This window comes from Sphingobium xanthum, from assembly GCF_019737615.1.
Classification (GTDB): Bacteria; Pseudomonadota; Alphaproteobacteria; order Sphingomonadales; family Sphingomonadaceae; genus Sphingobium; species Sphingobium xanthum.
This window is the reverse complement of record NZ_JAHKKS010000002.1, coordinates 452,323-509,993: the sequence shown is the minus strand read 5'-3', so window position 1 is coordinate 509,993 and position 57,671 is coordinate 452,323. Positions and strand designations below refer to the sequence as shown.

General features: G+C 60.1%; 52 protein-coding genes and 1 pseudogene (2 of these 53 only partly in view). 16 read left to right on the top strand and 37 right to left on the bottom strand.

All coding sequences use genetic code 11. The annotated features are described in order from the left end of the window. The 4 genes from KM135_RS05555 to KM135_RS05540 all read left to right on the top strand — a co-directional run. On the top strand, positions 1-456 hold the 3' portion of the coding sequence (locus KM135_RS05555) for a phosphoglycerate dehydrogenase (RefSeq protein ID WP_221712964.1). It extends 498 nt beyond the left edge of the window; 456 of the gene's 954 nt are visible here — the last part of the coding sequence; the start codon falls outside the window, past its left edge; the stop codon is at positions 454-456. Positions 457-527: 71 nt separating this feature from the next. Next, positions 528-1,196, top strand: a complete 669-nt coding sequence (locus KM135_RS05550) for an acylneuraminate cytidylyltransferase family protein (protein ID WP_221712963.1) — start codon at positions 528-530, stop codon at positions 1,194-1,196. A gap of 69 nt (positions 1,197-1,265) precedes the next feature. Next, positions 1,266-2,174 carry a methyltransferase domain-containing protein gene (locus tag KM135_RS05545; RefSeq protein ID WP_221712962.1) on the top strand — a complete coding sequence of 303 codons (909 nt, stop codon included), beginning with the start codon at positions 1,266-1,268 and terminating at the stop codon, positions 2,172-2,174. 84 nt (positions 2,175-2,258) lie between these two features. Beyond that, a complete protein-coding gene (locus tag KM135_RS05540; protein WP_221712961.1) occupies positions 2,259-2,942 on the top strand; it encodes a class I SAM-dependent methyltransferase in 684 nt (227 codons plus the stop codon). A gap of 53 nt (positions 2,943-2,995) precedes the next feature. Here the strand turns inward: KM135_RS05540 and KM135_RS05535 are convergent, their stop codons facing one another. The 15 genes from KM135_RS05535 to KM135_RS05465 all read right to left on the bottom strand — a co-directional run bounded on the left by KM135_RS05535 (position 2,996) and on the right by KM135_RS05465 (position 23,581). Continuing rightward, entirely contained in the window at positions 2,996-5,362 is a 2,367-nt protein-coding gene (locus KM135_RS05535) for a motility associated factor glycosyltransferase family protein (protein ID WP_221712960.1), read from the bottom strand. A gap of 5 nt (positions 5,363-5,367) precedes the next feature. After that, positions 5,368-8,760 (bottom strand): glycosyltransferase, encoded by a 3,393-nt coding sequence (locus KM135_RS05530; RefSeq protein WP_246605757.1) that lies wholly within the window; start codon positions 8,758-8,760, stop codon positions 5,368-5,370. A 48-nt stretch (positions 8,761-8,808) separates the two neighbouring features. Next, positions 8,809-9,441, bottom strand: a complete 633-nt coding sequence (locus tag KM135_RS05525; protein WP_221712959.1) for a D-sedoheptulose-7-phosphate isomerase — start codon at positions 9,439-9,441, stop codon at positions 8,809-8,811. After that, positions 9,401-10,429 (bottom strand): Gfo/Idh/MocA family protein, encoded by a 1,029-nt coding sequence (locus tag KM135_RS05520; RefSeq protein ID WP_281422138.1) that lies wholly within the window; start codon positions 10,427-10,429, stop codon positions 9,401-9,403. The genes KM135_RS05525 and KM135_RS05520 overlap by 41 nt, the downstream gene beginning before the upstream one ends. Before the next feature lie 274 nt (positions 10,430-10,703). Then, complete coding sequence (locus KM135_RS05515) at positions 10,704-10,994, bottom strand: putative quinol monooxygenase (RefSeq protein WP_221712957.1); 291 nt, start codon at positions 10,992-10,994, stop codon at positions 10,704-10,706. Between the two features lie 25 nt (positions 10,995-11,019). Then, positions 11,020-11,880: an N-carbamoylputrescine amidase gene (gene aguB / locus KM135_RS05510; protein ID WP_221712956.1), complete on the bottom strand. Its 861-nt coding sequence runs from the start codon at positions 11,878-11,880 to the stop codon at positions 11,020-11,022. 19 nt (positions 11,881-11,899) lie between these two features. Continuing rightward, positions 11,900-12,898 (bottom strand): agmatine deiminase family protein, encoded by a 999-nt coding sequence (locus KM135_RS05505; RefSeq protein ID WP_246605756.1) that lies wholly within the window; start codon positions 12,896-12,898, stop codon positions 11,900-11,902. A gap of 67 nt (positions 12,899-12,965) precedes the next feature. Continuing rightward, a complete protein-coding gene (locus KM135_RS05500) occupies positions 12,966-14,300 on the bottom strand; it encodes a class I SAM-dependent methyltransferase (protein ID WP_221712955.1) in 1,335 nt (444 codons plus the stop codon). A 238-nt stretch (positions 14,301-14,538) separates the two neighbouring features. Then, a complete protein-coding gene (locus KM135_RS05495) occupies positions 14,539-18,282 on the bottom strand; it encodes a glycosyltransferase (RefSeq protein WP_221712954.1) in 3,744 nt (1,247 codons plus the stop codon). A 7-nt stretch (positions 18,283-18,289) separates the two neighbouring features. Further along, on the bottom strand, positions 18,290-18,793 hold the full coding sequence (locus KM135_RS05490) for a DUF4214 domain-containing protein (protein WP_221712953.1): 504 nt from the start codon (positions 18,791-18,793) through the stop codon (positions 18,290-18,292). Positions 18,794-18,937: 144 nt separating this feature from the next. Next, positions 18,938-19,663, bottom strand: coding sequence for a class I SAM-dependent methyltransferase (locus tag KM135_RS05485; protein WP_246605755.1), 726 nt, complete (start codon positions 19,661-19,663; stop codon positions 18,938-18,940). A 56-nt stretch (positions 19,664-19,719) separates the two neighbouring features. Beyond that, complete coding sequence (locus tag KM135_RS05480; protein ID WP_221712952.1) at positions 19,720-20,991, bottom strand: glycosyltransferase family 4 protein; 1,272 nt, start codon at positions 20,989-20,991, stop codon at positions 19,720-19,722. Next, positions 20,954-21,607: an ABC transporter ATP-binding protein gene (locus tag KM135_RS05475; protein ID WP_221712951.1), complete on the bottom strand. Its 654-nt coding sequence runs from the start codon at positions 21,605-21,607 to the stop codon at positions 20,954-20,956. The genes KM135_RS05480 and KM135_RS05475 overlap by 38 nt, the downstream gene beginning before the upstream one ends. Continuing rightward, positions 21,604-22,398 (bottom strand): ABC transporter permease, encoded by a 795-nt coding sequence (locus KM135_RS05470; RefSeq protein WP_221712950.1) that lies wholly within the window; start codon positions 22,396-22,398, stop codon positions 21,604-21,606. Before KM135_RS05470 ends, KM135_RS05475 begins: the two co-directional genes overlap by 4 nt. A gap of 4 nt (positions 22,399-22,402) precedes the next feature. Beyond that, positions 22,403-23,581: a KpsE/RkpR family capsule polysaccharide export protein gene (locus KM135_RS05465; RefSeq protein WP_246605754.1), complete on the bottom strand. Its 1,179-nt coding sequence runs from the start codon at positions 23,579-23,581 to the stop codon at positions 22,403-22,405. 455 nt (positions 23,582-24,036) lie between these two features. On the opposite strand from KM135_RS05465, the gene gmd reads away from it, so the two are divergent. The 5 genes from gmd (at position 24,037) to KM135_RS05440 (ending at position 29,615) form a co-directional block, all read left to right on the top strand. Continuing rightward, positions 24,037-25,071 carry a GDP-mannose 4,6-dehydratase gene (gene gmd, locus KM135_RS05460; RefSeq protein WP_221712949.1) on the top strand — a complete coding sequence of 345 codons (1,035 nt, stop codon included), beginning with the start codon at positions 24,037-24,039 and terminating at the stop codon, positions 25,069-25,071. 67 nt (positions 25,072-25,138) lie between these two features. Next, complete coding sequence (locus tag KM135_RS05455; protein ID WP_221712948.1) at positions 25,139-26,041, top strand: GDP-mannose 4,6-dehydratase; 903 nt, start codon at positions 25,139-25,141, stop codon at positions 26,039-26,041. Continuing rightward, positions 26,038-27,129: a glycosyltransferase family 4 protein gene (locus KM135_RS05450; RefSeq protein WP_221712947.1), complete on the top strand. Its 1,092-nt coding sequence runs from the start codon at positions 26,038-26,040 to the stop codon at positions 27,127-27,129. Before KM135_RS05455 ends, KM135_RS05450 begins: the two co-directional genes overlap by 4 nt. Before the next feature lie 197 nt (positions 27,130-27,326). Further along, a complete protein-coding gene (locus KM135_RS05445) occupies positions 27,327-28,358 on the top strand; it encodes a polysaccharide biosynthesis/export family protein (RefSeq protein WP_343228151.1) in 1,032 nt (343 codons plus the stop codon). Between the two features lie 27 nt (positions 28,359-28,385). Further along, the gene (locus KM135_RS05440) at positions 28,386-29,615 is read left to right on the top strand and encodes a glycosyltransferase family 4 protein (protein ID WP_343228150.1); all 1,230 of its coding nucleotides are present in this window, start codon (positions 28,386-28,388) and stop codon (positions 29,613-29,615) included. Here the strand turns inward: KM135_RS05440 and KM135_RS05435 are convergent. The 7 genes from KM135_RS05435 to KM135_RS05405 form a co-directional block, all read right to left on the bottom strand. Beyond that, positions 29,575-30,825, bottom strand: coding sequence for a capsule biosynthesis protein (locus KM135_RS05435; protein WP_221712944.1), 1,251 nt, complete (start codon positions 30,823-30,825; stop codon positions 29,575-29,577). The genes KM135_RS05440 and KM135_RS05435 overlap by 41 nt on opposite strands. Next, positions 30,822-32,333 carry a capsular polysaccharide export protein, LipB/KpsS family gene (locus KM135_RS05430; RefSeq protein ID WP_221712943.1) on the bottom strand — a complete coding sequence of 504 codons (1,512 nt, stop codon included), beginning with the start codon at positions 32,331-32,333 and terminating at the stop codon, positions 30,822-30,824. The genes KM135_RS05435 and KM135_RS05430 overlap by 4 nt, the downstream gene beginning before the upstream one ends. Beyond that, positions 32,330-33,211: an alpha/beta hydrolase gene (locus KM135_RS05425; RefSeq protein WP_221712942.1), complete on the bottom strand. Its 882-nt coding sequence runs from the start codon at positions 33,209-33,211 to the stop codon at positions 32,330-32,332. Before KM135_RS05425 ends, KM135_RS05430 begins: the two co-directional genes overlap by 4 nt. Positions 33,212-33,220: 9 nt before the next feature. After that, the gene (locus KM135_RS05420) at positions 33,221-34,045 is read right to left on the bottom strand and encodes a 3-deoxy-manno-octulosonate cytidylyltransferase (protein ID WP_221712941.1); all 825 of its coding nucleotides are present in this window, start codon (positions 34,043-34,045) and stop codon (positions 33,221-33,223) included. Between the two features lie 43 nt (positions 34,046-34,088). Beyond that, positions 34,089-34,973, bottom strand: a complete 885-nt coding sequence (locus tag KM135_RS05415) for a KpsF/GutQ family sugar-phosphate isomerase (protein ID WP_246605753.1) — start codon at positions 34,971-34,973, stop codon at positions 34,089-34,091. A 284-nt stretch (positions 34,974-35,257) separates the two neighbouring features. Next, positions 35,258-36,925, bottom strand: a complete 1,668-nt coding sequence (locus KM135_RS05410; RefSeq protein ID WP_221712939.1) for a M28 family metallopeptidase — start codon at positions 36,923-36,925, stop codon at positions 35,258-35,260. A 10-nt stretch (positions 36,926-36,935) separates the two neighbouring features. Then, on the bottom strand, positions 36,936-37,244 hold the full coding sequence (locus KM135_RS05405; protein ID WP_221712938.1) for a hypothetical protein: 309 nt from the start codon (positions 37,242-37,244) through the stop codon (positions 36,936-36,938). 85 nt (positions 37,245-37,329) lie between these two features. Here KM135_RS05405 and KM135_RS05400 point away from each other — a divergent pair, with 85 nt between their 5' ends. Next, positions 37,330-37,776: a hypothetical protein gene (locus tag KM135_RS05400; protein WP_221712937.1), complete on the top strand. Its 447-nt coding sequence runs from the start codon at positions 37,330-37,332 to the stop codon at positions 37,774-37,776. A 657-nt stretch (positions 37,777-38,433) separates the two neighbouring features. Here KM135_RS05400 and KM135_RS05395 read toward each other — a convergent pair. The 4 genes from KM135_RS05395 to KM135_RS05380 form a co-directional block, all read right to left on the bottom strand. Next, positions 38,434-38,577, bottom strand: coding sequence for a hypothetical protein (locus tag KM135_RS05395; protein WP_221712936.1), 144 nt, complete (start codon positions 38,575-38,577; stop codon positions 38,434-38,436). Next, complete coding sequence (locus KM135_RS05390; protein WP_221712935.1) at positions 38,574-39,095, bottom strand: type II toxin-antitoxin system VapC family toxin; 522 nt, start codon at positions 39,093-39,095, stop codon at positions 38,574-38,576. The genes KM135_RS05395 and KM135_RS05390 overlap by 4 nt, the downstream gene beginning before the upstream one ends. Further along, positions 39,082-39,879, bottom strand: coding sequence for a hypothetical protein (locus KM135_RS05385; protein WP_221712934.1), 798 nt, complete (start codon positions 39,877-39,879; stop codon positions 39,082-39,084). Before KM135_RS05385 ends, KM135_RS05390 begins: the two co-directional genes overlap by 14 nt. 103 nt (positions 39,880-39,982) lie before the next feature. Next, positions 39,983-40,924: an IS1595 family transposase gene (locus tag KM135_RS05380; RefSeq protein ID WP_221712933.1), complete on the bottom strand. Its 942-nt coding sequence runs from the start codon at positions 40,922-40,924 to the stop codon at positions 39,983-39,985. A 41-nt stretch (positions 40,925-40,965) separates the two neighbouring features. On the opposite strand from KM135_RS05380, the gene KM135_RS20135 reads away from it, so the two are divergent. Then, entirely contained in the window at positions 40,966-42,360 is a 1,395-nt protein-coding gene (locus KM135_RS20135) for an alpha/beta hydrolase family protein (protein WP_221712932.1), read from the top strand. Between the two features lie 457 nt (positions 42,361-42,817). Here KM135_RS20135 and KM135_RS05370 read toward each other — a convergent pair whose 3' ends face one another. Beyond that, positions 42,818-43,849, bottom strand: coding sequence for a TauD/TfdA family dioxygenase (locus KM135_RS05370; protein WP_221712931.1), 1,032 nt, complete (start codon positions 43,847-43,849; stop codon positions 42,818-42,820). On the opposite strand from KM135_RS05370, the gene KM135_RS05365 reads away from it, so the two are divergent. The 4 genes from KM135_RS05365 to KM135_RS05350 are packed head-to-tail and all read left to right on the top strand — an operon-like array spanning position 43,848 to position 48,097. After that, a complete protein-coding gene (locus KM135_RS05365) occupies positions 43,848-44,795 on the top strand; it encodes a hypothetical protein (RefSeq protein ID WP_221712930.1) in 948 nt (315 codons plus the stop codon). The two genes, KM135_RS05370 and KM135_RS05365, sit on opposite strands and share 2 nt — an antisense overlap. Before the next feature lie 60 nt (positions 44,796-44,855). Further along, positions 44,856-46,175 carry an MFS transporter gene (locus tag KM135_RS05360; RefSeq protein ID WP_221712929.1) on the top strand — a complete coding sequence of 440 codons (1,320 nt, stop codon included), beginning with the start codon at positions 44,856-44,858 and terminating at the stop codon, positions 46,173-46,175. A gap of 48 nt (positions 46,176-46,223) precedes the next feature. Continuing rightward, positions 46,224-47,084, top strand: coding sequence for a CmcJ/NvfI family oxidoreductase (locus KM135_RS05355; RefSeq protein WP_221712928.1), 861 nt, complete (start codon positions 46,224-46,226; stop codon positions 47,082-47,084). 11 nt (positions 47,085-47,095) lie between these two features. Continuing rightward, the gene (locus KM135_RS05350) at positions 47,096-48,097 is read left to right on the top strand and encodes an SDR family NAD(P)-dependent oxidoreductase (protein WP_221712927.1); all 1,002 of its coding nucleotides are present in this window, start codon (positions 47,096-47,098) and stop codon (positions 48,095-48,097) included. 70 nt (positions 48,098-48,167) lie between these two features. Here the strand turns inward: KM135_RS05350 and rpsD are convergent, their stop codons facing one another. The 8 genes and pseudogenes from rpsD to rpiB all read right to left on the bottom strand — a co-directional run bounded on the left by rpsD (position 48,168) and on the right by rpiB (position 54,960). Continuing rightward, a complete protein-coding gene (gene rpsD, locus KM135_RS05345) occupies positions 48,168-48,782 on the bottom strand; it encodes a 30S ribosomal protein S4 (protein ID WP_221712926.1) in 615 nt (204 codons plus the stop codon). Positions 48,783-49,133: 351 nt separating this feature from the next. Next, positions 49,134-50,222 carry a 3-deoxy-7-phosphoheptulonate synthase gene (locus KM135_RS05340; protein WP_281422135.1) on the bottom strand — a complete coding sequence of 363 codons (1,089 nt, stop codon included), beginning with the start codon at positions 50,220-50,222 and terminating at the stop codon, positions 49,134-49,136. A gap of 246 nt (positions 50,223-50,468) precedes the next feature. Further along, complete coding sequence (locus KM135_RS05335; protein WP_221712925.1) at positions 50,469-51,662, bottom strand: acyltransferase family protein; 1,194 nt, start codon at positions 51,660-51,662, stop codon at positions 50,469-50,471. A gap of 99 nt (positions 51,663-51,761) precedes the next feature. After that, a pseudogene (locus KM135_RS05330) lies at positions 51,762-52,472 on the bottom strand (RNA methyltransferase); the annotation flags it as partial. Positions 52,473-52,483: 11 nt separating this feature from the next. After that, entirely contained in the window at positions 52,484-52,945 is a 462-nt protein-coding gene (gene nrdR, locus KM135_RS05325; RefSeq protein ID WP_221712924.1) for a transcriptional regulator NrdR, read from the bottom strand. Continuing rightward, the gene (locus KM135_RS05320; RefSeq protein ID WP_221712923.1) at positions 52,946-53,152 is read right to left on the bottom strand and encodes a hypothetical protein; all 207 of its coding nucleotides are present in this window, start codon (positions 53,150-53,152) and stop codon (positions 52,946-52,948) included. 14 nt (positions 53,153-53,166) lie between these two features. After that, positions 53,167-54,486 (bottom strand): serine hydroxymethyltransferase, encoded by a 1,320-nt coding sequence (glyA, locus tag KM135_RS05315; protein ID WP_246605752.1) that lies wholly within the window; start codon positions 54,484-54,486, stop codon positions 53,167-53,169. Positions 54,487-54,507: 21 nt separating this feature from the next. Continuing rightward, positions 54,508-54,960, bottom strand: a complete 453-nt coding sequence (rpiB, locus tag KM135_RS05310) for a ribose 5-phosphate isomerase B (protein ID WP_221712922.1) — start codon at positions 54,958-54,960, stop codon at positions 54,508-54,510. A 122-nt stretch (positions 54,961-55,082) separates the two neighbouring features. On the opposite strand from rpiB, the gene KM135_RS05305 reads away from it, so the two are divergent. Continuing rightward, on the top strand, positions 55,083-55,250 hold the full coding sequence (locus KM135_RS05305; protein WP_221712921.1) for a hypothetical protein: 168 nt from the start codon (positions 55,083-55,085) through the stop codon (positions 55,248-55,250). A gap of 378 nt (positions 55,251-55,628) precedes the next feature. Here KM135_RS05305 and KM135_RS05300 read toward each other — a convergent pair whose 3' ends face one another. Further along, complete coding sequence (locus KM135_RS05300) at positions 55,629-56,798, bottom strand: glycosyltransferase (protein ID WP_221712920.1); 1,170 nt, start codon at positions 56,796-56,798, stop codon at positions 55,629-55,631. A gap of 260 nt (positions 56,799-57,058) precedes the next feature. Continuing rightward, positions 57,059-57,671: the 3' portion of an alpha/beta fold hydrolase gene (locus KM135_RS05295; RefSeq protein WP_221712919.1), read on the bottom strand. It continues 236 nt past the right edge of the window; the window shows 613 of its 849 coding nt (coding positions 237-849); the start codon falls outside the window, past its right edge; the stop codon is at positions 57,059-57,061.

Genomic DNA, 57,671 nt, shown 5'->3' with positions numbered 1-57,671 from the left:
GCGCCGTTTGGCTGCAGCATCCTCATCAACGACATCGTGGATTTCTCCAGCTCTGTCCGCGGGAGTGCTGAGCAGGTAAGCTTGGATGAGTTGCTTCGCAGATCGGATGTCATTTCCCTGCATGTGCCGTCAACGCTGCAAACCACGGGGATGATCGATGCGGAAGCAATCGCGTGCATGCGCCCGCACGCGGTTGTCGTAAATACGGCGCGGGGGGACATTGTGAACCTCGGAGCGCTCAGACAGGCATTGAGGGAAAAGCGGATCGCGGCAGCAGCAATCGATGTTTTCGCGCCGGAACCGCCCGACGATGCCGAGTTACTCGCGCTACCCAATCTGATCGCTACCGCCCATCTTGGCGGTAGTTCCGATCAGGCGATCCTCGCCATGGGGCGGGCGGCGATCAAAGGGTTGTTCGAATTTCGTCCCGCGAGAGAGTTCATGCAATACGCATGAAAATGTGAAGGGAACACTGGATCTTGCTCCCTGAAATGTCGGTTGCCGTCTTGCGAGAGGATGAAGCGCATATGAAAATTGTGGCCATGGTTCCGGCCCGAATGGGCAGTCAAAGGCTCAAGCGCAAGAATCTCGCGGAGATTGACGGCCTGCCGCTGGTCGCGCACGCCCTGCGTAAATGCCTCAAAAGCGGTCGCTTTGAATCGGTCTGGCTAAACTCGGAAGACCAGGCTTTCGAGGAGATCGCGCTCAGTGAAGGCGCCAGCTTCCACCACCGGCCAGCCCATCTGGGCGACAATCAGGCGACCAGCGAGCAGTTTGTAGCGGAATTTCTGAGTAATCACGAATGTGACTATGTCGTGCAGGTCCACTCCATCGCACCGCTGCTGCCGCAAGCCCGGATCAGCGCCTTCGTAGATATGCTGGTGAACACAAAGCCAGACACGCTATTGAGCGTGGTGGACGAAAATCTGGAATGTATGCATAACGGTCAGCCGGTCAACTTCCGTTTCGACCAAAAGACCAACAGCCAGGACCTCGACCCCGTCCGACGCATCGTCTGGGCGATCACGGCCTGGAAACGCTCCACCTATCTGACGGCTTTTGAAGCGGGCCAATGTGCTACCTATGCCGGAAGGGTAGAGTTGTTTCCGATCGATCGTTTCGAGGGACATGTCATCAAGGTGCAGCAGGATCTCGATGTGGCGCGGGCACTCCATCCCGTTTTGGCCAATGGTTGACGCCTTTGGCTTTATTTCACCAGCCAAGCGCCGCCAAGGTTGGTCGGGTCAAGCACGAGGTCTTGCTCAATGGACGATGCCAAGATTTCTCGAGTAATTAAGGCGGAATTTTCACGCCACAACGATGCTCTGATCGAACGCGAAGTGCGCCGACTGCGTCGGTTTGGTCCATTGAGTTTCAATGCAGCTCCATATCAGGTCGATCCGCAGGACTTTTGCGATAGAATGCAGGGGTATTGTTCGATCGAGGCCAGGCAGGTCGATGGTGATGCGTTCGAGAAATGGTATGTGGAGAACGACTACAGATTACTTTTTGAGGACTATACAAAAACCTATCCCGATGAAAATCTTCTCAAGAAAAAAGCTTTCGAGCATTGGCTTTCCCTGAGGGAGACCGAGGGCGCATCGGGCGGCGTTGTGCTGGATGTGGGATGTGCCACTTCACCCTTCTTCCGGCTCTGGAAGCGCGAGGAAAGTCCCGCGACCCCCTTTCTGCGCGTAGATTTGCCCCTTCCGGAATATGGTTTCTTGCCCGGGCGGAATGGAGACGTGATCGGCTGCTCTGCCGACGCCATACCGCTCGATGACCAGTCCGTCGCACGCATATACTCGCACAATGCGATCGAGCATTTCGAAGGCGGAGCTTATGCCGGATTCTTCAAGGAATGCGCCAGGGTTCTTCAGCCTGGAGGCGTTCTTTACGTCTGTCCATTGTTTGTGGCCTGCTCGACGTTTGCCTATGTGTCGCTAACGGGCATCTATCGCAGGCTGAGCTTCCCGAAGATCATCGGCGGCACCAACCTCGTCTACTCCGATGCCGTGGGACAGCCGTATGAACTCTATATTGATACCGATTTTCTGACAAACAGGATCATCGGTCCGCTGGAAAAGATGCTCGACTTCCACCTCATCATGTATACCGGCCATGCCGCAGTGGAACATGATGTCAGGCTTGGACTGCTCGCCATACAAAAATGACGGCGGCACCGGGCTTGAGTGGCCCCCATGGTTGAAACTGCCAGCGCCTCGCGCTTGGACGATGTGTAATGAAAGGCTGAATATATGTTGGCGACGGAAAGCGATGACGGGATTTCATCGGGCGGTGGGAGCGGTTTATACAATTTGCCATTCACGCCGACGGATTCCCGGTCGGACGTTTATGGAGAGATCATTTCCGAGTTTGCTCAGGGCGGTAGGATTGAAATTCTTGAAATCGGCGTTTTCAAGGGAAGCCTGATCAAAGGCATCATGCGTCATTCCAAGGAAATGGTGAAGTCCTATACCGGGGTCGATCCCTATATCGGCGATGAGACTGATCCATATCACCGCAGCTATTGGAAAAGTGATCAAGCCGTCGCGTTTTCGCAATATGAAGAAACCAAGTCCATTTATGATGGCTTCGGAGCGGAACTGGTTAGGCAGAGGTCAGAAGATTTCTTCGCCGCAAATGAGCGGACATTCGATGTGGTCATAATCGACGGCGATCATCGCTACGAGCCGGCGAGGAAGGATTTGCACGCAGGGTTGCAAGCGCTCCGCCCCGGTGGTCTGCTAATATGTGATGACTACGGCAATTCCGATACTCCGGAAGTGACACGTGCAGTCTGCAAATTCGTTGAGGAAGCAGGCGATTTTTATGACGCCGCCGGCTATCGGCCGATCTGGTTTATGAACGTCAACAAGCCCGCGCCGATCCAACTCACGGCGATCTACTGGCGGAAGCGGACATTGGAGAGGTCGGAATAGAGAGCGGCGCGATCTCACGGAAGGTTGTCCCTTCCGTGAGGTAGGTCAGGTTATCAGTGCGCGAGAATTTCATCAATATCGACCCGCTCAAAAGTCTCCAGCTTACCGCCTCGGGTGGCGTTACGAACGCGACCGCCGTCCGCCTCGAATGCAATTCGAGATTTCAGGAAGCCAAACGAAATATCGCGCCAGTTTGGGGGGCACCAGGGCTTGTGCGAGCGGTATCCGGCGATGAAATGATTATTGTCATCATAGCTCACCGGCATGGGGTATTTGGGATCGAAAACCGGCGTATGGCTAAACGAGTAATCCATACCGTAGAGCAGAACGTCCCGTATTCCGTAGAAATAAGCTATCTGTAGTGCGACAAAAACCGATGATCCTCCGACGTTGATGCACTTGTCTATGTCGGGGCAGAAGATAGGCATCGCCACATCCATCTTCCTCAAGCGCGCAAAATCACCTTTGAAGGCAGGGCCTTCATGATCATTCAAGCAGAAATGCGCGATACCTGTCGACAAATCGATCATCTCCTGCCCGAAGTCCTCGATCATCAACGTGTCTGCTGAAACAACATAATTTTCCCGCAGGCGTGTCTTTTCGTACGCAAGATAAAATCTGTTGAAGCAGAATATAATGTCGCCCTGATCAGCGATCTTGTCGAGATCTTCCAGTCGAACGCTTGGCCCGTTGCCGATCATCCAGGCCCGAGCACCTCGATGTTGATCTCGTTTCGGGGTCAGGGGATGGGGTGGTGCAGCGCGGGCTATCTCGAAGGCACGGCCGATTATTGCGGTTCTGGCGAAATCGCCGTCTTCCGCGACCACGTGTGTCGAGATCGCCGAACCCGGCACTAATTGCTGCGGCGTCAGAACACTAAAGGAACAGGAATTGACAAGGGGGTGTGAAGGCGAATTCGACGTGGCCGGAGGCAGCATTATCCGCCTGTCGGCCGGCAAGCGAAGTTCGACCGCGGCCCCTTGCACGTCCGACCACACGGTTCCGTCAATACGCGGCATGACTTCGCCTGACAGTGACAATGACGCCAACTCGCAATGGACAAGGTCAATCGCGGAGCACTCAATCATCATGGAGTGAACGAACCGTCCGGAGGCATAGATTCTTAGATTTAGGTCGGGGGGGCTCTCGATCCCATGCAGGATGATGCCGCCGTCGATCTGTTGCACTGGTTGTCTGGTCGCGATCTGCGAAGGCACAATTCGCCCAAGTTCTCGGCCATCCATGTCAAAAATTCGGATTTCGTTCGCACCGCTGTTCCGACGAAGCATTGCCTGGACATTCAACAGACCCGTCGCCGGCACGAAATATAGGGCGGGATCAGTGACCAGTGGTGAAACACGAAGCGGTGTCGCGTCATTGAACAGGAAGGCTTCAGAGTTTTTCGCAAGCGCGCCCACATGCTCTCCTGCGGTGAGCTTTTCGACATAGGGGCGGAGCAATGATGAAAAATCGGCAATGTCCGATTGCGCATATGAATGCGCAGTGCATTGCTTCGCGCCATAGCTTACGCTGATGAGCGCCTCCAGTTCCTCCACTGAATGAAATCGATCAACATCCCGATTTTGCAGTAAGTTACTCACGGCGGCGGCAGAAGATAGCGCGATCGGGGCGCCGTGCGCGCGTGCCAGAATGGCTATCTGATCGCACTCGTCGATGTTTTGAAGGCGATTGATGACGAGCCACGCCGAAGAGACGAAGCCGGTCAAATCAGACCATTCCCGCCTATCGAGATGCTTCCAACTGCCGCTGGGATGAGTTGTGAGGCCGAAGACATCTGCGCGAATTTCGCAACGATACATTTTTCCCAAAGAAATCATAACCTTGTTCAGCACTTCGCAGAACCACTGATCCAGTATCGTCTGGCCTGAGAGGACAACGCATAGCGACGTCTTTTCACCCACCCGCGCGGAACCAGAGAACTGGCTCATCAATGGCGCATAGATTGTCCGTATGAAATCCGGATCGCTCACGCGATCGCCGATCACTATGGGCGTCGCTATATCGAGGTCGAAAGCTTCTATTTTGTCGAAAACCTCCCGAGCCGTACAGAATATGCCGTCATAAGAATGTTCACCGCGAAGCTGACGGATCGCTCGATTGATGCGTTTCGCGCAGAGCTCCGGGTCGTGTGAGGAGTATGAGAAGTCTCGCGTCACCTTAGGGCGGAGCGGCACGATCCTGGAATTCCTCGGGGCCTTTGCTCGTTGTCGGACTTCTTGACCCGTATCGTCCAGAATGAGGAGGTCTACCGGAGACAGTTGTCTCAGAGCACAATAGTCCAGATGTGCACGCCTCGCTCGGGGATGCCCGTCATGCAACGGGATGACATCGGCTATGAGTAGTTTTCGCGCATCAGCCAACTTGGCATTTGAACGTTCAAAAAGTCGAAACTTTGCCATGTGACTCAAGCTCCCACGCCGCCGAACTCGCGCTGAGCGTCATCGCCATCACTCCAATCTGTCTTTGGAACGGCGGTTCCGGCTTTACGAATCGCAATCGCCATGATGCGGAATCCGAGTTCGCGGATATCTTCGTTCAATCCCAGGGACGCCGGCGATCGAGGTCGCTCGATGATCAGTTCAAGTTGCTCAAAGCCGGCCCGCGCAACAACCTCGGGAATGATCACCATCTGCGTTCCGGGTTCTTGTCCGAACGTCATGATGCCGATCTGCCGGGCACCGATCTGCACGATCATGTCGGCCGAAAGTTCGCCGGGCGCGAGGAAGGCACTCGCCGTGACGGCGAGTTCTAACTCAACGGGCCAACCGTCCTGATAAGGTAAGAGCAACTCGGCCAGATGGCCGACCGTCCACCGGTAGCCAGGCTCCCGATCGCCCCATCCGTTACCGCATGCGATGACTGCTTCGGGCGCGCCAAGCCCTAATTCGAATGCCGGTCGGTCGCTATTCGAGCTTTGCTGCCGTGAGGGGAACTGCAATAGGGGCAGGTTTTTCGTTTCCTGCTTTTTCGTTGAGAGAGCGAGAGCATGGTGCTTTTCTAAGAGGAAGCTCGCTGCGCGTATGCGCAACGTGGTCCTGGAGCCTTGGTCCGAGACGAATATTTCCAGCCGATGTCGCCGGTAGGCATTTTGCTTGCCGCTCAAATCGAACACGCAAGTGACACGTTCGAAAATGTTTGCGCGCAGGTTTCGCTTTGTGCGCTCTCCGCCGTTGCAGGAGATTTCGATGCCCGCGGATTTTGCGTCAGATGTCTTGACCATCAGCACAGCATCAATGGTCAGAGAATCGCAGGGATCAATGATATCAAACTCAAGGACAATGGAGTCCGTGGTCCGAATTTCAAGGAAATCAGGATGTATCCTGTGCCGTGTTCCACGAATAAGGTTTGATAATCGATGCGGGCTGCCTGAACTTTTGTAAATTACACCGCCGAGAATAGTGCATTTTTCCTCAGACAGATTTTGCTCGTTCTCAAAAGTGCAATTGTATGCTTTCTTCAATCGAGTGGCATGCCGCAGCTCTGGCAGAGAAGGGGCATGTGCGGCTTGGAGGGGCGGGACAACCTCTCGTAACACGCCTTGCGCGGCTGTCGCCGCTTCCTGCTTCTGAATTTTGCGACAGATGTCAGTGGCCGCTTCTTCAATTGACGCGAACTCAAGCACCGCGACGTCGGCAAAGAATGGCCCCATAGTATCTAACGCTCGCTCCGCGTCGTCGCGAGCACAATCAGTCAGCAGCGCGCCTTCTATGTGATCCAGGGCTACGAAATCGACTTCCGTCGTAACCTGATAGCCGGATATGTTCATTTTCTGGTCTGGCGTCACAAAGCAGATCTCGCTGCGATACGCTTGGCCGAGGCGGGCGACGACGAGGCTGGCCAGTTCCAGCGCGTCCGGGCGAATGCCCTGGTGATCATATCCGTTCAGCAGATAGAGGCTGGCTGTGCCAATTTTTCCCGGTAACGCGCGGTTCACGAAGGCGAGCAGGGGATTCTTCCGGCCGATCAGACGGGCGCGCCGATTCACATGGCAGTGATAAATAGCACCCCTATTCCTTGGCTCCTTCTCGACCCGGACAAATTGCGCCGGCTCTTCATCGACGGCCAGCACCCGAAAACGGAGCGTTTCGGACGACGGCGCGAAATCCGGGGTTGCGCTGGCAAGCGTAGCGATCGTGCCTGAAAGTTCAGTCGTCGCAGCCAAGCGCTGAATGACTTCATCCGCCGCTTCCAAAACCGGAGCATAGCCGAGAATGGAAGCCTCGCTGAGTAGCGCTCGCAAGCCAAGCCGTTCGGCATAACTCCGGCCGAAATCAGCATCTTCGATCGAGAAAATGGCAGCGCACGCTGCCGACAAGGCTGCGCTCGGGCGCGCTCTGCCTGCGAGTTTCTGCTCAGGTGATGCGCGCACCGCCAGATCAGCTCGTTCCAGCAATTGCCTGTCTTTCCAAGCCGCAATCCGAACGACGCCACGCGAGGCGCAGACGCTTTCCTCGAAGCGACAGTGGAAGTGATATGCGCCCGGGAAAGGTGAAACTATCTCGCCAAATTTCACAACGTCGATGCCCTCGACGCGAATTGTTATGGGCAGGTCCTGATCTCGCGCGCCCGCAAAACCGTTGATGGACACTGTACCATCTTCTCCCAGCACTGCTGCTGCATCGATCCAACAGCTCGACCTTTCGGACCAGGCGGAGGCCGTGGTGTTTGCGAATTTCGCCGACGGGACGCCGGGCGGTTGTAGGTTGGTTTCAGCCCGTGCGAGAGAGGCCATCAGGGCATTTCCAGCCTGAATCAATTCGCACCTCGCTGGAATTGGCAGTGAACCGGATGGCTCAGGTTCCGCGTTTGCTAGCCGATGGGCCTCCTGTGCCAGGGCGGCTACATCGCCGACAGCGACCAGCCCAGCCTGCGCGCCAAGTGTCTCTCGCAGCACCGGCAGGTCATAGGCTGCGGTGGGCGTCCCCACATAGGCGGCCTCGACTGGCGGGTAGCCAAAGCCTTCGAAGCGGGAAGGGAAAAGCAAGACAGCACTGCTAGCTAACAGCGCCATCTTCTCATCGTCCGTTACCTGCTCGTAAAGGTAGATTCGGCATCCGGTCACGGACGCCGTGTGTGTCCGCAATGCTGCGACGAAGTTCCAGTCTATTCCTCTGCCGAAAATCAGGCACAGCGTTTTGCCGCGAAAGAAAGCAGGTGGCATTGAAAGCAGATCAGAGGCGCCCTTGTGCTGGTCCTGCGTGCGGACAAAGCATGCGAGGCGATTGGGGTAGGTGGGTATGTCTCGCCAGCCGATGCGGTTGGCGGACAGATCGTTGATCGCGGGGTGCCAGAAATCGTAGAGAAGAGTCGCTCCTGGGCACAAGCTTTCATAAAACTGCCGCGCATAGGGAATGCCTTGTTCCGCGATCGTCAGAACGAGGCCGCCATCGGAGAGAACGCTTGCCCAGCCTTCCCATGGCAGGGCGCTACGCATCGGCTGAGCCATGTCATTGAACCAGTTAGCGGTCTCAAAGCTCAGCAAGGCGATGCGCGCTTGGGATAATTTCGCGAAGGTCCGCGCCCTGCTGTAGAATGCGTCGGCAAGGCTGCCAGTGGGGATGACGATGACCCAATCGATCGTCGGATCGCCCATTTGAGGCCAATGTTCCTCCGTCAATATTTCGACGGGGCTTTCCTGATGAATGGCCTCGAAATCGCCGTTGAAGGCGGGAATCAGGTTCGTATAATAGGTGACTTTTGCGCCCGTACGCGCGAGCGCATAAGCCATGATAAGAGACAGATAGCGCCCGCCGGAGTAAATGCCTGCCACGTTCGTCGAAAAAATCGCGATGTTCAATCTATCGTCCTCCGCACTGGTCCCTCGCAGCCCCGGGCGCCAAGCGCTTTAGTTCGTGACCGAATATTCCGCTTGTCCGACGAGCATATCGACAACTGTGGTCAGCCAGAGCATATGCACGGCCTCGACGACATTGTAGGCATTGGATGGCATGTGGAATCGGATGTCGCCGAGCTGATGGAGGGGGTTGCTCTCTGCTTTGCCGGTAAAGGTGACGACCTGTAAGCCCATGTGCTTCGCAGTTTCTGCGGCCCTGACGACATTCGGGGATGCGCCGCTCACGCTAATCAGTACCAAGGCATCGCCAAGATCGGCATAGATCTGCGTTGCTCGCGCAATCCAGTTCTCAAATCCATAATCGTTGGAAAAGGCCGTAATAAGATTTGGCTCATTGAAGTCGATTGCGCGAACCTTCGCTTGTTTCGAGAAATCGACGGCTCCATGGGATGAGATGGAGGCACTCGCGCCGTTTCCGGCGAAAATGAGTTTTCGACCATTCTGCCGAAGCTGGCATGCCAGGTCGTGGAAGGCTTCGAGCGAAGGCCGCACCTTCTCGTCGAAAGCAGGCGAAAACCTGCCGAAATAATCATCCAGCCAATTGTTCCAGTTCATCGCAACCCCCGTTATCGACAGTCGTTCGCTAGCCTGCCTGCAAAGCACCAAATAATTCGCCAGCTTCATGGCGCTTTTCAACGTAAATACGATCAATGACATTCATAACAGCTTTTGCCTGTAGTGAGCAACCGGCTGATGGGGGTTCTCCATTTCTGATCGCTTCAACAAAAATCGAAAGTTCTTTGTCCCATGATCTGTCTTCTGAAAAGATAATTCTCTCTTCGTCGTCCCAATTCGCCGCAGGAGCCTTGGATCTGTTTTTGGCGATCGTAAGAACTTCCTCGCCATATGTGCCAGATGAAGTCTTAAGTCCATTGAGGACGCAGTATCCGCGTTCCATGAAAACTTCGAGTGAGAATAGGTGGCGCCATTGTGTCATCGTAGAATGCAGGGATGCAGAGAAACCAGTTTCCGATACCCGGAGCAGGGCGAATACATTGTCTTCAATTCCATCCGTCTGCCAATACATGTTTGAAACCATGGCGCTGATTTCATCGAATGGCTGGCCGGCGATCATGAGGAGAAGGTCCACCATGTGGATTCCCTGATCAATAAGTATTCCTCCGCCAGCCAGTTCTTTCTGTGCCCGCCAGCCCTTCAGATAGTCAGCATCGACACTCTTGCCATAACGGCCTCTGGCCCAGAGCGGTCGACCGTAGCGACGGGAACGCACGATATCGGCCATCGCAAGAACGCCGTCATGCTGCCGATGGTTGAAGCCGTACATCAGCGTCTTGCCTGACGCCTGCTCTACGTGGCGGATTTCGTCCACGTCCTTTTCAGTGAATGCGGGAGGCTTCTCGCAGAAGACATGCTTTCCAGCCCGCAACGCGGCCATGGTCGTTTGCTTGTTCAGATAGTTCGGCAGGCAGAGGAATACAGCGTCCACATCCGAGCGTTCGATGACAGCATCGATCGATGAGGCGAACGGAATGTTAGCATCATGGAACGGCTCGGGATCGAACGCGATCTGCAAGGCGCAATCATTGCGACGAGCGATTGCGTCGGCACGAATCTGCCCCATCTTACCGAAACCGCAAATTCCGAACTTCAACGTCAAGTTTCTTCCCCGCCAACACCTTTGCTTGGCGCTGTTGGACCATCGGTTTGCGGGGAGTCAATCTTGAAGGTCTTTTTGACGGAAAATCCTCGTCGTGACTTCCACGTGGCTGACATCGCCTACCATCGGAGCCTTGATAGAATCAGAATGTGCTTGGGCCGACGCGCATGCGGTCCCGCCAAGCTCCGCTCGAAGCGGCTGGCCCGTCGGGCTGGCGGCTTGCCAAGAGGAACCTTCGCGATCCGGCCTCAATGGCAAGCCGAGCAAGTCATGCTGCGAGGTAGCTGTAATAAGCGCCATCCGGCGGGCCGCCGGCTGCCGCCTGGACGCCGTCAAGCGCATCGGCGGGCAGAGCCGCCAAGCCCTTTGCATGATGCTCCTCGCTGACCCATTTCTCGATGAAGATGAAGCGATGCTCGTTGCCGAGATCGCGTAACAACTCCACGCCTTCGCTGCCATCGACCTTTGCAACGAGTTTGGAAAGCCCGATGAGGGCGGATTCCATTTCCGCGCTTTTGCCGTCTGCGGCTGGGATGATGTAAATACGGGCAACGGTCATTTTTCTCTCCTTTTGATATCTCTACTCAAATATCCTGGGCTAGCCGCCCGTAAAGATCAGGTCGTCGGTCGCGAAAGAAACCCATGCCGGCCCGGTGCTTCCTGGCCTGGGCGAGATCTAAGGTCCCAACCAGTGCTCCGGTTTGCCAGTCTTCAGCCTCGGCTAACAGATCACCCCATTCGTTTGCGATGAAGCTATGGCCGTAGAATTTCTGGGTGCCGCTAGGCGATGTTTCTTCGCCAATGCGATTAGCGGCGATCACTGGCATGCAATTTGACACTGCGTGACCCTGCATGGCCCTGCGCCACATGCGGCTTGTATCAAGATCCACATCGTAGGGCTCGGAGCCGATTGCCGTCGGATAGAAAAGCAGCTCGGCGCCCATCAAAGCCATGATGCGCGCGCTTTCAGGATACCATTGGTCCCAACAGATGCCCACGCCTATTGTGCCATATCTGGTTCGCCAGACCTTGAAGCCTGTGTTGCCGGGGCGGAAATAGTATTTTTCCTCGTAGCCTGGACCATCGGGGATATGGCTCTTGCGATATATACCCATGATTTCACCAGCATCGTCGATCATCGCGAGACTGTTGAAATAATGTTGCCCGTCCCGCTCGAAGAAGCTGGTAGGGATATAGACCTGCTGCTCCTTCGCGAGCTTCTGCATCGCGAGTACGGCCGAATGTTCGTGAACAGGACGCGCGCGAGCGAAGATCGCTTCATCTTCGACCGCGCAGAAATAGGGTCCTTCGAAAAGTTCCGGAGGCAGGATGATCTTGGCGCCGCGAGCGGCCGCTTTCGCCACCATATCGGCGGTGAGACTGATATTGTCTTCTTCATTGTCGGTGAAGGCGAGTTGTAGCGCGGCGACGGTGACCTGAGTCATCTCGAAATCCTGGAAGGAATCAAACGGTGGCAGGGATGTGCTGGCTCATGCAGTGAAAGCTGCCCCCTCCTCGCAATATGGCATCCGAGGGCAAGCCGACAAGAGCACGGTCGGGAAAGAAGGGGGCCAGCGCATCAAGCGCCGCCTGATCGTTCTGCGTGCCATATTGTGGCACGATCACGGCGCGATTGGTGATGCAGAAATTCATGTAGCTCGCCGGCACGATCGCACCGTTAATCTCGTAGCGACCGACCGAGGGCATGGGCGCGACCTCAAGGCCAAAAGCGCGGGCTCGTGCGGAGGCGTCGTCGAAGACGAGTGTATTGGGATCATCGGAACATGTGGCTTGCGGAATCGCAAGGATGCCGGGCGCGACAAATCGAGCGAGGTTGTCGATATGACCATCAGTATGATCGTTGAGAAGACCCTCACCAAGCCACAACATGGATGAAAGACCCAGCGCGCCGGCGAGCAATGTCTCGATCTGTCTGCGGTCGAGCGAAGGGTTCCGATTGGGATTGAGCAGACATTGCTCGGTAGTGACGAACAGTCCAGTGCCGTCCGTATCAATGGCGCCGCCCTCGAAGACCATGGGAACGTGGCGGCACGGCAGTCCGGTGCTCGCGGCGAGACGGGCGCCAATATCTTCGTCGCCCGGCATTTGGAACTTGCCTCCCCACCCATTGAAATCGAAATCGGCAAGCGCTGGGGCGCCATTTTTCCTTATGCCGATCGGACCGGTGTCGCGCAGCCAGATATCGCCGAATGCTTCGAGACGTATATCTACCCTGGGCGCGGCAAGCGCACGCGCGATATCGAAATCGACTTCGCTGCGCACGCATAAGATGACGGCTTGACCGGCGTTGCTCACGGTGTTGGCGAAAGCCGCCGCCTGCTTCTGTGCTGCGTCGCGCGCAAATGGCCACTCGCTCACAGCGCCTGGAAAGCCGATCCACAGATGCTCCTGCGGCGCCCATTCGGGTGGCATGCCTATGATGCTCGCGACGGATGTCGACATGTGCGTTCCTCGTTGCCTTGATGGTTGGCAGCCGCCGAAGCGTTTTCCCAACTGTAAGACAAGTTCTTCACTCAGGTGCCGGCGACGCTCGGCGGAGGGTCGGTACCGTGACTGTCCACTGATGATCAGGACGGACGAATGCACGAAACTCAATATCACTCACCGCATGCGGCAACATAAACGTCCGCGATATCGTTTGGCGCGAACCGGTGGCGGGAACAGGAATTTCTTCCTGAAACCATTTCACCGTGCCTGCTTGGCTTCTCACATCGAGCAGCAACGTTCCTTCACTTCCTGCCGACGCCTCGGCGACCAGCGACAATTCATAAGTCCCAGCCGAAAACGGTGTGTATGGTCCGAAGAATAGTGCGCCGCCTGCGCCCGGCCTTTGCCGGAAGGCGAGGTGATTATCGAGCGTCGTCCGCTCTCCCGCCTCACTATGGTAGCGGCCTTGCGGAAGGTCGGCACGATCGGCGGAGCGAACCTCCTTCAAGCCTAAAATTTCAGCCTTATGGACAATTGCGGCACGCTTTTCATCATCCTTCGTCGCGAACCCATATTCGGTGCCGCCAAGCCCGCCATTGAAGAAGGTGAGCGTCATTTCGTTACGCTCAAAACAATCACGGATGAAGGCATGCGACCAGCCAGATTCGAACCAACCGAAACGACGAGCCACATAAAGTGACTCGAGATCGAGCCGAAGCCCCCAATTTTTCCACCAACTGGTCTGCAATGGCTCGCCGGCGAACGCGATCACGCCTTCCGGTAGCAATTTTTGCTTGAGTGTATTGATGAGTTCCCAAGGCCGCATGCAATGATGAAAGGACTGAAAGAAATAGGCGGCAGAATAAGCCCCGTCGGCGATCGCATGCAAATTGTCGAAGTTGAGCAGGCTCCGCTCGATATCCAGACCCCGTATAGCGGCGCGGCGCTGGCTCAGATCGCCCAGCGCCGGATCGATGTCGATAGCGTGAACCTTGCAACCAGCGAAAGCGAAGATCTCCGAGCTCGTGCCGTGACCAGCTCCCATATCGAGTACTCTGGCGGCGTTGCCCACGTCAGAGAGGCTGAGCATGGTCGCGAGTGCCCGCACATAGTCGGCAATATGATTGACGTCACGACTACCCAAAGGATTGGCTGTGCCGACGAGTTGACCAACGTCCACCGGGTGAAGCTCCCCCGTTTCCTGGTTTAACGGACGATTGGCGATCTCACGGTAAAGTTGCACCTGCTGATCCAAATACTCTTCCGAGTAGGGATCAAGAAATTCATCTACTACCGTGGCGTAGCTGAAATTTAATGGAATATATTGCTGAGACAATCTTTCATCATTCGTATTTCCGCCTAATTCATCGATTAGTTTAATTAGTTCTGGCAGGTCATCTGATGTAATCGTTGTCATGCCTGCGCTCCGTCAATATTTTCACTCAATTAGCAAAATTTTTAGTTATGATGATCTGATGGATCAGATCGACTATCATTTCTTTCAAAGGAAAATTTTGATGCGATAGGGCGATCTTCTTATTCCAACCCGTTGCTCTCTTGAGCGGTACCATTCACACCACTGCTCGTCTGCACAGGGGTTCGGCATGAACCTCGCCATCACGCAGGGCGACTCGCAGGAAAGGGCTGAACCTCAATCATTCGACATCCTTGCGCCACATGCGATAGGGCGTCTCCTTTTGGAAAATCGCGTTGAGCAGAGCTTCGCTGCTCGCGTCCCACGTTGGCGCTCGAATGTCCGTCTCGAGGGAGGTCGTCCGGTTTTCTACGGCATCAATCCATGCTTGTACTGCCTCGGCAATTGCGTTCGCATTCGCTTCCTTCGCGAAATAAGTGCCCGACGCTCCCAACACTTCCCTGAAGACCGGCACGTCGCGAGCGAGAACAGGGAGCCCATGCTGCGCCGCTTCGATCAAAGGAAGGCCGAAGCCCTCGCCGAGCGATGCGGCAACGAGGCAACTGCATGCGGCATAAACTTCATCGAGATACTCGTCGCTTATTCCTTTTAGCCAGAACAGTCTCTTTCCTAGCTCCGGGTGCGTCCGCAACTGACGGACCAATCGCTCGACTCGCCAGCCTTCCTTGCCCACGAGGACAAGATTTACATCTTGGCCACTGCGCCAAAGAGTGTCGAACGCAGCGAGTAAATCTGCCTGAGCCTTGCGTGGTTCCAAAGTGCCGACCGACAGAAAGCTTGGGCGGAGCCGCAACTTTTCCAGAATGCCGGCTGCATTGGCGGGCAATCCGCGGGTGGGCAGTGACTGCTGGAGATCAGAGCCGAGATGGAACCAGTTAATCGCGAGGGGGCGCTCGATTGTTAGATCGAGCGCATCGAGATGCACTGGCATCTCATCCGCTACAGCCTGGGAAATGCAGATGGCGCTATCCATTTGGGCGATGACTTTCAGCCAACGTTCATGCTGGGCAGGCACCTCGTCGGGAAAATAGTCGGGCAGACTTAGGGGGAGGAGATCATAGACAACGAAATGTATCTCAACGCCGATATTTCGCAGAAATTTAAGAAGACCTTCAGCATGGATCACGAAGTTCTGGCAAAGATCCAAGCCAAGAAACACATCGCCACGGGCGAACTCAACAACGTCGTCGCCCAGGATTTCCTCGGGCTGGCCGATGAATGAGCGAGAAAATTGTCGAGCGAATCGATAGAGACCCTGCTCTGGCACATAATAGATCGGTTCGATACGGAGGCCGGGGCGAAACCTTTTTATCAATGCGTGTAGGATACTACGGACGACGCGTTGAATGCCGCTTTTCGCGTCTACGAGGGCAAGGACGGAAACGTCGATATAAAGATTCTTCGAGACGGGATGGGTCGTCGACGCGACAACGATGGGCGCCAATTGCCCAAGTTCGTGCAGAGTGAGTCCGCGACGTTGATGGACGATCGCGTCGGGCAATGATGGAACTTCATAAGCCTTTTCGATCCGTTCATAATAAGCACGGGCGCAGGCCTCAGGCGAATGTCTTGCGGCAATGATGTCTCGCGCGGCATTGCCGATCCGTTGCCGCAGGCCCGGATCGTCATGCAGTGCATTGATCGCGCCGGTCAATTGGTTGAGTGTGAACTTGTCGGGAAGGCAATAAGCGCCGTCGTCGGGGATCTCTGCCATGGAGCCATTGGCATTGACGATCGTCGGGATGGCATAGCTCATACTGTGCAGGACCACGCCCGATGTCTCTCCTCGCGACAGAGTGCGCAACTGGATTGCGACGTCGCATGCTTGGAGATAGGCGTGGAAGTCGGCTTCATCCGCCCAGCCTGTTACTCTGATGCGGTCGCCTAGCCCGCTTGCCTTTATTTCATCGAGCAATTCCTCTCCGTAATCCCCGTCATCATTTTTGCCGACGAAAAGAAGCATGGCGTTGGGGTCTGCCGCTGCATTCGACGCCAGCCAGCCGCGCAGCACTTCCAAATTGCACTTCATCGGGCCGACGATGCCGAAGCAGCACAAGATCGAGGCATCTGGCGGCAGGTTCAGGTGCTTCCGGGCTGCTTCGTTGCCCGAAAGCACGGGCGTCGCGCGCAAATGCGGCACAATGGTCCATCGGGCAGCCTCTTCGTTCCCGAGCCATTGCGCCGCGAGTCTGCGGTTATACTCTGAATGGACGATCACTGCTTTTGAATGTCGAGCGATGGAAGCGCAGCAAGGATAATCCCACAGCACGTCGTCCTCATTCTCGGCATTCAGATGTCGATAGAGCGCTGAAAGGCCATGTTCCTCATAGAGGTCGTTTAGCCAACGGGGACGGTCGTTTCGCCAATAGGCCTGATATCGAGCCAAGCCGCTTAAATAAAAATCATGCAGAACAGTTACACCCGGAAGATGATTGCTCAAGCTCCTGATCTCATCGTGGTATTCCGAGTTACCGACCTGATATAGAATCCGCTGATAATCAGAGTAATTTTGACTAAGTTGCTCGACCGTTATAATCGGGACAGGTCCATACTCCGTCTCGATGGGATCCGTTTTAGTAAGATCCTTCGCTTCTACCACAGCTTCGATATCGTAATATCGCGACAAGCTTTCGATTAGCAAACGTGAATAGTCGGCAATGCCGCTTTGAGTGGGGGGTAGGGGGGAGACGAAGGCAAGTTTCAGGCGCGTGGCCGGCGGGGAAGCGGTCGGCCGCGGCTTTCGTTCGCTATACAGGCGCTCGAACGCGTCGACTGCCTTCTTGCCCGTTACATCCCATGAAAATGTCTGGCACTGTCGCGCGCAGTGGGCCGTCAAGGCCGACATAAACTCATCATCGGTGAGGGCTTTGAGGATCATATCTCGGATTGAATGATCGTCTCTGGGATCGAAAAGAGCCTCTTCCCAACCAATCACTTCGGGTATGCTGGAGCAATTGGAGCCGATGGCCGGAGCCCCACAGTGCATCGCCTCCAGGATCGGTAGACCGAACCCTTCATGCCACGAGGGGAAAACGAAGAGTTTGCAAAGATTGTAGAGCGAAAGAAGATCATCGTCACTGACGAAGCCGGTCAAGACCAGGGCGTCAGGCGGGAGGCCGTGTTCTTTTGCAAGCGCATTAAGTCTTACCCTGTCGGGATCGTTAAAAGCGCAAACGATCGCAAGTTGATACTTCTTGCGCTCAACAGCGGGTAAAGCTGCAAAAGCGCGTATTAGAGCCTCGATATTCTTCCGGAAATCGTTGCCACCGGTGTACATCAGGAACGGCCGGCTGAAGCCGTATCGTTTCAAGACGGCTTCCTTCTGGGCCGCCGAGAGGTGGATCTTTCGGAAAAAGTCGTCTGCGGCGGTGCCAATATCGACGGAGCGGGATGGCGGGAAGCCAAGATGCTCGATAGCTTCGTCGGCGGAGGATTGTGAAATGGCCAGAAGCATGTCGGCGCGACGGACATTATCGAGCGCCTCATGATAGGCAGTCGTCATGCCGGGGTCGCGCAGATATACTTCGCTATGAATGAGCGGGATCAGATCGTAAATTGTCGCGGTCGTGGTGACCCCGGTGTAAAAGGTGCCGATGCTGGCGACAGCATCGTCAGTAAGTCCCTCCATCGGACTGCATATATGGACAAGATCAGGCGCGAGTGAGGCGATGAAGGCCTCCCGGCAAAGTTCCGACGCTATTCGACGGCAATCATTTTCTGCATTTTGCCGAGCTACCGGCGTTAGCGATTGGAAAACCCGAATTTGATCTGGAGTGAGCACGTCTGCAAACTGGGCCTTGATGGGTTCGATCGTTTCCGGGAAGGCATTGTTGAGGACGATCAGTATTTCATGCGCGCCGGCGTTCCTAATGATGGCTCGAGTGAGCGCGATCGAATAGCGGCCGATGCCCCGATTTCGGGATCCGTGGGATTGAGCCCCCTGAAGGTCGATGACGATGCGCATACTATACTCAGTTCGAGGAGATTTGGGCGGCGAGCCTTACGAAAATGCGTCTGGCTTGCGGACCGAGCTTAGCCATAACGGCATGGATTTCGCCTTGGGAGGCGGGAATTTCCTTGGCGTGATCGTCGGTGCGTCCGACATGCTCCGGCTGCATCGCCGCAACTTCACGGAGTCGTCCGAGTTCGTTGACGATAGCCCTCAGATGTCGGTCGATGGCTCTGTCGCTCTCGCTGCGCCAAAAGCCTCGGAAGAGCCAACCGGCAAATGGAAGATTGCAAAGGCGATGGCGACGGAGTGCGCGATCCAAACCTGGAAGCGCTGGCGAGTAGGCACGCCCTTCGGTAGACCGGCGAAGGTCTCCTATGATAGTGAGCTTGCTAATCCCCGTTCGAAGCTTGGCAAGATTATAGTCGAGGCCCGTCGGATCGACCTTGCGGTTGAGCACCAACAGATAAGCTTGCTCGACGAACTCCGCATCTTGCACGCTCAGCAATCCATGCAGCGTTGTCATCGATCTCGTTTCGATAGGCATAAAGCGACGGGTGTCCCATCCGGTTCATATCTGTGAGAGCGCAACAGGCGGCAGGCCCGGCGCCATCCGGCGAAATTCGGACCGCCTGGCATGCTTGCCGCGAAGCCATATACACGGGAGCGTTCAGCGCCAAGCATGGATGATGGAGCGATAGACTGTCTCTTGCGAACTGCGCGTGAGCATCGATTTCCGCGCAAGGGGATGAGCGGGGGACGCGGGGGATGCGAGCGCTTCGATCCGTGAAAACCCGAAGGTACGCAACATCAGTTCAAGAGCAGGAATGTTAGGAGCCCAAAAATTGGTAGGATCGCCTCCCAACTCGGCCGGAGCAAAAAGACGCATAGCAGGCAGTTTTTCGCGCGGCAGCGCCGTCACCGTCTCCACGACGAGATGATCTGCACACATCTTCGCTGCATTTTCCAGGCCCGCATACGGGTCCTTCAAATGATAGAAGACACCTAGAAACAGCACGACATCGAATTGGCCCAGACCGCTGGCGGGCAGGTCGTTCACATCAACATCGAACGCTTCGACCTTCGATTGCAATTTCGTGTGAATGAGATCGAAGCCATCCTTTGATCCCCATCCTTCTCCCGACCAGCAGAAATTGTCGGTGGCCACGACCCTCGCGGCGCCGCGTCGTTCCGCTTCAAATGAGAAGAATCCATCCCATGAGCCAATGTCCAGCACGCTCTTACCATCGAGGGGTTCGGAGAAAAAAGCATCAGCTTCCTGCAACTGGACGTCGTAGGGCTTGATGCCGTTTATCTTCGTACCGTCAGCCAGTTCGAATGAGTGAAACCACTTAATGTCCTCAGTTCGCATTCCGCTCATTTCGTCGACTTCCATTCTATGTTGGCCAAGGCGTTTCGGCTGGGGTCCATTATGGTGTTTGCCTGGCATCTTCAATCGGTCTCGCCTTCGGTTCCCGCAGAGAGCGAGCGACTTATTCGTTCTGAGGAAAGGCCTAAACGGGCGATCAGGTCGTCAGCAGAATTTTGCCAGCTTGGCAGGGTTTGAGGCTTTGGCGCGTGATCTGACCAGTCGCCGATCCAGGAAAGGATCGTTTCAGCCAGTGCCTGTGCGTAATCATCCGTAAACCACCGCACGTTCGCAAGGCCCAGTTCCCGGTAGACGGGTAGGTCGCGCACTAGCACAGGTTTCGAATGTGCGGCCGCTTCCAGGAGAGGCAGACCCAATCCTTCGCCGTGGGATGCAAACATGACGCCTCCCGCACATGCGTAAATTCGTTCGAGCAATTCGTCGCTTGCATCGTCGATCCAGCGCAACCTGGCCCCATATTCCGAATGGGCTTTGATCCGCGCTTGCAGTTTGGCGGTGTTCCACCCAGGACGACCCACAACGAGCAAGCGCACCGGCATAGTGGCCCGGCCGCTCCATAGATGCTCGAAGGCCGCCAGGATCCGGTCGTGACCTTTCCGCGGCTCGATAGTTCCGACCGTGATGATGCAAGGGCCGGCGGTCATCCAGGCTCGAAGCTCGTCGATGCCTGACGGAAGGCCCTTGCTGGGCATGGACCCGGCAATGTCACTGCCGAGCCGGATCGTGCTGACGGCGATGTTTCGCCCGGGCAATAATCTGCGACGGTAGATCCATCGATCCACATCCGCCGCCACGCTTTGCGATATGCAGATGAGTTGGTCCGCGTGCCGGTCCAAGAAGCGCAGCCATCGCCGGAAGTTATACCGAGCGCGCAAGCGGAACCATTGCGGGTGCAAATAGGGCAACATGTCATAGACGATGATATGAACCGACAGGCCTAGCGCCTTGAACCGGGCGATTTGTCTGTCGTGCCGCGGCAAGAGGTGAGCGGCCAGATCAAGCCCGAGGAACAGATCACCCGCGCGCGGGTCGATTGCGCTGTGGCTGTTGCCATCCGCCGGCGCCGTTCGATCAAGGAAATCGTTTGATACTATCACGTAACCGCGGTCCCGCGTTGCGGCAACCGGGCAGATCATCACATTCTGCCATATGTGTCCGGTAAGTTCGCTCCAAAGAGCCCGCACGACTCGCTGTATGCCGGTTCCTGCGTCTTCGCGCGAGATCACCGAAACATCGATGAAGAGATGGCGCTTTCGCGAATGGACCAAATCGGGATCTGGCAAGTGAGGGCCGGTGCTATTGAAGTGTCTGGTCGTAGAATCGATAAGCGTCATCTATTTCATCAAAATGGTAAAGTTTTCCATCCAGCAAAACTACAGCTCTGCTGCAATGTGCGCGGATGAAATTTACATCATGTGAGACGATGATCTTGGCACGGTCCGATCTTTTTTCGAAAAGTTCATAATTGCAGCGGACATGAAATCGCGGGTCTCCCACGGCGACGACCTCATCTATCAGGAAACAATCGAATTCTATTGCCATCGATATGGCAAAGGCTAGACGTGCCCGCATGCCGGCCGAATAGTGACGGATGGGCTCGTCGAGATAAAGACCCAACTCGGAAAATTCCGAAACAAAACCCGTGGCCCTGGCGATGTCAACATTATAGATTCGGCAGATGAAGCGGAGATTGTCGAGGCCGGTGAGAGCGTAGTGAAAGCCGCCTGCGAAGGCCAAAGGCCAGGAAACGGTCATGGTCCGGTTGATCTGGCCCCGCTGGAAAGATTCGACCCCTCCGATCAGGCGGATCAATGTCGATTTGCCGGCGCCGTTGCGCCCCAATATGCCTAGACGTTCGCCAGGGGTCACTTTCAGATTGATCCCCTCAAGCACGGGCTTTGAACCGCGCCTGGTCTGGTAAAATTTGGAGACATCGACCAGTTCGATCATACTGGCACAATCTTTCTGGCCGTACGCCGCACTTGCACGAGACCGAAGAAGGTCAGCACCGCATTGCATGTCGCCATATAGGCCATGTCGTAATGGGCTACGAAGACCGTTCCGAAATATCCCTCGCGAAGCAACTCGACGCCATGGACCATCGGCAGATAGAGGATGATATCCTGTGCCTGCTTCGGCAATATATCGACGAGAAATGCTGCGCCGGACAGAGGGAAGAGCAAATAGGATGCCGGGTGCCAAAGTTTTTCGACAATCTCGAACTCCTCCGCCCACGCCCCCAGCAGTGTTGCCAGACCGGCGCCAAACCACGCGATCATCAGCCAGGCGCCGACAATTTTAAGGAGATCTTCGGGGGGATTGATCAGGCCGATGGTTGTGAAAACTATGCCCAATAGGATGAAGGACATCGTGGCTCCGCCCGCTTCGAGAATGAGTCGACTAAGGAAGATGTCTATGAGTTTCACATTACGATGAACCATCAGGCTTAGGTTGGGAAGCACTGCCCCGATGCATCGGCTCGGCATGTTGCGCCACAGGAGAACACTGCTGTAGCCAGTGAGGGCGAAAGCCGCGATCGGAAGAGACGAGCCGTGGGAGGCGCCGATTGCCGTCCAGAGGGCGGTTACGCCGAGCGTGAACAGCATCGGTTCGACGAAAATCCAAAGAAAACCGATATTGTGTCGCCCGAACCGCGTGAGTACCTCGCGAATGAACAACGCCTTGATCACGCGCGCCTGGACAGCGACGGATTCCAGCAAAGATGCATCAGTGTCGCGCACGAGCCTAGGTCCTGTGTTCGCGAATGCCGGACACCAGCATGGAGATGATTCCCCACGCGATCAGACCCATGACGAGGGTGACGAAGATGCCGCGAAGTCGCCGTGGCTCGAGCGGGGCATCCGGCTGGTTAGGCTGGACGACGCGCTCCACATAGGCTTGCTTCCGGCGCGCTTCATTCCTCGCCTGCTCGAGAGAGGCCATGGCCGCAGCCAATTGCTTTCCCGCGAATTCGTTCTCCAGCGCCAGGCGCTGATATTCGACGGCTCTGTCCGCAAGCGACCCGCGACCGCCTGCAACCTTGCCGCTTTCTTCCTCTACCTGCCGAGCAAGGCTCGCCGCTTGCGCTTGCAGCGTGGTGATTTGGGGATTGAGGGGGGCGAAGTTCTGCAACACGGCCAGTCTGGTCCGGCTCGCGATCAATTCATCCTGAAGCTTGGATATCATCTGGAGTTGGATCGAGGCCTGCTTTTCCGGGTCTACGACGCCATATCGGTTGCGATAGGTTGACAACGCTTTGCCGGCGTCAAGCGCGCTTGCCTTCGCCTTGTCCACTTCCTGTTGCGCGAAGCCAATGAGATCCGTGCGGCCTCGTTCGCTGAGGCGGTTCACCATATGCTCGGCCTGCTCAAGCAGCAACTGGTTGAACCGCAAGGCCGATTGCGCATCATATGCGCGAACTTTCAACGACGTTATACCGGTGCCCGAATCGTAAGTGACGTTCACCTTCCCGCGGAAATAGTCATACAGATCCTCGAAGGTTCCCGACCAGCCGGTGCCGTTGAAACGATCGAAGATGGAGATCGAGTTCTGCTGATATGCCCGGCGGAACGCCTCTTCACCATTTACGGTTCGAAGTGCGTCGCGAGATTTGAGATACTCCTGCGCCGCGTAGACAATTTCGCTCGAGTTAGAGAAACCTGCCGACTTCAGCAGGAAGCCTAGCCCTGTCGCTTCCGGCTTGTCGGGGCTGCGAACGACGAACTCGGACTCGGAAATATAGACGTCTGACGCAAAAAGGCCGAAGTAGAGTAGAGCCGCCGACGTCGGGATGATGACGGTTGCGACGAAAACCCATCCGAGCCGCCGGATTTTTTCGATCAAGGCACTTCCAAGTGAGTTCGATTTGTCTTCGTGCGGAGGGTGTTCATTGGGTTCGGTAAATTGACCGACTTGTTCTAGCATTTGGTCCTCTGCGTTCCAGGTCGCTCCACCGCACGCCGTTTTGTGTGGGCGCCGACATGCCTCCATTGAGTCCCATTTGCAATGCGGATTCGGCGTTCGTTCATGAGCGGGCCATACGCTTCGCGACGCCCCCTGGCCTATTGCGCAACAGGGCCGCCCCACCTAAAGCGAGGCCTGTCGCTATAGTGGAGCGCAGGATTTTGCGGTCAATGATCGAGGGTGCGATCTGTGATTTCTGCACGAACGATCGGCAGTCGGTCATGTGTCAGCGCCCGGTTCTGCCTGTCGGGGTCAGCCAATTTTTCCGATTTTGGACATGTCGGCTGTTTGCGGATTAGCGCAAGTCCTGGCGATGCTAGGTCATCGGGAGAAAGCACTGAGCGGGCCTGAACGCAGGAAAAGGCGGTGTCGCGAAACTGCGGAAATGTTGCACGAAGTTAAGGGAAGGTGAGTGGATGAGGTCGGCGGTTGTCACTGGTTTGGGCGGGCAGGACGGTGCCTATCTTGCGCAGCTTCTGCTGGAAAAGGGTTATCAAGTTTATGGCACCTATCGGCGCACCAGTTCGGTAAACTTCTGGCGTGTCGAGGAATTGGGTATCTTCGGGCATCCGAATCTCCACGTTGTGGAATATGATCTTACAGATTTGGCCTCTTCTGTCCGGTTGCTGCAGAACTCCGCGGCGAGCGAGGTCTACAATCTCGCCGCGCAGAGCTTCGTGGGCGTCTCGTTCGATCAGCCTGTGACGACGGCGCAGATCACCGGCATCGGCGCGCTCAACATGCTCGAAGCCATCAGAATCGTTGACCCCACCATCCGCTTCTATCAGGCGAGCACGTCCGAAATGTTCGGGAAGGTGCAAGCGGTTCCGCAGGATGAGACGACTCCATTCTGGCCGCGTAGTCCATATGGAGTGGCCAAGCTTTTCGCGCACTGGGCAACGATCAACTACCGCGAGAGCTACGATATGTTCGCCTGTAGCGGCATCTTGTTCAACCACGAAAGCCCACTGCGCGGCAGGGAGTTTGTGACGCGCAAGATCACGGACAGCGTTGCCAAGATCAAGCTCGGGCTGCTCGATTGCCTCGAACTCGGCAATATTGACGCCAAGCGTGATTGGGGGTTTGCCAAGGAATATGTAGAAGGCATGTGGCGCATGTTGCAGGCCGACGAGCCAGATACCTATGTGCTGGCGACTGGCCGCACCGAAACGGTCCGCGATTTCGTCGCCATGTCTTTCGCGGCGGCAGGCATCGATATCGCGCTTGAAGGGCAGGCGGAGGATGAACGCGCGATCTGCACATCGACAGGCAAGACCGTCATGCGAATCAATCCACGCTTTTATCGTCCAGCGGAAGTCGATCTGCTGGTTGGGGATGCGGTCAAGGCCAGGACGCAATTGGGCTGGCAGCCGACCACGTCGTTGGAACAACTGTGTCATATGATGGTCGAGGCGGACTTGCGCCGCAATGTGAACAACAGTTCGTTCTGAGCAGGATTTTAGTAATCTGGCGAGCGGCGTTGGCTGCGGAATGAGCGTGAGATAGTCAGGCAGAACTATGGCGAGATATCTCATTACGGGTGCCGGCGGCTTTACTGGTCTGCATATGGCGGCGGAACTCCTCAGCCAGGGGCATGAGGTGCATGGCGCCGTGCGTGATGATCATGCGGCGGTGGTCGCTGGTCTCTTCACAACGCACGTCTGCGACCTGAAAGATCGCGAACAGGTGCGTCAGTTGGTGGAAAGCGCCCGGCCGGACAAGGTTGTTCATCTGGCTGGAATAGCGCATGTTGCGCATAGCGATGTGACCGAAATATACGAAACGAACCTGTTGGCCTCGCGCAATCTGCTTGAGGCTCTCGCTAGGCTTGAAACTCCGCCAAGCGCCATATTGTTGGCTAGCAGTGCTAATATCTACGGCAACCGCCATGGTGGGATGATCACGGAGGACAATCCGCCCGACCCAGCCAACGATTATGCCGTCTCGAAGATCGCCATGGAACATATGGCGCGCCTTTTCGGCGACAGATTGCCGATCATCATCGTGCGGCCCTTCAACTACACCGGAGCGGGGCAGGCGTCCAATTTTCTCGTCCCGAAGATAATCGATCATCTCAAGCGGCGCGCTCCTGCGATCGAGTTGGGGAACATCGATGTTGAACGCGACTGGTCGGATGTTCGCGACGTTGTGACAGCCTACCGGAGGCTGCTTGATTGCGCTAAGGCAGTCGGTGAAACCTTCAACATTTGCTCCGGGCATGCCACGAGTCTCAAAGAGGTTTTCGCTCTCGCGTGCTCGCTGGCAGGTTACGAGATGGAGATCCGGGTTAACCCTGCTTTCGTGCGGACGAGCGAAGTCGCCTCCTTGTGCGGAAGCAGTGAGAAGCTCGAGCAAGTCATAGGTCCGTTGAGCCGGACAGACCTCGAGCAGACGCTTGCCTGGATGCTGGAAAAAGCATGATGCAGATCGCCTTGGCGATCGATGCGCTGTCCAATCAATTGACGGGAATAGGCCGCTACGCATGGCATCTTAGTCAGGGCTTGGCGATGCACCCGACGGTCGAAAGCGTGCGCTATTATCGCGATCGGCGATGGTTCGACGATGCCTCGCCATTTCTGACCGAAGGCCCGGCACGAAGGAACCGAGTGCCACGTTTCTTGCGAAGGTTAGCCCATGCCAGGGGGTTCCGCGGGCGCATTTTTCATGCCCCCAACTATCTGCTGCCGCTCGAGGCGGAGCGGCCCATCGTGACGGTCCACGACCTCTCGGTATTTCACTATCCGCAGTTCCATCCCGCCGCTCGTGTGCAGGCGTTCGAGCGAAACTTTTGGCGGTCCCTTGCAGCTGCCAGCCACATTATAACGGATTCCGAGTGGATACGTAGGGAACTGGGGACGTTCGCGCAGATCCCTCTCGATCGGATAACGGCCGTGCCACTGGGCGTCGAACCGGCCTTCTTCCGCGATTCCCAGCCGCAAGATGGCGCACTGCTCGCGCGCTATGGCCTCGCGCCCGAACAATATGCGCTCTGCGTCGCGACGCTGGAGCCACGCAAATCCCTTGAAAAGGCTGTTGCCGCCTTTGAGGACTATGCGGAACGTCACGCGACCGGCCTTAAACTGGCGATTGCTGGCGCCGATGGCTGGCAGGATGGCCCGTTACGCGCTCAACTGGAAGGAGCGCAACGTCGCGGGCGAGTGGTTTTGCTAGGGTTCATCGAAGATCGTTATTTGCCTGCCATCTATGCGAACGCGCGACTGTTTCTGTTCCCATCCGTTTACGAAGGGTTCGGATTACCGCCCGTGGAGGCGATGGCTGCGGGCGTCCCCACCATCGTGTCCAATCGCTCCTGTCTTCCGGAGGTGATGCAGGGTGCTGCAATGCTGATCGAGCCTGACGATATGCGAGCATTCAGTGACGCAATTGCGCGTGGTTTGGAAGATGACAGTTGGCGCGCTTCATCTATAGAGAAGGGCAAGCGTGTGGCCCGCGGTTACACTTGGCGGCGGTGCGTCGATGAAACCGTTAATGTTTACCGGAAGGTCTGAATGTGCCGGCTATTGTGACGAGGCGAGTCAGGAAAAATCCTCTCGCTACAACCCCCAAGTCTTTGCTCATTGTCGCCCTCGTTGGTTTGCCGCTGCTCGCGGGCTGCGCGTCGCTTCCTCGCCAGGGGCCTTCGACCGGTGCGATCAAAGGCACTGAAGGAACATCGGTTAGCGATGGTACGGTGCGGATTGTCCAGGTGACTGACGAAGTTGCGCGCCGGCTGGCTGCCAGCCAGAACCTTGCTCGATTTTCCGACGATCTTGGCGACGGCTTGGTGAACGACACGATCGTCCGGCCGGGCGATATGCTTGATATTTCGATATGGGAAGCGCCGCCGGCCGCCTTGTTCGGCACGACTGTCGCCGGAGATCTCCCCTCCGCCATGTCGACGGCGACTGTCGTGTCGCGCACATCTCAGTTGCCGGAACAGGTGGTGGAGAGCAGCGGCATGATCCGGGTGCCGTTCGCCGGAACAATCACCGCGGCAGGGCGGACGCCGCAGCAGGTCGCGCAGCAGATACAGGCGCGCCTGGCTGGCAAGGCGCATGATCCCCAGGTTGTGGTGCGAATAACTAGACAGACGGCGACAGAGGCGACCATCGTCGGCGATGTTGCGACGAGCGTCAGAATGCAGTTGACCCCCAAGGGGGAACGGCTGCTGGATGCGCTGGCCGCCGCCGGTGGAACCAAACAGCCCGTTGACAAGATGACTATTCAGGTGACGCGTGGCGATCGGGTCAGCGCGATGCCGCTTGAATCCGTGATCCGCGATCCCCGACAGAACATCCGTCTGCAAGCCCAGGATGTCGTCACGTTGCTTTTCCAGCCATACAGCTTCACGGCACTCGGTTCAGTGCGCAGGAGTGAGGAAGTCTCCTTCGAGGGCACCGGCCTGACACTGTCGCAAGCACTTGGCAGGATCGGCGGCCTGGATGATCAGCGTGCGAATCCCAAAGGGGTGTTCATTTTCCGCTTCGAGGATGCCGCCATGTTTGCCGGAGTGGCGCAACCGCCCATCCAGCCCATGGCGGACGGCAAAATCCCTATCATCTACCGTGTGAACATGCGCGATCCCGCAATTCTGTTCGCCGCCCAGTCCTTTCCTATCAAGGATAAGGACGTGATCTACGTCTCCAACGCGCCGCTCACCGACTTCTCCAAATTCCTTCAGGCGGTTTCGCAAATCGTTTATCCGATCGCGACGATCCAGAACACGAACATATTCTGACGGGGGCCTCGGGCGATGGATGGCGCCGTGTCAGACTATCTGCTCCTCGATGTCAGCCGCCTCGTTTGGCGTGCATGGCGCGGCATGTTCCCGACCGGGATCGATCGCACCTGCCTAGCCTATGTTGCACATTTTGGAGGGCGGGCGAGGGCGGTGGTGCAACGGGGCGGGACGACACGTATCCTGTCACCCGAGCTGTCGCGGTTGTTCTTCGACCTGCTGCTTGAAGGCCATAGCGAGGATGCGCGCCAGCGACTTCGCGGCCTGGTGCTGAGTGTTCTTCCGTCCTTGTTGCTGCCCCGCGAACGTTCGCGTGAGAGTGCCGGTCGTATCTACCTCAATGTCGGTCATACCGGGCTCGATAAGCCCGGTCATAAGACCTGGCTGGCGCGTAGCGGGGTCAAACCCGTCTATTTTGTGCATGATCTCATTCCACTGACCCATCCGGAATATTGCCGGCCGGGTGAACCGGAGAAGCATTTACGGCGGATGGCGGTGTTGCTTCGCCATGCCGTCGGCGTGATCGGCAATAGCCGCGATACCCTTAGTGAACTGAGCGTTTTCGCCAGTCTGCAGCAGTCCGTGAAGGTGCCGCCATCCCTGGTCGCTCCCCTCGGAGTGGAGATGTCTGTGCATGCGGACAATGGGCTGTTGTCATCAACGCCTCTGCTCGCTCGGCCCTATTTCGTGATGCTGGGCACGATCGAAGGCCGAAAAAATCATTTGCTGATTCTCAACGTGTGGGCGCAGCTCGCGCGCCGTTTAGGCGCCGCTACTCCCCAACTCGTCATCATCGGCCAGCGCGGCTGGGAGTGCGAGCAGGCGGTCGATATGCTAGAGCGCAGCGAGGCAATCCGCAGTCATGTCATCGAACTGTCGCGGTGCGACGACGCTACGCTGAGTGCCTATATGAGAGGCGCGCGCGCCTTACTGTTCTCTTCTTTCGTGGAGGGTTACGGCCTGCCACTGGTCGAGGCGCTTGCGTGTGGTACGCCGGTGATCGCCAGCGACCTCGGTGTGTTTCGCGAGCTGGCCGGCGAAATACCCGACTATTTCAGCCCAATCGACGGCTTGGGCTGGTCGCGTGCCATCGAGGATTATGCTGCACCCGACAGTGTGATGCGTGCGGCCCAGCTGGAAAGGTTATCTGGCTGGGCACCACCGACCTGGAGCGATCATTTCGAGAAGGTCGATCGCTGGCTGGAGCAGCTCGTCGCTATTCCGCCGCAAGGAGCGTTGTCGGCGCCCAGCGACTGACCCGATCACCGGCGAGTCGCTCCAGAGCGGATTCGACCAGAATGCTGGTTGCGGTCTCGCTCGCAAGGCCGCCGTAGATCAGGCAGCGATCATAGAGTACCCGGCGGAATGCATCGAACACCTTGCCGTCCGGCGCTGGAGCTCTGGTCCAGAAATCGTCCAGCCGACCCTGATATGTGATAGCAGGGACATTGTAGATTGCCTTGCCCAGCGCCATCGTCGGCACGCCGGCGGCGAGCGCCAGTGTGGCGGAGGTGCTGTTGACCGTGACCATTCCACAAGCGCGTTCGGTCAGTTCCGAAAGATCGCCGCCAGCGATGTGCAGCACGCGATCGGAAATGCCCGCCTTCTTTGCGAGCCGGTCGATGCGGCCACCCCAGTCCATGAAGCGAGCATCGAGCGGATGCTCCTTGATGAGCAAGCGCGCCTCCTCGGGCGCGCGGCGCGCAAAACTGTAGAGCACATATTCGACCGCTTCTTCCATATCGACGAACGGACTATGTTCACGGATCTGGAAATCGGTCGACAGCTGCAGCGGGAAGAGGAAATAGGGCGCCGCATCCAGCTGCGCCGTCACGCGCTCGGTATGGCGAGCGTCGCGCCTTTCACGCAGGAATTTGTAGAGCCAGCCGATACCCTCGATCACCACCGAGCCTTTGCGGTGCGACTGATAGAAAGGGTAGAATGGCCGCATCAGCCAGGTGCGCGAGTAATATCGATAGCTATCTCGCGCGCGGCGATTGAAGCTCGCCGTGATCGTCGGCCGTTCCGGCAAAGGCGGCAGCGAGCGCGCTTCCTCCAGATACCAGTCCGGCTCGCGCGGCAGGGAGCTGTTGCCGTTGACCCCGCTAGGTTCCAGCGTCAGCCAATCCGGTCGGATATAGCCTTCTTCGAAGACGTGAACGTCGATCTTGCGGAGCTGGGCCATGCGGTGCGCCGCCATATGCAGTGGGCGGCAATCTCCAAACAGCACAACGTCGGTAATCGCATGATCATTGAGAAACCGATCGATGAAGAGCGTCCAGCGTTTACGGTTGCCGCGATAATTGGTCGCTTCGCCCGGCCAGTCGATCTTATCGCCGCCGTTCAGGTTGATTCTGAAAATGCCGCATTCCAGGCCGCGCAAGCGCTGCGCCAATTGCCAGAAGAACGGACCGGGGGGGCCTTGCAGGAACAGAAAGTTCCGGTGGGCAATGGGTTGGAATTTCATCTCGGTCCCACAAACTGCGCAAAAGCGCGTCTTATCCGCCCAACCAACCTTCGCAAGGGGACTAGTGCAACATTTCGGCGCTGAACGCCAGAGAGCAAACGCATGACGAGGATTTCCGGCGTACAGGGCAGGTTGGTGAGCGGGTCAAGATAGCGCGGGTAACGCAGCAGGACGGCAGCGGCGAGTTGGTCGATCGATAAGGTCTTGTTTCTGCGCGGCAAAGGCCGACCAAGATCGCGCGTCAGACCCCAGCCCGCGAAAAAGGGCGAGCCGTGCGTGACCACGGACTTGCCTTGCAGAAGCGCCTCGAAGCCGGCGAGAGAGGTGATCACATGAACTTCATCGACCATGGCAATGAGCGCGCTGATCGGGTTGCCCGGATCGATTGAGTCGGCAACCTCCAGCGCCATTCCGGGCGGAATGGCACCGCGCCGATGCCCCGCCTCGACATCGGGATGCGGGCGATAGACGATCCAGGCATCCGGGGCCGAGGCCCGCACACGGCGCAGCAGTTCGAGATTCGATTGCAGGCCGCTGCCCCCGAAAACGACGGAGCGATCATCCTCGACCTGGCCGACGACCAGGAGATGCCGCCGATCGCCGCCCTCCCGCGGCAATGGCGCGCCGCCGCCAACGCCATATTTGCTGACACCTTCGCGCACGAGCCATTCGCGCAGGCGGCGAGCGCGGTCGAGATCGGCCGCACTGCTCTCGCCGGCGATCAGCATCTCTTCCAGACGGTTCGGACGTAACGGATCATAGTGGACGCCCAGATCATCGACGACGATCGAGAGCGGCGGCACGCAATCCGCGCCAAGGCCGGTCGAACGGATGAACCCGTCCTCGACTTCCGTCACGTGCCAGGGGCCGGCTTCGATCTCGGCCAGGATCGTGGCGGGAATTCGGGCTTTCCAGACTGCGATTGTCGCGCCACGCGGCAGGTCCCTAAAGGAATCGCTACTGGCCGTTCGGAACGGCACGGGCCTTCCCGCCCAGAGCAGAGGGTCCACGGTGTCGCGCTTCCAGTGCGCGAAGCCGAAGGCCGCGGCGATCGGGCGGTTGGCATCGATCAGCCGGCGCCAGCCTGCCAACGTCTGGACAAGCGCCAGAACAGTGGTTGGTTCCCCCGTGAACGGGTCGGCGAAATCGGTCGTTTCCAGAAGGTGGCGGGTAACCAGCTCTTCGATCAACTTCTCGGTCTCGGTGCGGCCGGGCGACAGCGCGGACAGGGCGGCGAAGGCGCCGTTGCTCAATGCCTGCACGCTTTTGCCCGCAATGGCGGCGAGCAGCAGGTGCGGATCGTCGCCAGGTGCCTGGACGAGATGGTCCGGCGCGGACCAGAGATCGTCCGGTGCCCAGAAAGCTCCGCCGACACGTCCCTCGCGCAAGGCTGTGATGACGTGCGCAGCCGATGCGAGTGTGCCTTGGCGACGGTTGTGCGTGATCGGCGCTGGCCGCGCGCCGGGGAATGGGGGGACACGGAAAATAGCTTCCGCAGGGCTGCTCATGGGCGCCGGCCTTTCAAGACCCAGCCGGCGGGCGGGGTCGGCAAGTCGGCGGGCTGGCCGCGCAGCGCGTCGATCGTCCGGTTGAGCCAAGGCGATAGCAAGCTCATATCGGGATTGTGACGCGAGGCCGCGCCGACCACGAGACTCGAGGGACCCTGGTAGGCCGCGAAAAGCGCATCGGCGCTGCCGGGCGGGACCAGGCGATCGAGCTCGCCCTGCACGAACACGACAGGGATATCGAGCGCTTTTAGTGCATCGAGATTGTTCCAGCGATCCGGAATGAAGGCGCGCGTCACCTTGGGGGCGGCGGCGGCGATCCGTACGAACGCGCTCATCGCGATGACGCCCGAGACATGCTGGTCCCTGGCTGCGCTGTGGAGCGCTACTGCGGCACCGAGCGAATGGCCTACGAGCCAGACCCGTGCATTCGGGCCGGCGAGCGCCCGCGCGCGGGCGATGAAGGCGGCGGCATCCCGCAGGAGACCGGCCTCGCTCGGGCTGCCGGGATTGTCCCCAAAGCCGCGATAGGAAGCGACCAGCACGGCATTGCCCGCACCGGCCAGATGCTGCGCAGCATTGGCGCTCCGCTCGGCGTTCCAGTTGCGGCCGTGGAAGAACAGGATGATGTCCTCATCGCCTGGGGTGCCGGGCCAATAATAGCCGGGAAGATCGAGCGTATCGGTCGTGGTGACGGTGATGGCCTGGGGCGGCGTACCGGTCCAGGCGACGGTCTCGACCCTGCTATTCGGCGAATAGAGAATGTCGCGCGAAATGGTCGCGCAGCCGCCGACTGATAGCGCGAGCAGAGCCGCGACGAGCGAAATCCGGAGCGGCTGGAAGAAGCGGCCGCGACGATCATGGGGCGCCGGAAATGGCATGTCACCTGCCTACGGCAAAGCCCGCGTGCGCAAAATCCCCTCGACCAGCGATATGTCGCTGGGGTTGTTCACCTCGACGATGGGATAGCCTTGCTCCTCCAGCGCGAGCACGCTGACGGCTACGCCCGCATGGAGGAAGCGGAGTTGCTCCAGTCCTTCGACACTTTCCAGCATCGTCGGGCCAGCGGCCACATAGCGCGCCAGCGCGTCGCGGCGATAGGCATAGAGGCCGAGGTGCAGCAACACCGGCATGTCCGCGTCCGGCAGGCGGCCTTCGGGCAGATAGGGGAGGATGCGCTTGGAGAAATAGAGTGCTTCGGAACGGCCGTTCAGGACCACCGTCGTACCCCCTACGCGACCTTGCGTCGCGTCCTCCGCTAGATGGCGAAACGTTTCGACCGAGCAGCGCACGGCGATCGTACCGACCTGTGCGCTCGGGTTTGCGCGCATGTGCGCGATCAGCGCCGCGACGAAGGCGGGCGGCGTGAGCAGCGCATCGCCCTGAAAATTCACCAGCAGATCGGCATCGGGCAGCACTTCAAGACAGGCCGCCACGCGCTCGGTGCCATTAGCGCAGCTTTCCGGCGTCATCAGCCATTCGCCGCCAAAGGCATCGACCGCATCGGTAATGCGCGTGTCGTCCGTCGCGACGACGACGCGCGGCGCGCCCGATACGGAGGCTGCGGCGTCGTGACTCCATTGGATGAGCGGCCGGGCAATGCCGTCCGGCCCCGTGATCGGCACCAGCGGCTTTCCGGGAAAGCGACTGGAGGCGTAACGAGAGGGAATGATAATGACGGTTCCGGTATCGGCCGGCGCGACGCGATCAGGCATGGCGTTTCGTCATCCTATCCCCGCACGAACGCAAGCGCGCAGATCAGGGCACCAGATCGTGGATATGCGCAATGGCGATCGGCTTGGCCGGATCATCGACTTCGGTGACGAACAGCACCGTGATCTTGGCATTGTTCATGAGCGTCAGCACTTCCTCGACCGGCGTACCGCTTGGCACGGTGATCGGATCGCGCGTCATGATGTCGCACGCGCGCGCAGTGAGTACCTGATCGAAGGCGCGACGCAGATCTCCGTCCGTGATGATGCCGACGAGGGAGCCATCCTCGCCTATCACACCCGCCACGCCCTTGCCGCCAGAGGTCATCTCGAAGACAATGTCGCGCATCGGCGCGTTCCAGCTCACCAGCGGGAGCGGCTCCTGCAGATTGACGACATCGTCAATCGGCGCGATGCGCGAGCCGATCTCCCCGCCTGGATGCCATTGCGCGATGTCGTTCCGCGTCAGGCCCTTGCGCTGCATGACGGCGAGGGCGAGAGCGTCGCCAAGGCCCAGCATCATCGTCGTCGAGGTGGTCGGTGCAATGCGCACCGGACAGGCCTCCGGTGCGCTCGGGAGAGCAAGAACGATGTTGGCAGCCTGCGCGAGCGGAGAATTCTGCTGCGAGACGATGCCGATCACCGGCACGCCCTGACGCTGTGCGTAGGCCAGAAGAGGCCGCAATTCGCGGGAAAAGCCACTGTTCGAGAGAACAAGAAGCAAGTCGCCAGAAGTGACCATGCCGAGGTCGCCATGCGCTGCCTCGCTGGCATGGAGGAAGAAGGATGCCGTGCCGGTCGCCGCGAAGGTCGCCGCCACTTTCCGCCCGATATGACCGGACTTGCCGATGCCGGTGACGATGATCCGCCGCTCGGCCGCAAGGATCGCTTCGACAGCTTCGACGAAGCTCCCCTCGAGGGCTTGCGCCATTTCGACCAGTCCGCGTGCTTCCTGAAGAATTGCGGACCGACCGGCTTCAAGAGTGGCCGCATGGTCCTTCGCATTCTCGAATCTGCGATTATGTACGGTCGCCATTTGGTCGCCGAGCCCCTTTTGTTCGACACTTTCGCTAGTCTGCCGTCAGGGCTGAATCAAGACGATTTTTGCATCGCAGCAATTCGTCGCGGTTGAAACACCATCCGTCCATGCTGCGCGCAATAATGCCGTGAAGCACAAAGGCGAGGACGACTTGGCTACGTCTTTTCAGCCGCGCGTCATTTCTCGGCCTCGGAAGCGCGACTCCGGTCGCGAATCGCCCGGAACTCGGCGCTGGCATACCAATTCGGCCAGTTCTTGCTGTTCGCCAGTTCGCGGCCGATCCGGTAGTAGATCTGCAGGTCCTGCACGGCGCCAGTCCAGGTCCAGTTCGGATCATACTCATCCTGCGGCTTGTGATAGCGGTTGTTGGTATAGTCCTCGGCGGCAGCATGGCCGGCCGTGACGCCGCCATTCACCTGATCCTCGCCGCTCTTTGCATAGACCATCGGCACGCCGAGCTTGGCCAGGCTGAAATGGTCCGAGCGATAGAAGCTGCCTTTCTCGGGGCTGGCTTCCGGCACGATGATCCGGCCCTGATCCTTCACCGCACGAGCCAGATAGGCTTCCAGCTCCGACTTGCCGCTGCCCACGATGGTCACGTCGCGTGTCGGGCCGACGACGTTCAGGCCATCCATGTTGATGCCGCCTGCTGTCTGCGCGAGTGGATAGACCGGGTTGGCGGCATAATATTCCGACCCTAGAAGGCCGCTTTCCTCGGCAGTGACGGCGAGGAAGATCATCGTGCGGTCGGCAGCGCCGGCGCGTGTCTGAGCCTGGCCGAGCGCGACGAGGCCTGCGGTGCCGGTCGCATTGTCGAGCGCGCCGTTGCAGATGTCGTCGCCATCGATCGGCTCGCAGCGGCCGAGATGGTCCCAATGCGCGGAATAGAGGACATACTCGTCCTTCTGCGCCTTGCCCGGCAAGATGCCGATCACATTCTTCGATGCCTGTTTGCGGATGCTGTTGTCGAAGGCGAGGTTGGCCTTGAGGTCGAGCGGGACGGCCTTGAAGCCGGGGCGCTTTGCCGCGGCGCTCAAAGCGGTGAAATCCTGTCCGGCCGAGGCGAAGATTTTCTTCGCCGCATCGAGTGTCACCCAGCCGATCGCCTTGCTCTGATCCATACGCCCCCCGGGCAGCTCGATGCCGAGTTGCGGCCCCGTCCACGACGAGACCACGACGCCCCACGGATAGGCGGCCGGGAAGGTATCGTGGACGATGATCGCAGCGGCCGCGCCCTGTCGCGCGGCTTCCTCATATTTGTAGGTCCAGCGCCCATAATAGGTCATCGCCCGGCCGTTGAACGGGCCATCGAGACCCTGCATCTCATAATCGGGATCGTTGATCAGGATGACCACCGTCTTCCCTTTGACGTCGAGGCCAGCATAGTCGTTCCAGCCCTTCTCCGGCGCATTGATGCCATAGCCGACGAAGACCAGCTCGCTGTCCTTGAGCTCGCTGCGCGGCACGACTTGATAGGTGCTGGCGACGAAATCGGTCTTGTAGGCGAAGCTGAGCGGCGCACTCCCGCCGCTGATTTCCAGCGCACCGGGCGAGGAGATCGTCTCGACCAGCGGCACGTCCTGCGTCCAGCTGCCGTTGTTGCCAGGCTTCAGGCCCGCGCGCTTCATCTGTGCGATCAGATAGGCGACCGTCTTCGTCTCCCCCGGCGTGGTCGGCGCGCGGCCCTCGAACGCATCGGAAGACAGCGTCCGGGTCATCGTCTTGAGCGTGTTGACGTTGATTGGCGCGGCCCTGGCGGCGGACGGGAGGGCCGGCGCTTGCGCGCCAACGGGCATGGCCACGACGGCCGAGCAAAGCAGGAATGTCAGGATCGATGAGCGCATCGCGGTCTCTTCACAAAAAGGTGAGGTTGCCCCGGTGATGGCACCGGTTCGGAGGCAGTTCAAGCGATGTGCCTTGGCGATAACCCGGCTTGTCGCGCACAGTTGATTTGCGCAATATCGGGTCGGGCGAAGAAACGGGGGATGGGATGCACTCGGCATTGGTCGGAAAAACCAGGCTTGCGAGCCGCGTGGCGGTGGGCGCCATCACGCTGATCGCGCCGTTCATCGGAACGATGGCCAATGCGCAATCAAAGACCGAAACAGGATCCGCGCTTGCGGCCCCGCTCACCTTGCCGGATGCCGCCGCGGTGTTCGGCATGCGTCAAAGCGTCCTTCACGCGAGCCTGTCGCCGGATGGAAGGTTTCTCGCTGTCGTGCAGCCCAACGGCTCCCGCGGAGAGCAGGTGAAGGTCCTGGATCTCACCGATCCGAATGCCGGCCCGCTGCCGATCGCAGCGGTGGACGGCAATCCGGACAGGCTCAACTGGTGCCGCTGGAGTGGGGTACGGCGCCTCATCTGCGAGCTTTACGCCGCTGTCCGCCTCGACAATGGCGATGTCAGCTACGTGTCGCGCCTGGTCGCCATGGACGCCGACGGCAAACGGATCCAGACGATCCGGCTGCCGCAGCGCAATGGTCAAACGCTGGGCTACACGCTGTTCGGCGGTGCAGTGCTCGACTGGAACACCGGCGAGGACGGCCATGTCCTGATGGTGCGCCGCTACGTACCGGAATTCTCGACAGGGACGCGACTGGTGCAGTCCGAAGAGGGCCTTGCCGTCGATGACATCAACAGCATCAGCCTTGGCACGAACACGATCCTCAAGGCGCGCAAGGATGCGCAGGAATAGGCGTTTGTATACTTTGCAAACGCGGGAGCCGCTGATATGACATTCCCATGTTTTCGGGGGATTCGCTATCAGTTCTGCTGTTCTTCGTTGGAACAGCATTGGCCGGGTTGATGGGCGCCATTGTCGCTCCTTCCGGATGGCGCGCGAACGTGCTCTGGAGCATTGCGGTGGTGTCTGTCGTCGCCACCTTGGGCTGGCTCGTAGCGCCGTCTGCCAGTCCGGCAGTTCAGGCTATTCGGCCCGTCCTCTCTGCTGTCGTCCAGAGTGGCGCATTGCTTATGGTAGGCACCGTTGGGATCGTAGCTCTCATGGTCGGCGGACGCCGGGCGCCAGCCACGGCGCCTGTTCTTGAAGAGGCACCTAAATCTCCGACGCGCTCGGCAAGCGACGTGATCAATTCTCTTACTAACGCGCGCCACAGGGCTAAGCAGGCCCTTACAGTTCGTCGAGACGCTGACTTTGAAAGGGCACTTGCCGGGCTTGCCGCCGCTTTTTTGAGCGCCCAGAAGCTGTTTGGAACCCCGATGCCACCAAGAAGAGACCGGGTAGTTTGGAACTTGGAGGCCGCTGTTCGTATGGCCGATCTAGTGATCCCATTGCTCTCAGAAGGTCATGTCGATGAAGCAATCCGGGGCGCCAACGAGTTTGTGAGCCAGCTCAATCCTGATCCGGGGCAGGCTCAGGTTTAGCCTTCACCACTTTCTTCAACCGTTCATCCCAACGCGCTTCATCCTCGTCCGCTTCCAACTCGCGGGCTAGTTCCTTGAACTTGTCGAGTTGTGGTTTTGGTTTGTCGGTCATACGTCTAGCCCACTTAAATTTAGCGCCTCTGGCCTCACCACACTCAGCAACCACTGATCCGCGATAAGGCCATTCAGATCCAGGGGAGAGAGATGCCTCGGATCACGACCGCCGTTGTCGTAAGACACGAAGTGATCGACGCCCGCAACAATTGCCGTGGCAATCAGAATGCAGTCCGGCTGTTGTGGAGGCTTCTTCGCAGCGGGGTTATTCTCTCGAATCTTCTGATAGAAATTTCGGATCTCATAAGCTGTATCGATCACGCGCTTCGTAACGCCGATTACTTCGACATTTGGCCTAGCCTGCAAAGATCGCCAAGCTCGAAACATAGTCTCGTCATGCTTGCATTCTAATATTTCAAGCTTTGTGAATTGCGACAGGACTGCTGCAAGCTTCTTAGCGTGTATTTCGTTTAGAATGCCAGAGATTGCCGAAACTCCGGAATCCGCTTCTCTACCCAGCCATCCAATGACTGCGTTAGTGTCGAGAAAAATGCTGAGAGGCTTATTGCCAGCCATTGCGGTGCTCAGAAAGCCTTTCGAAAATTTCGGAAGTTTCATCGACAGAGTAATGCTGCGCAAATTTATCTAGCGGTTCAACGTCATCGTCTAGCCGCTCAATGCTTTTGACACGTATTCTGTGCGGAAGCATCTCTTTGGGGCGATAGACAGCCTCCCCGGTCACGCTAACCTTGTGCTGCAGATTGTCTCTCACCAACGCCTCTTGTTCTGGCGTGAAGTCGCAAGTGATCCAGCGCCGGGAAACAGCAGGGTAGAGGCGGAAGGTGTTTGTCTCGTTGTGTAGGTTCAACTCATCGAGAGAACCTTCCCAATCTTCCTCGGCAACTTCAGTTTTAAACTTGATATTGGACAGGGCGGCAGAAATTTGCACGTCGAGCGCATCCGCGCGCTCACCGTAGCTGAAATCTACCAAGCGCAACCCATTGCCGATAGGTCGGAGCGCTTTCCTGACGGCATCTAGCGCTCTTGCGCCAAGGGCCTCTGGATCCTTCCCGTTGCGCAAGTCAGACACAGCCGAAAACCACAACGCCATAACAGCATCAACAGGCCTAGAAGCGAGTTCGGTATTCCATTCAGGACGAAGCGCTATGGTCGGCGTGGAATGATGCAAATCAGCCAGACGCCAAGTAATCGTAGCCTTGCTATGAATTTGCTCGTCAATCGCCTCTAATATCTCGGCAAGCGCACCAATTTCGAGCCGCCATGCATCAAACTCAGGCATGCCTTCTTCTTCGCCGGAACCTGTCACGGCAATCTCAAAGAGTTGGCCTGTTTCGATCACATCAAAAATCTCCGAAGGAGATTCTATGTGGTGGGCGAGTCGCTGTAAAGATGTATTCCGGTGTGGCTTGGTCCGCCACCGGCTCCGGTTTCGCTTCTCAGGTTTAGGCGCTGGCGGCGGGCCGCTCACCAGTTGACCTGTAGCTCAGACGCTTGCCGACGATGCCCTTGATCGCTTCAACCGAGCGATCCGCATCGTTGAAGCCCACGGCCTCACGGTTGGAATAGCGGAAATCAAACTCGGCCAGATAGCGGTGCAGATGCTTCTTCGCGCAGTGCTGATAGACGCCCTTCATGCCGCGCTTGAAGATCGAGAAATAGCCCTCGACGGTGTTCGTGTGGATCACGCCATCAACGTACTCGCCTCGGCTGTGGCGCGTGTAACCGTGCGTGAAGGTATAGCGCATGTTCTTGTAGAAACCTGCGTCGTCGGTCATCAGATAAGCCTCGCGGGCGAGGTTCTCGACGGCGATACCGGTCACGATGTTGATGTTCAGCTTGTCCACAACCATCGAGCGAGCGCGACCCCTCTCGCGGTCAACGAGGGTCACGACCTTCATCTTGTGACGAACGCCGCCTTTGCCCATCTTCACGCCCGGCTCTTGACCAATAAAGGTTTCGTCCATCTCGACCGCGCCGCCAGTGTTGCCAAACGGAAGGTCAAGTTCCCCGGCGCGCATCGCTTCACGGATGCGGTGAGCCAGAAACCACGCGCTCTTGTAGGTGATTTCGAGCATGCGGTGGAGCTGGTGGGCAGACACGCCCTTCTTGCTGCTCGTCATGAGATAGACGGCCTGCAATGCCTTGTGGAGCGGCAAGCGCATATGCTCGAACACCGTGCCGATCTTGACGGTGAACTGCTTCTTGCAGTCACCACAGCGCCACAGGCCCTCACGGATGCGCTTGGCGGGGTTCGCCTTCACCTTGGTAACGCGGCCCATGCAGCCGCAATGCGTGCAGACGACTCCGTCCGCCCAGATGATCCGCTCCAGATGAGCGAAGGCAGCTTCTTCGCTGTGGAACTCGGGGCGACTAAGAACGGACATGTCATTGACTCCTTGTAGGAATCTTATGTCACATCAGCGGTGTGTTTGCAAGGTATATAAACGCCCAGGAATATATCAGCGATGGCCGGGGCCGCGTGCGGATCATGGGCTATGATCCCGAGCAGAGCGATGAAGGCTATTCCTCGAGCAAGACGCGCTACCTTTATCGAAGCAAGGACAAGGACGGCTGGGAAAATCTAGGTGACTATGACAGTGCGAGCGGCGAGGGATTCAATCCCTATCATGTCGATCCGGCGCTCGACGTCGCTTATGGTCTCAAGAAGACCGACGGGCGCGAGGCCGCCTACTCGCTTTCGCTCGACGGCAAGGCGACCGAGCGGCTCATCCTGGCCCGGCCCGATGTCGATGTGAACGGCTTTGCGACGATCGGTCGCAACCGCCGCGTTGTCGGCGTCACCTATGAGACGGACCGGCACGAGGTTTTCTATTTCGATGCCGATCTGAAGCGCCTGGCCGCCTCGCTCGCCAGGGCGCTGCCCACAATGCCGCTCATCCGCTTCGCCGATTCCAGTCAGGATGAGCGCAAGTTGCTGGTCTGGGCCGGCAGCGACAATCATCCCGGCCGATATTATCTGCTCGATCGCGATGCGCGCGGCATGAGCGAACTCGCCAACAGCAGGTCCGGTCTCGAGGAATTGCCGCTCGCGACGGTGAAGCCGGTGCAGATCAAGGTCGCCGATGGCACGCTGGTCCCGGGCTATCTGACCTTGCCGCCGGGGTCCGGAGGCAAGAACCTGCCGGCCATCGTCATGCCGCATGGCGGGCCAAGCGCGCGCGACAGCTGGGGCTTCGACTGGCTCGCGCAGTTCTGGGCCAATCGGGGCTATGCGGTACTGCAGCCGAATTTTCGCGGATCGTCAGGCTATGGCGACGCCTGGTTCCAGACGAACGGCTTCCGGAGCTGGCAGGTCGCCATCGGCGACGTGACGGACAGCGGAAAATGGCTGATCGAGCAAGGCATTGCCGATCCCAAAAAGCTGGCAGTGCTTGGCTGGTCCTATGGCGGTTACGCCGCGTTGCAGTCTGCCGTCACGCAGCCAGATCTGTTTCGCGCGGTCGTCGCCATTGCGCCCGTTGCCGATCTTGGGCGATTGAAAGATGAGTCTCTGCTGCGTTCCAACTATCTGGTGTCGAAAGACTTTATCGGCAGCGGCGCGCATATCGAGGAAGGATCGCCGGCGCGCCAGGCGGCAAAGATCAAGGCGCCGATCCTGATGTTTCATGGCTCTTATGACGTGAATGTGAGCATTCGCCAGTCCGAGCTGATGGCCGAACGGCTGCGCAGTGCCGGCAAGCAGGGGCAGCTCGTCACCTTCGACAAGCTCGATCACTATCTCGACGACAGCATTGCCCGGCGGGACATGCTGATTCAGTCGGCGACCTTCCTGGAGCAGAGCTTTGCCAGCGCGAAATGACTTGGAAAGGGCTTCCGGCTCCAGAGCGCGGGCAAGCGCAGCGAACTCGTGGTTTACGAAGGACTTGCGCACAGCCTCGTGGATAGCGATGTCCGTGCCGACATGCTCCAGCGGGCGGGCGACTTCCTGCTCGTAGCGGGAAAGTAGCTCCGGCTTGTATCGACATTGCCCTGCGCTCGCCTGCGTCCCCAGCTTGCGCCAGGCTGCAGATGATGTCTCGAGCGTTTTTCTAAATAATCAATTAAAAACAGTATCTTGGATAAATATCGAAACGAAAGGTCACACTAGGGTCACACTATCGAACATGTTTCTCCCCTGCGGCACCGGTGGCGGGGGAAGGGATTTTTTGGACCCGAGAAAGAGCGCGGTCCGGGGTGCCATAGGTCGGAGGCCGTAGGACAGCGATTTTCTCGGGGCACGACGCGGCCTTCCTCTCGCGCATTGATGTCGATCCGGCCTAGCGCGCCTGCGCCATGCCGGCCCAGGCCGGCGGCGCGGGTGGGCGGAAGTCGCTTTCGCGCCAGATCGGGCGGGGCGGTTCTTCCGGATTGGCCGGGGCATTGCGCAGATAGCCGAAGAAGGTCGCGATGTGGCGCTCGGCCGTGTCGATGATGGCCGTGCGGCCATGCATGAAGCGGCTGTTGTCCAGCATCAGAAGGTCACCATCCCGCCAGTCGATGGCGCAGCTCAGGCGGTCGCCGGTGGCTTTGATCGCCTGCAGCCAGTCTTCCGGCACCGGCTGGCCGTCGTCCAGCACGGGGAAATCCGGCCGTCCGTTGTTGAACCGGGCGAAGAGCAGGAAATTTCCGAAGGCGGCATCGTCCGTGAACAGCGGCTTGTGCAAGGCCGGGCGCGAGAAGATGCGCGCTATGCCGCCCGGCGTGCGGGCGAAGCGGTATGGGCAGGTGTCGGGCAGGTCATCGAGAAGCGCGTCGCTCGGCTGGTCGGTGCCGAGCCAGAAGCGGAGCAGGGCGGGCCAGGTGCCCTGGACATGAACGAGACGGCGATTGGCGAGGCCTTCGCGCACATGAGCCGGCATCTGGCGGACGAGCGCCACGCCGTCGCAGATTGTTGTCGCGCCGCCGGACCGTGGCGCGCGGAAACAGGCGAACATCGCGACGTCCGGCTTCCACGGCTCCCGCGACAGCTCAGGGTGGAGCGGAAAGGCGTTGGTACCACCATCGACCGACAGGATGCCTGCATCCGGGGCGATCGGTGCGCGGCCCGGGCTCTCGTTGATGACGGATGTCGCGCAGAAGCGGCGGGCGAATAGGTCGAACCGGTCGACGTCCATCGCAAAGCCGCGGAACAGGATCGCGCCATGCGCGCGAAACAGGCGATCGATCAAGCCGGTCTCGATCCGGTCGAGAGTTTCGCTGCTTTCGGCTTGTGCCAGCACATAGGGCCGGCCGGGCTGCGGATCGTCGAAAATCGCCATGGCATGCGGGCCATAGCCCATCCGTTTCCGCGTCGCTATATGCTCGGTCATGCCGCTTTTGCCCGATCTCCTGCGCTCACCCGATCATTATCTGCACAGCTTCGACGGGCCGGATGCGGTGTTCGTGCGCATGGATCGCGGGGCCTATCGTCGATCCATCTTTCTCGATCAGCGCATTCAGCCGCTTTCGCCGGAGCCGCTGATCGTGCCCTTGCGCGACATAGGGGCGATGCCGGAAATCGACCGCGTCGGTTGGATTTTTCATCTCGCGCACAGCGGATCGACCCTGCTGGCACGGGCACTGGACGTGCCGGACGGCAATCTGGTGCTGCGTGAACCCCTCGCGCTGCGCCAGATGGGGGTCGCGTACGAACCAGCGCGGCTGGATATCGTGCTGGCCCTGCTCGGACGGCGCTACGCAACGGACCTTCCGACCATCGTCAAGGCCAACGTTCCGGTGAATGCCATCCTGCCGCAGATCGCCGCACGCAGTCCGAGTGTCACAGCGATTTTCCTCTGGTGCCCGCTGAACGACTGGCTGCTCGCCGTGTTGCGGAGCCCCGGGCATCGGCAATGGGTGCGCGGCATCACGCAACAATTGTCCGGATGGCTCGGCGATCTCCCTGCGCTCGACGATCCCTGCCTCGCGGCTGCGCTCTGGCTGAAGCAGATGCGGGCGTTCGAGGCGGCGATGACGATCTGGCCCGAGGCGCGCAGTCTGAATGCAGAGTGTTTCTTCGCCGATCCAGCGCCGGTCATGATGGCCGCCGCGGCGTTGCTCGACGTGCCTGTGGACGCGGATCGTGTGGCGCGGATCGTGGATGGGGAATTGTTCGCCAGCGACGCCAAGCGGCCGGCCATGAAGTTCAACAATGAGATGCGCCTCGCTCGCCGCGCGCTCCTGGAGGCCGAGCTCAAGCCCGAGCTGGCGCGGGCGCAGCGCTGGCTGGAAGAAAAAGGGGCGGGCGATCTTGCGCTTGGGCGATCGCTGATCTGACGCGCGCTTAGCGCTCGCTTTCCTGTTCGGTCCGTGCAAACCTGTCCTTCGGGGAGCAGGATGCTACAAGAAACGCAGGCGCCGATCGAGCTCGGCGATATCATCGATCATCGGCCGATGACCGCGACGCAGATTCTTGTGGCCGTGCTGTGCGCGGCCGCGCTGTTCGTGGACGGATACGGCATTCAGGTAATGGCGCTCGCCGTGCCATCGCTGGCGAAGAGCTGGGGCTTGCCGGAAGCGAGCTTCGGGCTGGCGCTCTCGGCGGTGGTGATCGGCATCACTTTCGGCGCGGGAATACTCGGGCCGCTGGGCGATCGCATCGGGCGCAAGACCATGCTCGTCGCCGCGATGATTCTGATCGGCATCGCCACGGCTTGCACGGCGTTTGCGACCACCACGGGCGAGTTCGTGCTCTGGCGGCTGCTCACCGGCGCTGCGCTCGGCGCGGGCATTCCCAACGGCGCGGCGCTTACGTCCGAATATGCGCCGGTCGCGCGGCGATCGCTGGCGGTCGGCCTCATGAACATCGCTTCGCCGCTCGGTGCGTTCAGCGCGGGCTTCATCGCGCCGCCGGTGCTGGAGGCCTTTGGATGGCGCGGGGCATTCATCATCGGCGGCATCGGGCCGCTGTTCATCGCACTGCTGATCGTGTCGCTCGTGCCCGAGTCGCTCAAGTTCCTTATCATCCGCAAGCCGGCCGATCCGCGCATCGGCCATATCCTGCGGCGGATCGCGCCCGATATCGATCCCGCGACGGTTCATGTGCAGCCGCCGGCAAAGGCCCCAAGGACATCGCCACGTCAACTCATGAATGCCGAGTTTCGCGCGCGCACGCTGCTGCTCTGGGCGATGCTTTGCCTCAACCTGTTCAATCTCTATGTGCTGCTGAGCTGGCTGCCCTCGTTGCTCCAGCATAGCGGCTGGGCGATGGCCGATGCGCTGCGCGGCGCGGTGCTGATCCAGGCGGGCGGCATTGCCGGCGGCATCCTCATGTCGAGCCTGCTCGATCGCGGCGCCACGCGCGCGGCACTGGCGGGCGGTTTCTGCCTCATCGCGGTCTCGCTGCTGCTGTTCCTTGCCGTGCCCAACGGAGTTGGATGGGTGTTCCTGCTCCTGTTCGTCGGCGCCGGCGTTTCCGGTTGCCAGACGGGCCTCAACACGCTGTCCGCAGCCTTCTATCCGCCGGCCATCAAGGCGACCGGTGTCTCCTGGGCGCTTCTCATTGGCGGCATTGGTTCGACCCTCGGGCCGATCACCGGCGCCTGGATGATCCAGATCGGCCTCGAAGCGCCTCAGATCCTCGCGCTGCTCGCCCTTCCCGCTCTGCTTTGCATCGCGGCCGTGAGCGTGATGAAGCGCCGCTGGCAGGCCTATTGACGGGCGGGCAGGGCGGCCCGATGCTGGGATCGGAGAGAGGATGACGACATGGCAACTGCAACGATCAACGCGACAAGCGTGAAGGCGACACTCAACTATTTCGATCCGAACGTGCCGCGAGGGCGGTTCGATCTGGTCGAGCCGGAGCGCAACCTCATGCCGATGGAGCCGCACGAGGTCGATATACGCGACATGCGCGCTGCTCCCGGCGCAGTCAGCATTGCGCAGCAGGGCTTCCTGCTCGCGCAGCATAACAGCAAGGTCGCGCGCAGCCCGGAGATGCTCGACACCAATCTGATCGCGCAGGAGGGGCTGCCGCCCATCAACCAGGCCTATTATGACGAACTGCTGCCGCTCATCCACGAGATCAGCGGCGCGCGCGAAGTGATACCGCAGGCAACGGGGCTCACCGTGCGCTTCAGCGCGCGGTCCAAGCGGCAGAGCTGGGCCGGTGCGGCGGGCTTCATCCATCTCGACGTGACCGAGCAATCGGTGCGGCGCTTCCTCGATTTCAGCCTGAAAGCCGCTGGTCGCGAGATCGCGCCCTATAGTCGCGTCGTGCTGTATCAGACATGGCGGACCGTCTCCGATCCGCCGCAGGACAATCTGTTGACGCTGTGTGACCGATCGTCGGTAAAGGACGCCGATGTGGCCTTCTACGATGCGGTGATCGGCGAGAAGGGATCGGTGCTCGAAGTCATCGAGGCGCGCAGCTGCCGGTACAGGCCGGAACATCGCTGGTGGTACGCATCGGACATGGGCGCGGAGGATGTGCTGGTGTTCATCGGCTATGACTCGGCCGAGCCGGATGCCGTGCAGCCATTCCATACCGCCTTCGATGTGCCGGGGCAGGGGGATGCCGCGCCGCGCGCCAGCCTCGAAGCGCGCTTCTTCGCGTTCTACGATTGAGTGGCCGGGCGATGAGCATGCTGGCCGGCAAGGTGGCGATCGTGACCGGGGCAGGGCGCGGGATCGGCCGCAGCCATGCGCTGACGCTGGCGGCGCAGGGCGCGTCCGTCATCGTCAACGATCTCGGCAGCGGCATCACCGGCGGTGGCAGCGATGGCGGGCCGGCCGCGGCGGTGGCGGACGAGATCCGCGCGGCGGGGGGCGCCGCGATTGCCGATGCGACCGATATAGCCGGGTGGGATCAGGCGAAGGCGCTGGTCGATCTGGCGCTCGCGCGCTTCGGTCGGCTGGACATCCTCGTCAACAATGCGGGGATCACGCAGTATGAGTCGATCGCGACCGAGAGCGGCGCGGGGTGGGAGCGGGTGCTTGCCGTCAACCTGACCGGCACGGCGGCGCTCATGCATTGGGCCGTGCGGCATTGGGGGGAGCAGGGGCCGGAGCCCGGCCGCGCGATCGTCAACACCTCCTCGCCGGCCGGCACCAATCCGCCGCCCGGCGCGACCTCCTATTGCGTCTCCAAGGCGGGCGTCGCGGCACTGACCATGGCGACCGCTTCGGAGATTGCGCATCTTGGCGTCCGGGTGAATGCCTTGGCGCCGATGGCGCGCTCGCGGATGACCGATGCCGTGCCTATGCTCGATGATATCATGCGGACGCCCGAGCTCGGTTTTGATCGGATGGCGCCGGACAACATCTCGCGGCTGATGCTGTATCTGGCCTCGCCCGCCTGTCGATTTACGGGGCGTGTCTTCGGCGTCGATGGCGACGACATCTATCTGTTCGAAGGGATGAGCGCGGAGACGCATCTGTCGAATGGCGGCGCGGCATGGGAGCAGGAGGCGCTGGCGGATGCGCTTGGGTCGGTCGAACGACAGGATCGCGCCTATATGATCGCTCCGAACATGCATCTGCGCGCTGGCGCGCCGAGCCAGGCGGCGTTGGATGCGCTGGACGCGGCGGCGCGCGGAGAGCGGGCAGCGCCTGCGTGGAAGTCCATCATCGAGAGCTGATTCCGTACCCCTAAGAAGAAGGGCGGCCCGTCGCCGGACCGCCCGTTCTTGTGTTCCCTGACGTGACCGATCAGCGCGAGTAGAACTCGACGACCAGATTCGGCTCCATCTTCACCGGATAGGGCACTTCGTCCAGCGTCGGAACGCGGACATAGGTGATCTTCGCAGCGCCATCGGGAGCGATATAGTCGGGAATGTCGCGCTCGGCGAGGCCCTGCGCTTCCATGACCAGCGCCATTTCCTGCGCCTTCTTGCCCAGCGTGATCTCGTCGCCCGGCTTCACCAGACGCGACGCGATGTTGCACTTCACGCCGTTCACATAGATGTGGCCGTGCGAGACGATCTGGCGGGCCGAGAAAATCGTCGGCGCGAACTTGGCGCGATAGACGACGGCGTCGAGGCGGCGCTCGAGCAGGCCGATCAGGTTCTGGCCCGTGTCGCCCTTCATGCGGCTGGCTTCGAAATAGTTCTTCTTGAACTGCTTCTCGGTCACATCGCCATAATAGCCCTTGAGCTTCTGCTTGGCGCGCAGCTGGATGCCGAAGTCCGACATCTTGCCCTTGCGGCGCTGGCCGTGCTGACCGGGACCATATTCACGCTTATTGACCGGGGACTTGGGACGGCCCCAGATGTTCTCGCCCATGCGGCGATCGAGCTTATACTTGGCGCTGGTGCGCTTCGTCATGATGATGATGTCCTTCAATTGCTAACAACGTCTGCCGCGACCCTTTCGAGGCTCGGCGTCGATCCCGGTTATCCGCCGAATTCCCATGTTTCAGGGGTCGGGCCACTGCTTCACCGAGGTGCAGGGCCAATTGCGAAGGCGCGCCTATGACGGCGGAGGGGGGATAAGTCAAGGATTTGGTGGGAGCTGCTTTCCTCGCCCCGTTCGGGGAGAGGATACGGAGCCTTGCGAGCGGAGCGAGTTAGGCGGAGTTGGAGAGGGGGCGCGACGTTGCGCAAAACCCCTCTCCAAGTTTCGCTAGCCGCGTTCGCGGCAAGCTGCACTGTCCTCTCCCCAAGGGGGCGAGGATAGTCACGCCCGCGCCAGCTCCTTGGTTGCTTCGCGCCGTGTCCGGACGCCCGCTGCCAGATCGTCCAGAACCGTTACCGTGGTCTCCCAGTCGATGCAGCCGTCGGTGATGCTCTGGCCATAGACGAGCTTCTGACCCGGAACGAGGTTCTGTCGGCCCGCGACGAGATGGCTCTCGATCATCACGCCCATGATGCGTGTCTCGCCTGCCGCGAGTTGACCCGCAATATCTGCGATCACCGCCGGTTGGTTCTCGGGCGTCTTGCTGCTGTTGGCGTGGCTGGCGTCGATCATCACGGCCGGGGCGAGACCCTGTGCGACCAGCCCGTCACAGGCGGCCGCGACGCTCGCGGCATCATAGTTCGGCGCCGTGCCGCCGCGCAGGACGACATGGCAATCCTCGTTGCCGGTCGTCGAGGCGATGCCGGCGCGGCCGTCCTTGGTGACGGCGAGGAAATGATGCGGCTGCGAGGCGGCCTTGATTGCGTCCATCGCGATGCGCAGGTCGCCGCCGGTGCCGTTCTTGAAGCCGACCGGGCAGGAGAGGCCGGAGGCCATTTCACGGTGGATCTGGCTCTCGGTCGTGCGCGCGCCGATCGCGCCCCAGCCGACGAGGTCTGCAATGTACTGGGGCGTGATGACGTCGAGGAACTCGCAGGCGGCGGGCATGCCGAGGCCGTTGATCTCCAGCAACAGGCCACGCGCGAGGCGGATGCCCTCGTCGATGCGGAAACTGCCGTCCAGATGCGGGTCATTGATGAGGCCCTTCCAGCCGACGGTGGTGCGCGGTTTCTCGAAATAGACGCGCATCAGGATTTCGAGATCGCCCTTGTGTCGCTCGCGCTCTGCGATGAGGCGGTGGGCATAGTCCATCGCCGCTTCGGGATCGTGGATCGAGCAGGGGCCGACCACGACGACGAGGCGATCGTCCTTGCCATGCAGGATCTCGTGGCACGCCTCGCGCGCGGCGGTGACCGTGCGGTTCGCCTTGGGCGTGCGGACGAGCTGCGCCATTACTTCGACTGGCGGGGTCAGCGGATCGATCCGTCGGATGCGGACGTCGTCGGTGGAATGGGGCAGGTGCTTGCTCATCTGGGCTTCCTCATCATCGTCTGGGAGCCAGTCTGGCGGCAAAAGAAAAGCCGCCAGAAGCTGGCGGCTGGTTGGTTGTCGTCCGGGTCCTTTTGTCAGGCCGCGCCGAAACCTCCGTCCGCCAGGGGCGTCGGATAGCTAAAGTACCAAAAGGACACGGCGTTCGGTGACATGACGCAGCGTCCTTACGTGAAGGCCAGCGTCTGCGCAAGGATTGAACGCGACGCGCCCGCGCGGCGTTCCGTCCTATTTCTGGAATGCCGGTTCGGAAGGCGAGAGGGCAGGCCGCGACGGTGTCGACAGCCGCACGCCATCATAGAGGAAGCGTAGCAGCGGCGAGCGCTTTACGATCAGCCAGCAGCCCCAGCTCAGCGCGAAGGTGAGCGCCATGAAAAGTGGCGCCTTGATGCCGAGCGGGATGGCCAAATGCGGTCCGGCGAACACCACGAGCGCGGCGAGGATAGGCAGGTGGAACAGGTAGATGACGAAGCTTGCATCGACCAGCGCTTTCACGGTCGGCGAGGGGCGGTCGGCGACGCGCTTGATCAAGGCGATGAGTGTCTGCGTCACGCCGACAGCGGCCAGCGTATCGAGGAAGCGGCCATATGGCGGCCAGAGAAGTTCGCGGAAGGCGAGATCAATCGCCAGAGCCGCGAGTGCGAAAACGATGAGCGGCGGCGACAGGCGATAGAGCGTGTTTTTCAGCGCGGGCGCGCGGGCGATGATGCCACCGAGCAGGAACCAGGGCGCGAATTCGATCAACTGATCGAGACGCAGGATCTGCTGATAACCATTGGTCGCGAAGCCGCCGATGTAGAACAGCTCGATCATGCCGGCTTGCCAGATACCAAGCAGGACGGCGATAGCGATCACGACCGGCACGACATGGCGCGCGAGCCATTGGTCTGTCCGCGGCGTCAGTGTTGCCCTCTGAAGGCTGGGGAAGAGCCAGCAGCATAGAGCGACGGCACTGCTCAAATAGAGCAGGACGATGAGGAACCAGAGATGGCGGATCCAGTAGCCCCCCGATGTCGCGCTGTTGTGATCCCATGAGGTGAGCGCGTCGCGCCAGTCCAGATTGGAGAGCTCGCAGATGAGGTTGAGCAACGGGTTGAGCGTCAGCAAGGCGGCGACGAACGGCACGCCGAGCCGCGCGAAGCGGCTCCGCAGCCAGAGTCCCGGCGAACGGCGCGCGAGAAGCAGCATCGCGAAGTAGCCGGTGATGAGGAAGAAGGCCGGCATGCGGAAGCTGTGGATGGCTTGCGCAATCCAGTTCAGGGCGATTACGCCCTCGCCCGACGTGAGAATCCACGGCATGTCGAGCCGATAGGCCATGGCGACATGATAAGGGATGCCGAGCAGCATCAGCAGGGCGCGCAGCGTGTCCCAATGATGTTCGCGTGGCTGGTGCGTGCGTGCGGTTGTCCGGCTTTCGATCATGCGTCCCAGTTCCTCATCGGCCGAATGGGCAGACGCGGGCCGTGTTCCGGCCGTTGCGACGGGCGGGCCAGACAAGCGGGCGAAGCGAGGAAATGCGGCTTAGCGCGAGCGCGGATTGGCCAGCGAGGAGAGGACACCGCGCAGGGTGCGGACCTCCAAATGATTCCAGCCGGGCTTGGTCAGGAGATTGCGCAGGGTGCGCCGGGTCGCGGCGGCGCGGCTGGGCGGGAAGAAATAGCCGGCCTCGTCCAGCATGCCTTCGAACTGGCCGATCATGCCCTCCAGCTCGTCCTGCGGGGCAGGGGGCAGAATCTCGGTCAGCGTGGGCTGCTCGAGCGCGGCGTGCTTGGACCATTCATAGGCGCAGAGGATGACGGCCTGAGCGAGATTGAGCGAGCCGAACTCGGGATTGACCGGCACGGTGAGGATCGCGCGGGCGAGGGCGACGTCGTCGGTTTCCAGGCCTGAGCGCTCCGGGCCGAAGACGATCGCCGAGCGGCCGGTCGCGTCCCGGATGTCACGGGCGGCTTCTTCCGGTGTCAGCACCGGCTTGGTGACGCCTCGCTTGCGGACCGTGGTCGCATAGACATGCGCGCAATCGGCAACTGCGTCCGCCAGCGTCTCGTAAACCTGCGCCTGCGCCAGCACTTCGTCCGCCCCCGCAGCGGAGGGACCGGCATCCGGGTTCGGCCAGCCGTCGCGCGGGGCGACGAGGCGCATCTCGGTTAGCCCGAAATTGAGCATCGCCCGCGCCGCCTTGCCGATATTCTCGCCAAGTTGCGGACGGACCAGAACGATGACCGGCGGCATGACGCCCGCGCTCACTCCCCGCTCACCTCGCGGATGGAGCCGGCGAATTCCTGGAAATCCTTGGCCTCGGTGAAGTCCTTGTAGACGCTCGCGAAGCGGATGTAGGCGACGCTGTCGAGGCCCTTGAGCCCTTCCATGGCGAGCGAGCCGATGCGGGCGGAGGCGACTTCGCTCTCGCCGCTGGTTTCAAGCTGGCGCTGGATGCCGGAGACCAGCCGCTCGATGCGGACATTGTCTATGGCGCGCTTGCGGCAGGCGAGCTCGATCGAGCGCGCCAGCTTCTCGCGGTCGAACGGTTCGCTGGCGCCGCCGGACTTCACCACGACGATGTCGCGCAGCTGGATGCGCTCGAAGGTCGTGAACCGCGCCGCGCAGCCCTCGCACTGGCGGCGGCGGCGAATGGCTGCGCCGTCCTCCGTCGGACGGCTGTCCTTCACCTGGCTGTCTTCATGTCCGCAATAGGGGCAGCGCATCTATTTGCGGATCCTCGACCAGAAGGCGATGCCGGCACCGGCCACCAGGCCGAGCGGCAGCGAGACCAGCGGCAACACCACGCCCGCGACCGCGCCGATCGCCGCGCCGGTCAGCACCGGCTTGGTCGATGGGTGGCTCAGGCCCTGCTTGGCCATGCCGGAGATTTCCGTCTTGGCCTTTTCGAGAAGATCGCCCTGTTCGTTCATGGCTCTCAAACCTCTCAGTAGATCGGGAAACGGGCGGTCAGGTCCTTGACCTTGTCGCGGACATGCGCCTCGACCTGGCCGTCGCCTTCCTCGCCATTCTTGCGCAGGCCCTCGACCACTTCGGCGATCCACTGGCCGATCAGGCGGAACTCTGCCTCGCGGAAGCCGCGGGTCGTGCCGGCGGGGGTGCCGAGGCGCAGGCCGGAAGTGACGAAGGGTGAAGCCGTGTCGAACGGCACGCTGTTCTTGTTGCAGGTGATGTAAGCGCGATCGAGCGCCTTCTCCGCGGCCTTGCCGGTCGTGTTGCGCGAGCGCAGGTCGATCAGCATCAGATGATTGTCCGTGCCGCCCGAGACGACCGCGACACCAGCATCGGCGAGGCTGGCGGCCAGCGCCTTGGCATTGGCTGCGATCTGACGGGCATAGGCCTTGAACTCGGGCTGCAGCGCCTCGGCGAAGGCGACGGCCTTGGCCGCGATCACATGGACCAGCGGGCCGCCCTGCAGGCCGGGGAACACGGCCGAGTTCATCTTCTTGGCGAGCGCCTCGTCATTGGTGAGGATGATGCCCGAGCGGGGGCCGCGCATCGACTTGTGCGTGGTGGTCGTGACGACATGGGCATGCGGGAAGGGCGAGGGATGCGCGCCGCCCGCGACGAGGCCCGCGAAGTGCGACATGTCGACCAGGAGATAAGCGCCGACCTCATCCGCGATGGCGCGGAAGGCAGCGAAGTCCCACAGGCGCGGATAGGCGGTGGCGCCCGCGATGATGAGCTTGGGCTTGTGCTGACGGGCGAGCGCGGCCACAGCATCCATGTCGAGCAGCTGGTCTTCCTTGCGCACGCCATAAGGCACGCAATTGAACCACTTGCCGGACATGTTGACCGGCGAACCGTGGGTCAGATGGCCGCCTGCCGACAGATCGAGGCCCATGAAGGTGTCGCCCGGCTGGAGCAGCGCAAGGAACACGGCCTGGTTCATCTGGCTGCCGCTATTGGGCTGCACGTTCGCGAAGGCGCAGCCGAACAGCTGCTTGGCGCGCTCGATGGCGAGGTTTTCGACCACGTCGGCCCACTCGCAGCCGCCATAATAGCGCTTGCCGGGATAGCCTTCCGCGTACTTGTTCGTGAACACCGAGCCGGTCGCTTCCAGAACCGCCTGGCTGACGATGTTCTCCGAGGCGATCAGCTCGATCTTGTCCTGCTGGCGCTTGAGTTCACCCTGAATGGCCGCGAACACCTCCGGATCGGCTTCCGCCAGACCGGCCGTGAAGAAGCCGGGCGCGCGGATCGCGAGTTCGTTCGAATTATCGGCGACGGCGGACGTGGCAGTCATGGGACAGGATTCCTTCGGTACTTATTCGGTGTGAGCAGGGACGGGCGGTTTGCCGAGCTTGCCGACGCGGCGGGCATGGCGATCGCCGCCGAACGGCGTCGCCAGAAAAGCGGTGAGGCAGGCCTTGGCCATGTCGATGCCGGTCAGGCGGGCGCCCATAGCGATGACATTGGCGTCATTATGTTCGCGCGAAAGGGACGCGGACAGCGGCTCGTTGACGAGGGCGCAGCGGCAGGCCGGATTGCGGTTGACCGCGATCGAGATGCCGATGCCCGATCCGCACAGCGCTACGCCGCGCTCGGCGCGACCGGCGGCGATTTCCTCGGCCAGCTTGTAACCATAATCGGGGTAATCGACGCTTTCCGTGCCCTCAGGGCCGAGATCGGTCACGTCATGGCCCTGCTCGCGCAGCCACTCCGCAAGCGACGCCTTGAGCGCCACGGCGGCATGATCGGAAGCGATGGCGATGCGCATTGGTCCAGTCCCCGCGCGACGGCATTCGGCAGCGAGTCGCGATTGGCCCGCTATCTAGTGTCACAGCGTCAGGAATGCCACCGCAGATTGCGCCTGGCGGACTATCGAGCTAGGGCGCCGGGATGAGCGGCACGATCCTCTCCATCCTCATGCTGGCCGGCATCGCGCTGACGATCGGCGGCGTCCATCTCCTCGTGAAGAAGCGCGAGCACAAGCAGGGCTGGCTGATGCTGGTGGCGGCGCTGGTGATGTTCTTCAATGTGGCGATGTGGTCGATTCCTTTTCCGTGAGATGGGGCGCTTTCGGGGCTTTGTGCGTCGTAAGTTGACGCGATGTGCGCCTGAAAGCCGGTAAATTGGCCGCTCTTGCGAGATGAGGCGAACATGAAGGCAAGCAATTTCAGAGGCTTGCCGCCTTATCTTCTCTAATTTCGCGCGTGTGACGCATGGTGCGCGCGCAAAAGTCTGCTCCGGGGTGAGCGGAACTGGCGGATTTTCGGGATTTTTACGGGGTCAAAGAGCGGCGATGCTGATCGGCGCAGGGACGAAGGCTGGCATGTAAAGGGTGTTGTAGGACAGGCCTTTGATGGTGGGGCGTGGCCGACCGGAGGTCTTTTTTGGAGATAATAAAGCCTGACGGCATTGGAGCGACCCTGCATTCGTGGGCGCTTACTTGCCCGCGCAGGCTTTCAAATGTGCCAGCAGCGTGTCGCCATTGGCGGTCCAGGTGAAGCGGCGGGCGGCTTCGCGGACGGCGGCGGGATCGGGCGGGGTGGCGAGGAGGTCGGTGATGGCGGTGCGGATGGCCTCTGCCTCGCGCGGCACGATGCGGCCGGCCTCAGGGCGGTCGACCAGTTCGCGGGCGCCGCCGGCTTCGCTGATGACCAGCGGGGCGCCACAGGCGAGCGCCTCCACCCAGGCATTGGCCAGCCCTTCCGAAGCGGAGGGGAGGGCCATCACATCGCTTGCGGCGAGCCAGCCCGGGAGATCGGCATGGGGCACGCTGCCGAGAAAGTGGACGCGCTCGGCAAGGCCGAGATTGCGGGCTTGCGCTTCGAGCGCGGGGCGGTCCGGGCCGTCGCCGAGGAGGAGCAGGGTCGCTTCGGGCAGGCCGGCGAGCGCGTCGATCACCAGTGCCTGGCCCTTGCGCGGGATGAGCGCGCCGAGTGTGGCGATCACCGGGCCGGAGAGTCCCTTGGCGGCCTTGGCCTGCGCGCGATCGGTGAGGGCGAAGCGGTCGAGATCGACGCCGGTATAATGGACGCGGATCTTGTCCGGATCGATGCCGAGTGCGGCCATGTCCGCCTTCATCGCGGCGCTGACGGCGAGCAGTCCGGCGGCATGATCGGCGGCGTCTCGGACCATATCGGCGGTCGCGGGATCGCGGCCCCAATGATGAATGTCGGCGCCGCGTGCCTTGACCGAATAGGGGATGCCCAGATCGGCCGCGAGGCGGCGGGCGACCGGGCCGTCCGGGAAGAAGAAGCTGGCGTCGATCACGTCGAACGGCTTTTCGGCGTGGAGGCGGCGGACAAGCGGGCGGATCGCGCGCGTCATGAGCGCGGGGTGCCAGCGGCCGCCGATCGCCGGGACGATCGGGAAACGTGGGCGATGGACGGCGAGGCCGCGCCATTGCTCGTGCGCGGGCAGGGCGGCGAGGGGGCGGTAGCGCGGATGCAGCGAGAGCGGCCGAGGCGGGATGCCGATGGGGGCGATGACGGTCAGCTCGACGCCCTCGCGCGACGCCAGCTCGCGCGTCTGCCGCTCGACGAACACGCCGAAATTGGGGCGGGTCGCGTCGGTGAAAAGCGTCGAGAGCGTGAGGACGCGCAGGGTCATGGGGGGCGGACTAGCAGGTGGGCGTGAAGAAGGCATTAGGGTGGTGGTGTTCGGGGTTTGAGCAAGAGGCCTGGAAGGTGAGGCGCTCCAATTGCCCTCTCCCGCCTTCGCGGGAGAGGGAGGGCCCCGCCGCGTAGCGGTGGGAGCGTGAGGGTCTTCCTCCTCCTCCGACTTCAAGCGCTATGACGGAAGAAGACCCTCACCCAACCCTCTCCCGCAGGCGGGAGAGGGCTAGCAGTGCGGCTTCCTCCGGCTCTCGATCAAGGCCCATCCAGAAACGCGGTCAGCGCCGCGTTGAACCCCTTCGGGTCCTGCAACATCGCGAAATGGCTGGTGTCCTTGAGCCAGATCAGCTTCGCGCCGGGGATGGCGTTGGCGAGATAGGTCGTGTGGTCGGCCTTGATCGCTTCGTCATGATCGCCGTCGACGATGGCGACGGGGACCTTGATCGTGCCGAGATCGGCCGCGCTGTAATTGGGCTGCGTCTCCCACATCTGGCCGATGGCGGCGAGGAAAGCGTCGAAGTCGTCGGGCGTCCAGGAGAGGCGGGCATATTCCTTGCGGGCGCGCTCGATGAAGGTGGTGAAGGGCGGGCGCTCGGTGCCGGCGAGGTCGACGCCGCTCGGGTCCATGTTGGCGGCGAAGGCGAACACGCGGGTGAGGCGATCGGGATGCTTGAGCGCGAGGACGAGGCCGTTGATGGCGCCGTCGCTCCAGCCGACGACGGCGGCCTTCTGCACCTTGAGGATGTCCATGACGGCGATCACGTCCGAGGCCATCAGCTCGTAGCTGTATGGCTGGTCGTCGCGTGAGCTGCGGCCATGGCCCCGGCTGTCGATGAGGATGAGCTGGTGCGTGCGGGCGAGCGGCGCG

Bases quoted from the DNA above. Each gene is read 5' to 3' on its own strand.
- KM135_RS05505 (WP_246605756.1), bottom strand. From the start codon at position 12,898: ATGTCGACATCCGTCGCGAGCATCATAGGCATGCCACCCGAATGGGCG.
- KM135_RS05515 (WP_221712957.1), bottom strand. From the start codon at position 10,994: ATGACCGTTGCCCGTATTTACATCATCCCAGCCGCAGACGGCAAAAGC.
- KM135_RS05340 (WP_281422135.1), bottom strand. From the start codon at position 50,222: ATGAGCAAGCACCTGCCCCATTCCACCGACGACGTCCGCATCCGACGG.
- KM135_RS05500 (WP_221712955.1), bottom strand. From the start codon at position 14,300: ATGACAACGATTACATCAGATGACCTGCCAGAACTAATTAAACTAATC.
- KM135_RS05480 (WP_221712952.1), bottom strand. From the start codon at position 20,991: ATGACGCTTATCGATTCTACGACCAGACACTTCAATAGCACCGGCCCT.
- KM135_RS05305 (WP_221712921.1), top strand. From the start codon at position 55,083: ATGAGCGGCACGATCCTCTCCATCCTCATGCTGGCCGGCATCGCGCTG.
- KM135_RS05370 (WP_221712931.1), bottom strand. From the start codon at position 43,849: ATGACCGAGCATATAGCGACGCGGAAACGGATGGGCTATGGCCCGCAT.
- KM135_RS05475 (WP_221712951.1), bottom strand. From the start codon at position 21,607: ATGATCGAACTGGTCGATGTCTCCAAATTTTACCAGACCAGGCGCGGT.
- KM135_RS05320 (WP_221712923.1), bottom strand. From the start codon at position 53,152: ATGAACGAACAGGGCGATCTTCTCGAAAAGGCCAAGACGGAAATCTCC.
- KM135_RS05300 (WP_221712920.1), bottom strand. From the start codon at position 56,798: ATGACCCTGCGCGTCCTCACGCTCTCGACGCTTTTCACCGACGCGACC.
- nrdR (WP_221712924.1), bottom strand. From the start codon at position 52,945: ATGCGCTGCCCCTATTGCGGACATGAAGACAGCCAGGTGAAGGACAGC.
- KM135_RS05420 (WP_221712941.1), bottom strand. From the start codon at position 34,045: ATGCCTGATCGCGTCGCGCCGGCCGATACCGGAACCGTCATTATCATT.
- KM135_RS05465 (WP_246605754.1), bottom strand. From the start codon at position 23,581: ATGCTAGAACAAGTCGGTCAATTTACCGAACCCAATGAACACCCTCCG.
- KM135_RS05435 (WP_221712944.1), bottom strand. From the start codon at position 30,825: ATGAAATTCCAACCCATTGCCCACCGGAACTTTCTGTTCCTGCAAGGC.
- KM135_RS05540 (WP_221712961.1), top strand. From the start codon at position 2,259: ATGTTGGCGACGGAAAGCGATGACGGGATTTCATCGGGCGGTGGGAGC.
- KM135_RS05430 (WP_221712943.1), bottom strand. From the start codon at position 32,333: ATGAGCAGCCCTGCGGAAGCTATTTTCCGTGTCCCCCCATTCCCCGGC.
- KM135_RS05350 (WP_221712927.1), top strand. From the start codon at position 47,096: ATGAGCATGCTGGCCGGCAAGGTGGCGATCGTGACCGGGGCAGGGCGC.
- KM135_RS05485 (WP_246605755.1), bottom strand. From the start codon at position 19,663: ATGGAAGTCGACGAAATGAGCGGAATGCGAACTGAGGACATTAAGTGG.
- KM135_RS05425 (WP_221712942.1), bottom strand. From the start codon at position 33,211: ATGCCATTTCCGGCGCCCCATGATCGTCGCGGCCGCTTCTTCCAGCCG.
- glyA (WP_246605752.1), bottom strand. From the start codon at position 54,486: ATGACTGCCACGTCCGCCGTCGCCGATAATTCGAACGAACTCGCGATC.
- KM135_RS05525 (WP_221712959.1), bottom strand. From the start codon at position 9,441: ATGAAGCTGGCGAATTATTTGGTGCTTTGCAGGCAGGCTAGCGAACGA.
- KM135_RS05490 (WP_221712953.1), bottom strand. From the start codon at position 18,793: ATGACAACGCTGCATGGATTGCTGAGCGTGCAAGATGCGGAGTTCGTC.
- KM135_RS05395 (WP_221712936.1), bottom strand. From the start codon at position 38,577: ATGACCGACAAACCAAAACCACAACTCGACAAGTTCAAGGAACTAGCC.
- rpsD (WP_221712926.1), bottom strand. From the start codon at position 48,782: ATGACGAAGCGCACCAGCGCCAAGTATAAGCTCGATCGCCGCATGGGC.
- KM135_RS05495 (WP_221712954.1), bottom strand. From the start codon at position 18,282: ATGCGCATCGTCATCGACCTTCAGGGGGCTCAATCCCACGGATCCCGA.
- KM135_RS05455 (WP_221712948.1), top strand. From the start codon at position 25,139: ATGGCGAGATATCTCATTACGGGTGCCGGCGGCTTTACTGGTCTGCAT.
- KM135_RS05365 (WP_221712930.1), top strand. From the start codon at position 43,848: ATGCCGCTTTTGCCCGATCTCCTGCGCTCACCCGATCATTATCTGCAC.
- KM135_RS05380 (WP_221712933.1), bottom strand. From the start codon at position 40,924: ATGTCCGTTCTTAGTCGCCCCGAGTTCCACAGCGAAGAAGCTGCCTTC.
- KM135_RS05355 (WP_221712928.1), top strand. From the start codon at position 46,224: ATGGCAACTGCAACGATCAACGCGACAAGCGTGAAGGCGACACTCAAC.
- aguB (WP_221712956.1), bottom strand. From the start codon at position 11,880: ATGACTCAGGTCACCGTCGCCGCGCTACAACTCGCCTTCACCGACAAT.
- rpiB (WP_221712922.1), bottom strand. From the start codon at position 54,960: ATGCGCATCGCCATCGCTTCCGATCATGCCGCCGTGGCGCTCAAGGCG.
- KM135_RS05360 (WP_221712929.1), top strand. From the start codon at position 44,856: ATGCTACAAGAAACGCAGGCGCCGATCGAGCTCGGCGATATCATCGAT.
- KM135_RS05410 (WP_221712939.1), bottom strand. From the start codon at position 36,925: ATGCGCTCATCGATCCTGACATTCCTGCTTTGCTCGGCCGTCGTGGCC.
- KM135_RS05545 (WP_221712962.1), top strand. From the start codon at position 1,266: ATGGACGATGCCAAGATTTCTCGAGTAATTAAGGCGGAATTTTCACGC.
- KM135_RS05335 (WP_221712925.1), bottom strand. From the start codon at position 51,662: ATGATCGAAAGCCGGACAACCGCACGCACGCACCAGCCACGCGAACAT.
- KM135_RS05550 (WP_221712963.1), top strand. From the start codon at position 528: ATGAAAATTGTGGCCATGGTTCCGGCCCGAATGGGCAGTCAAAGGCTC.
- KM135_RS05390 (WP_221712935.1), bottom strand. From the start codon at position 39,095: ATGGCTGGCAATAAGCCTCTCAGCATTTTTCTCGACACTAACGCAGTC.
- KM135_RS05405 (WP_221712938.1), bottom strand. From the start codon at position 37,244: ATGCCGAACACCGCGGCGGCATCCGGCAAGGTGAGCGGGGCCGCAAGC.
- gmd (WP_221712949.1), top strand. From the start codon at position 24,037: ATGAGGTCGGCGGTTGTCACTGGTTTGGGCGGGCAGGACGGTGCCTAT.
- KM135_RS05415 (WP_246605753.1), bottom strand. From the start codon at position 34,973: ATGGCGCAAGCCCTCGAGGGGAGCTTCGTCGAAGCTGTCGAAGCGATC.
- KM135_RS05450 (WP_221712947.1), top strand. From the start codon at position 26,038: ATGATGCAGATCGCCTTGGCGATCGATGCGCTGTCCAATCAATTGACG.
- KM135_RS05535 (WP_221712960.1), bottom strand. From the start codon at position 5,362: ATGGCAAAGTTTCGACTTTTTGAACGTTCAAATGCCAAGTTGGCTGAT.